The following is a 57,443-nucleotide window of genomic DNA, read 5'->3' as shown; positions in this document are numbered from 1 at the left end:
CCATCGCGGATGTCACCCAGGCGGATCAGGGTGATCTGCGTGCAGCGGGGAATGATGTCATCCAGTTCGCCGATGATGCCCTTGGGGTCCAGCACCTGAAAATCCGCCAGCGCCCGCAGGCGCAGCGTATCGCCATCGGCGGACCAGGCGAGCTTCGGCCCCAGCGCCAGCCCTGCGAACAAGGCGCCGCCGACCTTGATCAGCCCGCGGCGGTCGGTTCTCCACATGTCTTTCATCGTTTCCTCCTTGATGTTGGTTATGCAGTCACGTCGGCAAAATGGCAGCGCACGCCCCGGCCCGCGGGCGTGATTCTCAATTCCGGCTTTTCCTGGCGGCAGCGATCCCGTGCGATGGCGCAGCGGGTGTGGAATTCGCATCCCGGTGGACGCCGCAGAAGGCTTGGGATTTCGCCACGGATCGCCAGATCGGCGCGGCGCTTGCGGGGATCGGGCTTGGGCTCCGATGCAATCAGGCTTTTGGTGTAGGGATGAAGGGGAGCGCGAAACACCTGCCGCGTCGGGCCGGTTTCAACCAGCCGCCCCAGATACATGACGGCGATCCTGTCGGTCACATGCCGCACCAGCGCCAGATTGTGGGTGATGATGAGATAGCTGAGGGAGAGCGACGCCTTGAGGCTTCCCAGAAGATTGAGAATTTCGCCCTGCACCGAAACATCAAGCCCTGCCGTAGGCTCATCGGCGATGACCAATTGCGGATTGAGCGCCAGCGCCCGCGCTACGCCCGCCCGCCGCGCCTGGCCACCGGACAATTCATGCGGGTAGCGCGCCGCAAGCGCGGGCGAAAGGCCGACGCGCGACAGCAATTCACCCGCCTTGGCGCGGCGGTCTTCCACCGCAACGCCATTGATGATGAACGGCTCGGTGATCGCCGCGCCGATGGTCATACGCGGGCTGAAGGAGGCGACGGCATCCTGAAACATCATGGCCGACGCGCGGCGCATCTTTGCGAAAGAAGCCTGAGACGAAAGTGGCGCGCCATCGAACAGCATGGCCCCGCCTGAAATGGGCATAAGCCCCATCACGGCCCGCGCGAGCGTGGTCTTGCCCGATCCCGATTCACCCACGATGCCGAAGGTCTCGCCCTTGTCCATCGTGAGGCTGACGTGATCGAGAATGTTCAGGCTTCCGGCCTTCCACGGCAGAAGGCCGCCCGACAGCGGCAGGCTCACGCTCACGTCGTTCACCTCAAGCAGCGCCGTCATGGTGAAATCTTGTGGCACAGGCCACCATGCAGCGGCGTGACATTGACCCACGGCGGCGGCGTTTCGCGGCAGCGGTCCGAGGCGATGCCGCAGCGGTCGGCGAAACTGCACCCGGCGGGAAGATGCGCGAGATCAGGCACGCGGCCGGGAATTGTGGGGAGTGCTCCCGTCTCCTCTTCAAGATGCGCCGGGTCGCAGGCGATCAGCGCGCGCGTATAGGGGTGAACGGGAGCATGGAAAATATCCATGACCGGACCCGCTTCCACCACTTCTCCTGCATACATCACATAAACCGTGTCGCAGAGTTCGGCGATGACGCCCAAATGATGGGTGACCACGATAATGGCGCCGTCATAGTCATTGCGGAGCTCGCGCAGCAGATGAATGATCTGCGCCTCCATCGTCACATCAAGCGCAGTGGTGGGCTCATCCGCCACCAAGACCTCGGGCTGCATGAGAAGGGCGGCGGCGATCGACACGCGCTGCCGCATGCCACCCGACAGTTCATGCGGGAAAAGCCGGAGGCACAGGGCCGGGTCGGGAATTCCCACCCGTTGCACCATGGCTTCGGCGCGAGCCATTTTTTCAACGGCGGAATTTTCAAGATGATACTGGAAATCGACAAGCTGCGTGCCGATGGTGAAAACGGGGTTGAGCGACGTCATGGGGTCCTGGAACACCATGGCGATGTGGCGGCCGCGGATGGCGCGCTGCGCCTTGCGCGGCAGGGTGAGAATATCGCTGCCCTTGAGCCTCACCGCGCCGGATGTCACTTCTGCATTGGCGTTGAGCAGATTAATGATCGCCGAGGCGAGCGTGGACTTGCCGCAGCCGCTTTCGCCCATGATGCCCACCACTTCGCCGGCATGCGCCTTCAGGCTGGCGTGGCGGAGCGCGTGAACGCTGCCCTGGCCCGTGCGATAGGCGATCGAAAGATCATCGACCGACAGCAGCACGTCCCTCATCGGAGGCCTCGCGTTTGCAGCTTGGGGTCCAGCGCGTCCCGCAGGCCTTCGCCGAGGAAGGTAAAACCAAGTGTTGCGAGGACGAGCGCCAGTCCGGCGGCGATGACCATGGTAGGCGCGGCACGGAGCGAGGTGTATCCGTCATAGAGAATATTTCCCCATGACGGCGTGGGCGGGCGGACGCCGAGATTGAGATAACTGAGACCCGCCTCCAGCATGATGACAACGGGAATATCCATGCTGAGCACGATCACCAGTGGCCCTATGACATTGGGCAGGAGATGCACCAGCATGATACGCGCCGCCGACGCGCCCATCGACCGCTCCGCGAGCACGAAGTCGCTCGAGCGCAGCGTCAGCGTCTGCGCCCGGATCAGCCGCGCGTAGCCGGGGATCGACACGAGAATGATCACGAAAATCAACGTACCGGTTCCCGGCCCCAGCACCGTGATGACGGCAAGCGCGAACATGATCATCGGCAGCGAACTCATGGAGTCGAACAAAAGTACGAGGATCGCATCCAGCCAGCGCGGGCCGAAACCCGCCGTCAGCCCCAGAAGCAGGCCGCAGAAACCGGCGGCGGTGGTCGAGAAAACGGCAATGAACAGCGCCGTGCGCGCGCCGAAGATCAGCCGCGACAGCGTATCGCGCCCCAACTGGTCCGTGCCGGCCCAATGCGCAAGGCCGGGCGGCAGGAACTTGTGCATCACATCGATCTTCACCGGATCATAAGGCGCAAGCCACGGCGCGAACAGCGCCATGACGGCAAACCCCAAAACCAGAATGGTTCCCATTCGGCCCATCGGATCCCGGAGCAGGGCGCGGAGTGCTGGCGAGCGGAAGGCCGCTTCAGCTGCGGAGAACATCGCGCACCCTTGGATCAAGCCGGGCGATCAGCAGATCGGCGAGCGTGACCACGGCGAGATAAAAGGCCGTCATCACCAGAACCGTGCCCATCACGACGGGATAATTCCGCTTTTGCACGGCGGCGGTGATGAGCGTGCCGATGCCCGGCCGCGTGAACACCGTTTCCACGAACACCGCGCTCGACAGAATGCTGCCAAGCCCCACCGCGATGATTGAAATCGCCGGGATGATGGCGATGCGCAGCGCATATTTGTAGACGACGCGCGATTCCGGCAGGCCGAAGGCTCTGGCCGTGCGGATATGGCTTTGCCCCATCACCTCAAGCATCGCCGCGCGCACCATGCGGGCGAGATAGCCGACCCAACCCGCACCGATGGCAAAGGCAGGCATCAGCAGCGCCAGAAACTGGCTCCATAAATTCCCAGCCTCGCCGGCGCCGATGGCCGGCAGCCATTGCAGCCACACCGCGAAAATCAGCAGCGCATAAATGGCGATAACGAAGGACGGCACGGCAATGACGCTGACCGAGAGAATGCCCAGCAGGCGGTCGATCAGTGTGCCGCGATAGACGACAGCTGCGCACCCCAGCGCGATTCCCAGTATCAGCGCCCAACTCAGCGCCGCCACGCCGAGAATGAGGGTTTTGGGAAACACCTCGGCGATTTCATCGAACACCGGGCGCTTCGACCACACATCATAGCCAAGATCGCCGGTCAGCGCGTTGCGGAAGAAGCGGTAGACCTGAACGGGGAGCGGCTGGTCAAGCCCCATGCGCTCGGTGAGCTGCTGCTTGAGTTCCGGCGTTGCGCGGGGGCCGAGCGCCAGAGATGCCGGATCGCCCGGAACCAGAAAGACCATCGCATACATCGCCAGCATCACCGTGAAGAGGATCAGCAAGGCCAGAAGAATGCGCTTGATCGCGTAGTTCAACACTTTGTCGACGCGCCCCCGCTGGGATGAACGTCAGGGTGAAGCGGGTCAAACCATGTCACGTTTGAACCTCTCGTTCCATGTGCGCTGGAAGATCGATGCGCCGTCCTCGAAGACATCCAGCCGCATCTCGACGATGAAATGCGTCGCCGTTGATGTCATGCTGCCGGTGCTGTGATGCACGATGGTGCCATGCGGCCGCCTGAACTCGATGCGGAAGTCCGTTTCGACCTTCGCTGACAGCGGATCGCCATCGGTAATCGTGTAGCGCGACAGGCATTCGCAGATTTGCGTTTGCCCAATGTCGGGAATGTCCTGCGCCAGCGTCCAGCGCGGAAAATCGACGGTGATCTTTCCGGATAGCAAATCCCGTGTGACGCTGCGGCGGTGTTTGCGTTCGAAAGGAATGGCGATGGACTCAATATCAGGTGCTTGCTCGGGCTCGGCAAAGGCCCGCAGCTTTTTGTCCTGCGAACTTGGCGACCGCACCGGCAGTTCGAGCGAGCTTTTTCCTGCCGTGATGGTCAGCGTGGCAAGCTCTGGCGAAGGCCAGGCAATCGGCCAATAGGTGGTGGAAATGGAAACTGCGATGCGATGACCATTTGGAAATACATGCGCGATGTCATCGAGATCGATCGTGGCGCGATAGGTCTTGCCCGGAACCAGCGGGGTGGCTTGTTCATGACTCTCGCGGTGGGTGAGATTAAGCAGGCCCACCGTGATGCGGGTGGAACTGCCATCGGGCGCCACATCGTTGAGGCGCACCGCCACCAGCGCCTGCGGTTTGTCGGAGGAAAATTCGAGATGAAGCTGCGGGGCTCCGAGAATCTCCGTCTTGCGCGTCAGCGGCGCGCTGGTGAAGACGAGCGATCCGCCGTCATCCTCGCGCTGGTCCACGGCCCAGTCGGCGTCCTCGCCATAGCGCCCCACTTCGCCCGCACCCGCGCCAACCCAGAGCGGAGAACAGATCGAAAGTTTGCGCGCAGCGCCTTTCCGCTGTGAAAGGCTGCCGTCCGCGCCGAGACTATATTTTGCGAATTTGATCCGCGGCGACGGCCAACTTTTCTCCGCCACCCAGCGGCCGGGCCGTTCAAGATAGCAGGTGCGGGGCGGCACCGAGTCCTGCATCCACACGCGGTACATCGGCTCTTTCATGATGCCGGTGTCGATGCCCTTCAGCCAGTGATCGAACCAGCGCAGCGCCTCCTGCAGCCAGCCGATCGAGGGCGCCACCGCCGCATCCTGGGGATAGGAATGCGCCCACGGCCCGACGAGCCCCATGCGCGGGCCGCTCAGCTTTTCCAGCAGGCGCGGCACGCTTTCGGAATAATTGTCGGCCCAGCCGCTGACCGCATAGACAGGAATTTTGATCTTCGAGAAATCCTCGCAGACCGATCCCTGTTTCCAGAACGCGTCGCGCCGCTGGTGGCGCATCCACTTCAGGATCCATGGCGTGTTGTGGGCGATGCGCTCCTGCCACATCCCGCGCCAGCGTTCGCCGACGATCTCCGGATCGGGCGGCAGGTCATTGTGCGCGAACATGGTGGAGGACCAGTCGAAATTGTCTTTCGACAGGCAGCCGCCCACCCAGTGAATGTCGGTGGCGTAACGGTCATCGGTCGAGCCGACGGTGATGATGGTCTTGAGTGCTGGCGGCTGGCGCGCCGCGATCTGCAGCCCGTTAAAGCCGCCCCATGAAATGCCGAACATGGCGACATTGCCGGCGCACCACTCTTGAGCGGCGATCCAGGCGATGGCTTCGCAGCCGTCCTTCTGTTCCTGCACCGTATATTCGTCATCGATCAGCCCATCGCTGTCGCCGGTGCCCCTGATGTCGAGACGGATCGAAGCATAGCCTTGGCCCGCGAAATACATGTGCATGCCCTGATCGCGCAGCCGCGTGCCGTCGCGCTTGCGATAGGGAATATATTCGAGGAGGGCGGGTACGGGATGGTCATCGGCATCTGCGGGCAGCCACATTTTCGCGGCCAGTCTCGTTCCGTCCTTCAACGGAATGAAGATATTCTCGACGATTTTCACATCGTGCGGAAAATCTGTCCGGACTTTTGCCACCAAGTGCTCCCTGCTCTTGTTGAACGACCATATAATAAGCTATGGTGGCTGGCAAGATGGCAAGAAACCCCCGTTACAACATTCTCTTCGAGCCGGTGCGGATCGGCCCCGTCACCGCCCCCAACCGGTTTTATCAAACGCCACATGCCGTCGGCATGGGCATGACACGCGTGCAATCTTCCGCCGCCGTGCGTGGCATCAAGGCGGAAGGCGGCTGGGGCGTGGTCTGCACGGAATATTGTTCCATCGATCCCAGTTGCGATGACTCGCCCTTTGGCTTCCTGCGCCTCTGGGACGATCAGGATATGCGCGACGTGGCGAAAATTGCCGATGCCATTCATGCCCACGGCAGCCTCGCCGGGATCGAGCTGTGGCATGGCGGCTCGCATGGCGCCAACCGCCAGACGCGGGAGCCGCTGCTCGCGCCATCCGCCAGGCCCGGCATGTTCAGCCCCATCGCCACGGCGCGCGCCATGGACAAATCCGACATCCGCGAATTCCGCCAGTGGCAGCGCGCGGCGGCCTTACGGGCCAAACATGCAGGCTTTGACATTGTTTATGTCTATGCCGGGCATGACTATCTGCCCTTTCAGTTTCTGTCGCGCCGCCTCAACACGCGCAGCGATGAATATGGCGGCACGCTCGAAAATCGCACCCGCCTGATCCGTGAAATGCTGGAAGATACGAAAGAGGCCGTGGGCGGCTCCTGCGCCGTGGCCTTGCGCCTGTCCGTCGATGAATTGCATGGGCCGTGCGGCATCACCTCGGAAGGCGAAGGCCGCGATGCTGTGGCGCTGCTGGGGGAAGTGCCCGATCTCTGGGATGTAAATGTCTCCGGAAGTCTCGGCAATGACTCGCGGAGTTCACGCTTTTCGGCTGAAGGCTTTCAGGAAAGCCATGTCGCGTTCGTCAAATCGTTCACGACGAAGCCCGTCGTGAGTGTGGGCCGGTTCACCTCGCCCGATACGATGGTGAGTCAGATCAAACGCGGCATTCAGGATTTCATTGGCGCAGCGCGGCCTTCGATCGCCGATCCCTTTCTGCCGCAGAAGATCGCCGAGGGACGCGAGGACGAAATCCGAGAATGCATCGGCTGCAACATCTGCCGCTCGGCCAACAATGAGGCCGTGCATATCCGCTGCACGCAGAACCCAACCATGGGCGAGGAATGGCGGAGTGGCTGGCACCCCGAGCGCATTGCGCCGCGCCATGCCGATGAAAAGATTCTGATCGTTGGTGGAGGGCCATCAGGCCTCGAGGCCGCCCTGGCACTGGCAAGTCGCGGCTATGGCGTGATGCTGGCGGAAAAAAGCAATCAGCTTGGCGGCCGCCTGCTGCGCGAGGCCTCGCTTCCTGGCCTCGGCAACTGGATGCGGGTGCGCGACCACCGCGAATACATGCTCACCAAATTTCCCAACGCGGAAATTTTCCGGGGTAGCGCCATGACGGCGGACGACATTGCCGATCTCGGCGTTTCGCATGTGGTGCTTGCCACCGGCAGCACATGGCGGCGCGACGGCATCGGCGTCATTGGCGAAGAGGCAGTGGATCTGCCAGGCAGTCTAACGCCCGATGATGTGTTCGCGGGCGCTGAAGTTCAGGGGCCTGTCATCATCTATGACGACGAACACTACTTTATGGGCGGCGCTCTGGCCGAAAGGCTGAAGCGCGAAGGCCTTGATGTGACGCTCGTCACCCCCGCTGCCATTGCCTCATCATGGACGGCCTATACGGATGAACAGGCCTTCGTGCAAAAGCGGCTGCTGGAACTGGGCGTCTCGATCAGGCCGCTGCTTGCCATTTCCGGTTTTGACGGACAGGCGGCACGCTTTGCCTGTGTTTATACGGGACGGGAAACCTCATTGCCGTGCGGAACGCTCATGTCCGTCACTGGACGCTTGCCCGACGACAGCCTCTATCACGCGCTTAAAACGCGGGCCGATGTGCCGTTCCAGACTCTCACGCGCATCGGCGATTGCCTGGCGCCAGGTCTCATCGCTGATGCCGTCTACAGCGGCCATCGCTTCGCGCGCGGATTTGGCGGAACGGAGCCCGCGCGCAGCACACGCATTGAAAGGGTCACAGCATGACGGACATCCGCGAAAGCCGCCGCACCCGGAGGCCTGCCAGAACCAGCGGCGGCATTGTGCAGCGGCCATGGAAGCAACCCTCCCGGCCCTATGCAGCCATTGAGGTTTTAAGCTCCGATCAGGCGATGGCCATCCACGAAACAGCCCTCACGGTGCTTCAGGAGATCGGCATGCGCGTGCTGGAGCCGCAGGCGCGGGCGCTCTATCATTCAGCCGGTGCGGAGGTCGATGAGGCTGACATGCGCGTGCGCTTTCCGCATGGCATGATCGCCGAAAAGATCAAAACGGCCCCGGCGCAATTCGACATCGCTGCCCGCAATCCGGCGCGCAATCTGAAAGTGGGCGGAAGTCATTGCCTTTTTTCATCGGTAGGCGGACCCGCCTATGTGATGGATCGCGACAAAGGCCGGCGCGCCGGCACCTATGCCGAAATGTGCGACTACCTGAAGCTCGTACAATCGCTCAACATCATCCATCAGGAAGGCGGCGGGCCATTCGAACCGCTCGACCTTCCTGCCGAGACGCGCCATCTCGATCTCTATTATGCCGAGATCACGCTGCTCGACAAAAACTGGCAGCCGCAGGGGCTGGGCCGCGAGCGCGCGCTGGATGCGCTGGAGATGGCGGCCCTCTCATTCGGCTGCGCGCGGGAGGCGTTGACGCAAAAGCCGGTCTTCACCGCCGTCATCAACACCAATTCGCCCTTGCAGCTTGATGTCCCAATGGCGGAAGGCCTCATCACTTTCGCCGAGCATGGCCAGTGCAACATCATCACGCCGTTCACGCTGTCGGGCGCCATGTCGCCGGTCACCATCGCAGGCGCATTGGCGCAGCAGCATGCCGAGGCGCTGGCGGGAATTGCGCTCACGCAGATCGTACGGCCCGGCGTTCCCGTGATGTATGGCGGGTTTACATCCAACGTGGACATGAAATCTGGCGCGCCCGCCTTCGGCACGCCGGAATATACGCTCGCCGCCCAGGCCTCGGGCCAGCTGGCAAGGCTGATCGGCGTTCCCTTCCGCTCCAGCAATGTCACGGCGGCCAATGATGTGGATGCACAGGCGGCCTATGAAAGCGGCATGTCTCTCTGGGGCAGCATGATGGGTGGCGCGCATCTCATCATGCATGCGGCGGGCTGGCTGGGCGGCGGCCTCACGGCGTCGTTTGAAAAACTCATCATCGATGCCGAGATGCTGCAGATGATGGCTGCCTATTTCGAACCGATCGAAGTGAACCGTGACACGCTGGCGCTTGATGCCATTCGCGATGTCGGTCCGGCCGGGCATTTCTTCGGCACACAGCATACGATGGAGCGCTATGAACGCGCCTTCTATGCGCCGCTGCTTTCCAACTGGGACAATTACGATACATGGGTGGAGCGCGGCCGCATCAATGCCGCCCAGCGCGCCAATGCCATCTGGAAACAGATGCTGCGGGAATATGAAAAACCGCCGATCGATCCATCGATTGATGAGGCTCTTGAGGGCTATATGACGCGGCGGAAAAGCGGGCATCCGGCCGGATAGGCTTCGCTTACTGTCATTCCAGCAGTTTTCATCTAAGATTGCGCTTGTTGCCCGGGAGGCAGGCATGAAACCGCTGATCTATGCCGAATATATGCGGCGCGACCGCGCAATGCCCTCGCACGTTTTCCGTCATCACGTGCGGCAGGATTGGCAGGCCGATGGCGATGTCATCGTCGCCAATCTCGCGCGCACCATGAAGATGGGCGCCGAGCCGCATCACATGTGCTGGTGGCGCATTCCGTCCATTGAGCGAATGGACACGTGGGAAGATTTCTTCCGCACGCCCGAGGGCCGCGCCTATGCGGCGCAGTCCCCCGTTGCGCAGGCCGTCGATTTTTACGAATGCGGGCTGTTCGATATTCTCGTCGACCCCGCCATTGCCCCGGGCGCTCTGATCCTTGCGGAATTTTTCGATCCCGGCACGCAAAAGCCAGGCGCGCTCGAGAAGATTTTCCGTGCGCGTGAAAAATCATCTGCCGCTGCCCGGCTTTCCGGCCTTCTTATCCGCCTCGGCATGATGGGGCCGCCGCCCGGAGGAATCGCCGTCTGGTCATTCAGCAGCTATGCCGAAAGCGAACCCTTTCTGCGGCAACAGTTGGCAAGCGGCGTTCCGATCACAGCCGCGGGCTTTTACCGCCCGCTTGGCGAAGACATCGCCTGAAAGTTCAGAATATCTTGCCGGGATTCAGGATGCCGTTGGGATCAAGCGCCGCCTTGATGGCCCGCATGGCGGCGATTTCACCGGCGCTGCGGGAATGGCCGAGATAGTTTTTCTTCGCCAGCCCGATGCCGTGCTCGGCGGAAATCGATCCCCGGTATTGGGCGATCAGCCCATAGATGAGCCGCTGCACCTCGGGCTTCCGTTCCGGTGATGTGAGCCCCGTGGTCACATGCAGGTTTCCGTCTCCCAGATGGCCGATGATGTGCAGGCCCAGATTTTCCGGAATATCCCGCGCCAGCAGCGCCTCCGCATCCCTCGCGAATTGTTCCATGGCCGAGATCGGCAGGGAAATATCGAAATCGATCATGGTCTGGAAGAATTTGACCTCCGGCTCAAACTCTTCCCGGATCCGCCACAGCTCGCCGCGCTGGCGGGAGGACTGCGCCACGACGATATCAGCGGCGTAGCCTTCTTCCAGCAAGCTCGCCATGACGGCTTCAAATCTTTCCGCATCCGCTTCCTCGCTGAACCCTTCGGCTTCGCACAGCACATAAAAGGGAGAGCCAATCGGCAACGGCGGGGAAGCGGGGCACAGCGCTTCGACGTTGAAATCATAGAACTCTCGCCACATGATTTCGAAGGACGACAGCGTGCCCTGAAGATTTTCGCGCATTGACCGCAAGGCGGCCGTCACGCCGACAAAACTGTCAAATGCCAGAAGTGCCGTATTCACGGTGCGCGGCAAGGGATGGAGGCGGAGCACCGCCTTTGTGATCACGCCCAGCGTGCCTTCGGCGCCGATGAACAGATTCCGCAGATCGTAGCCGGTATTATCCTTGGTATAGGGGACAAGATGGCTCAGCACCGTTCCGTTGGCCAGCACACATTCAAGCCCAAGAACCTGATCGCGCGCCACACCGTAGCGCATGGCTTGAAAACCGCCAGCATTGGTGGACAGCAGGCCACCCACCATGGCGCTACCGCGCCCGCCCAGATCAAGGCCGAACCGCAGACCGGCTTGTTGGACTTTATTTTGCAGAGTCTCGAGAATGACACCGGCTTCGGCTTCCACCGTCATGCCATCCGCATCGGGAGGCGCAATCGTGTTCAAACGCTCCATTGACATGAGCAATGTCTCGGGTGTGCCGCGCGTGGCGTGGACAAGATTGGTGCGGCCGCCCTCGACGATGACGGGCTGCGCATGCCGATCGCAATAGGCAAGAACAGCGGAGACTTCGGCAACCGATCCGGGCTTCACGAGGCCAAGCGCCACGGTGGGCATATTGTTCCAGAAGTCCTGTGGCCGCGCGCGAAGCTCCTCACCCGCCACGGCATGCCGCTCACCGACGATGGCAGCCAATTCGGAAAGGCGGGACAAAGCCTCAATCTCCGGATGCGGCAGACAGGTCCATCAGCAGGCGCTGCCCGGCCTGCTTGATGAAATCCATATCCGATCCGCAAGTGAACAATGAAAAGCCGATCTTGCGCAACGCCGGCAAACGGTCAACGGATGTCAGATCAATCGACACCCTCTTGCCGTGCGCCTTCGCGGCATGAACGACGCGGGAGAAGGCCTCAACCAGCCTGTCACTCATGCCGCCGATCGGAAGGCCAAGCGAACTTGAAAGATCAGCCGGCCCCACGAACAGCATGTCCACGCCCTCGACGGCGGATATCTCTTCCACATTGGCAAGGCCCTCGGCACTTTCAATCTGGACGATCAGCGTGGTCGCCGCATTGGCCTCGCGCAGATAATCCTCAAACCCGTCGTAGAATCCGGAAGCGCGCCACGGGCCAACGCCACGGCTGCCAAGCGGCGCATATTTGCAGATGCTGACGATTTCCCGCGCCTGCTCGGCCGTCTCCACCATGGGAATCATGAGTCCCGCTACGCCGGAATCGAGCGCCGTTTTCATTTCGCCCGCCGCCATGGTGGTGGGACGGAATATCACCGGCATTTTATAGAGATCGGCGGCGGGCAGAAGCGCGCTCAGGCCTTTCGCATCAATGGCGGAATGTTCAGCGTCCACCAGCAGGAAATCAAACGCCAGCCGCGCTAGGACTTCCATCACATTCGGATCGGCAATCCCCACCCATGGGCCGAAGACTGCCTTTTCCCCATATATCTTTGCCTTCAGCGTTTTTCCGATGTCGATGATCATGGCGAAATCCTGTGTTGACTTTATGCGGCGCTGGCCCGGGGTAGTGGTGGCTTGCCCAGGATCATGTCGGCCGCCTTTTCGGCGATCATGATGGTGGGCGCGTTGGTATTGCCGGTTACCAGCACCGGCATCACCGACGCATCAACCACCCGGAGATTCTCGATGCCATACACCTTCAGTGTTGCATCCACCACGGCGAGCGAGTCGCTACCGGTTCCCATCTTGCAGGTGCAGGCGGGATGATAGCCGGAAATCGCATTGCGCCGGATATAGTCGAGAATATCGCTGTCCGACTGGATCGCGGGCCCCGGCCCGATCTCTGCCTTGCGATAGGGACGGAACGCCTCCTGTTCGCCAATCTCGCGCGCCGCACGCACGCCTTCCACCATTTCGCGGCGATCCTTTTCCTCGCTGAGATAGCGCGGATCGATCAGCGGCGGGTCGGCCATGCGATTTGACCGGAGGCGGATCACGCCGCGGCTGTCGGGGCGCATCTGATTGATGTCGATCTGATAGCCGCTGGCCGCTTTCTTGCGGTGGCTCTTGGGATCCTCGATCAACAGCATGGGCGTGAAGAAAAACTGCAATTCCGGCGCGCCATCGGGATCAAAGGATTTGAATGCGCCACAGCTCCAGAAGGGATGCGCGCCCGGCCCCGATTTGGTGAGAAGATATTTGAGACCCAGCATTACACCGCGATCGATGCGCTGATAGCGGTCAAAAGTGGCTAGTGGATCGTTCGTTTCATATTTCACCGGCAGATCCAGATGATCGCTGAGATTGGCGCCTACGCCGGGCAGATTCAGCGCGACATCAACTGAGGCGCGCTTCAGATCGTCTTCAGGCCCGATGCCGGAGACCATCAGCAGATGCGGCGAGGAAATTGCGCCCAGGGCAGAGATGATCTCGCCGCCCATGATCTCCTCCACGCGGTCGTTACGCCGCACTCTCATGCCGACCGCGCGCCCCTTGTTCAGGATAATCTGCTCGCATGCCGCGCCCGTCATCACGGTGAGATTCTTGCGCGACAGAAAGGGGCGGATATAGGCCTCGGCCACATCACTCCGCCTGCCGCCGCTGACGCTCACATCATAGATGCCAAAGCCTTCCTGCCGCTCGGCATTGAAATCCGGATTGCGGCGGTATCCCGCCTGCGCGGCGGCTTCGAGGAAAGCGAGGTCAATCGGTGCGGCGCCACCGGCAAAGCTGGTGCGCAGTGGCCCACCAGTGCCGTGAAATTCATTGTCACCGCGATGGCTGTGCTCGAGACGTTTGAAATAGGGCAGCACATCGGCATAAGACCAGCCATCGAGGCCACGCTGCCGCCAGCCGTTATAATCCGCGGGGTTGCCACGAATATAAACCATGCCATTGATGGTGGATGATCCGCCCAGCCGCCGCCCGCGCGGCCAATAGACCTGGCGGCCGAACATTTCCGCCTGCGGCTCGGTGCGATAGGCCCAGTCATAGGCGGGCCTGCCGAAAATAAATCCGTTGGCGGTCGGCATGCTCACGAAAATGCTGCGCCGCCCGGACCCGGCCTCGATCAGCAGAACCTTGTTGGCCGGATCGGCGCTCAGCCGGTTTGCCAGCACGCAGCCTGCTGAGCCTCCGCCCGCAATGATGAAATCATAGTTCATCACCACAGGCTTCCAAGCGACACGGTGATGGCCTGCCCGTTGATGCCGCTTGATGCAGGGCTGGCGAGGAAGGTGATCGTTGACGTCACTTCATCGACGCGTACGATGCGCCCCGCAGGATTGGCAGCCGCGCGCTCCGCCCACACGGCTTCAACCGTCATCTTGCGGCGCTCGGCTTCCACTTCGGCATCGCGCTCCGCCATGTCGGTGCGCACCCAGCCGGGCAGGATTGCATTGCAGGTGCCGCCAACCGGCGCCAGATCCTGCGCCACCGAGCGCATCAGGCCGATGACGCCGTGCTTCGACGCGCAATAAGGCGACATCGAGGGTGCGCCCACTTCGCCAGCGGTGGAACTGATCAAAACAATGCGGCCCCATTTCTCTTCACGAATGTCGCGCGACACGACATGGCAAAGCTCGAAGGCGCTGTCCAAATTGATGGCCATGGTTTCGCGCCAGCTGCTGAGCGACTCGTCGAAAATCGGCTTGTCCATATAGCCGCCGCGCCCCGCCGCATGAACGAGAAGGGTCACTGGCCCCAAATCACGTGCTGCGGCGAAGACCTGCGCACAGGCGCCGGGTTCGGCCAGCGACGCCACCATCGTGGTGATGCCGGGAGTGTCTGCGAGCGTTGCCAGCTGTTCACGGTCACGCGCCACACCCAGCACCCTGGCGCCGCGCGCCGCCAGTGCGATTGCCGCATCCCGCCCCATGCCGCGGCTGGCGCCCGTGACAAGCGCAACGCGGCCTGACAAATCCTGAGATATCTTCGCTGTCATGTCACTGCCCACGCGCTGGAACTATCGCCAAAGCTTTTCATTTTTGCACCTTCCTCACAACAGCGTTTTTCAGCATAACAAGGAACAGACGACGGGCTGAGGGTATGGTGAAGCCAGCTGTTTCGATCTCGGATTTGCGCGAGCGTGCAAAGGCGCGCCTGCCGAAAATCCTGTTTGACTGGATCGATGGCGGGGCGGGCGATGAACGCGGCCTGCGGGAGAATGAACAGGCTTTCGATGCCTACCGCTTTTTGCCGCGCTACATGCTTGATGTTTCCCAGCGGCAACAGCAGCAAAACCTGTTTGGCCAAATCTACGCCTCGCCGTTCGGCATCGCCCCAACGGGATATGCCGGGCTCTTTCGCCCCGGCGCCGATCTCATGCTGGCAGCGGCGGCACGCGAGGCGCGGATTCCCTATATCATGTCGGGCACCAGCACCTCGTCCATCGAGGAGGCAGCGGCGATTGCGCCGGAGAATGTCTGGTATCAGCTTTATGCCGCTGTCGATGCCGGGATCACCAGGGATTTGATTGCGCGTGCCGCACGGGCGGGATGCCAGGCTCTGGTGGTGACGATCGATATTCCCATCGCCGGCAAGCGCGAACGCGATCTGCGCAACGGATTTGATTTCCCACTGAGAATTTCGCCGGGCCTGATTTGGGATGGCTTCTGCCACCCTGGCTGGACGCTGGACTATCTCCGCACCGGCGGTTTGCCCGTCATGAAAAACTGGGCGCCATATGCTCCGGTGGGCATAACGCCGGTTCAGGTTGCGCAATTCGCCAACAGCCATTCCTTTGCCGTGCAGACATGGGATCACTTCAAGCTTTTCCGCGATCTCTGGCCGCGCAAGCTCATCGTCAAAGGCGTGATGCATCCGGAGGACGCCCTCATGGCGCTGCGCCTCGGCGCTGACGGTCTCTATATTTCGAACCATGGCGGTAGGCAGTATGATCGCTCGGTTGCGCCGCTTGCCATGGTGCCGATGTTGCGGCGCGCCGTGGGCAGAGATGTACCGCTCATGATGGACGGCGGCATCCGGCGCGGTTCTGATATTCTGACGGCGCTCTGTCTCGGCGCCGATTTCGTCTTTCAAGGCAGGCCGACGCTCTATGGTGCGGCGGCGCAGGGCCTTGAGGGTGTAAACCAGGCGATCGGCATTCTGCGCAGCGAGCTTGATAATTTCATGGGACAAATCGGCTGCCTCGATCTCGGCCGCGACAAGCTGCCGGATTTTCTGGTGCGGATTGACGCGTACGGACTTCTTCAGAGTGAGGCATAGACGGAATCCACCAGCGCTTTCTGCCGCGGGTCCTGCGCATCATCAGCGGCGAGCATCAGATTGGTGACGCAGCCAAAGCCGAACCCAGCTTCGGGATCGGCAAAGCCGATGGAGCCGCCCCAGCCATTATGGCCGAAGGCGGCGCTGCGGCCGAGCCCGAGCGACTCCTCAATCTGAAATCCCGCCGCGAATGCTGCGGGCGCTGCGAAACTTCCATCCCAGCCGCGAACACGCGGACGCGATGCTTCCCTGATCATTTCGGGCGAGAGAAGCCCTTTGCCGCTACCGCCCGCCAGCGTTCCATAGATCGCTGCGAGATCACGCGCCGTGGCGTGCCCGTTACCGCCCGGAATTTCTGCTGCCCGCCACGCACGGTCATTGGGTGCAAGGGCACGCGGAACCGGGTTGCGGCAGCTGTGTGGAAAGGGCGACTCCTGCACAGCCTTGATCCATCTCGACGCGCCCTCACCCTCGCTCATCTCAGCCACGCGCGGTTCTTCGCTCTCGGGAAGCCCGATGTGGAACTCAATGCCCAGCGGCCTTGCAATCTCCTCGCGGACGAATTGCCCGGGCCTGCGGCCATCCACGCGGCGCAGGATTTCTCCCGTCAGAGCCCCGAAGGACAGGGTGTGATAGATGCAATGCGTGCCGGGCTCCCACAGCGGCGCCATGGCGGCCAGTGCATCGGCATAAGGCGTCCACGCATAAAGCCCGGCCTCCGCCATCGGAACCGAAAGCCCGTTGAGGCCCGCCTGATGGGAGAGGACAAGATCAAGCGTGAGGCCGCTCTTGCCGCCTTGTGCAAATTCCGGCCACCAGCGTGAAACAGGCGCGGCATAGTCCAGCCTTCCACGCTCAACCATCATCGCCATGGCAATGGCCATGATGCCCTTGGTCACCGACCACACATTGACCAATGTGTCGCGCTGCCACGCGCGCTGGCGGGCCGCATCCGCATGGCCGCCCCACAGGTCAACGACGGTGCGGCCACCCGCCACGACCGAAACGCCCCCGCCATGTTCGAGGCCGGATGCCAGGTTTGACGCGAAAGCGTCCCTCACACGGGAAAACTGCGGATCACAAAATCCGTCGACCATTGCGTGCCCTCAGTGAATGACGGGAATTCGCGCCGCGACATAGCGCTTCAGGATGTTCCGCGCCTTGACGGGCGTCACGCCGATCCGCGAGAGAACATTCAGCCACAACCCGTCGATCAGCGACATCAGTTCCTCCGCAATGTTGCGTGCCTCAGCTTTCGAGAGGCCAAGGCCGCGCAAATTGGCGATGAGGTTGCTTTCGATGCGCCGTTCATAGGCGCGCTCGAGCCTCGCCAGTGCCGGGCTTTCGGGGATCAGCGAATACAGCGCCACCCACGTCGCCATGATGTCGGGCTGCAGCATCTCGTTGCAGAGCTGCGAGTCCAGAATGGCATTCAGCCGCTCCTGCGGCGTGTCAGCGGCTTTCAGCCGCTCGCGCGTGATTTCCGACAGGGAGCGATAGAGTTCGCGGTAAACGGCTTCAAAGAGGCCTGCCTTGTCGGTGAAGTAATGAACGATGAGCCCCGAGGTCAGGCCGGCGCGCTTGGCGATGCGTTGCATGGTGGCGCGGTTCACGCCCTCGGCCCGAATGCATGCCATCGTCGCCTCGATCATCTGCCGGCGGCGGATCGGTTCCTGGCCTAGTTTCGGCATGCGTGTCTCCAGGTGGGAATTGGCAATCTATGACAGATGAAAGCCATCGTAACCTTTCGCGGCCACATCGCTGCAAATCCTGCCATAGGTGCTGACGCCATCGGCATAGGGCATGAAGACGCGCGGTTTGCCGGGCACATTGGCGCCAAGATACCAGGAGTTTGCCTTCATATAGAGCGTCTTCGCTGCGCCCTCCGTCACATGCCGCGCCCAGTCTTCCTGCGCGTCCGCATCCGCCTCGATCACTGTCACCTTGTTCTTCCGTGCGAAGGCGAGAAGACCGGAAATCCACTCCACGTGCTGCTCGATGGCGACCAGCACATTGGCCAGCACGGAGGGGCTTCCTGGCCCGGTGATCATAAACAGGTTTGGAAACCCCGCCGCCGCCAGCCCGAGATAGGCCTTGGGCCCATCTCGCCAGCGATCTTTCAGCGCAACGCCACCGCGCCCCCGGATATCGATTTTTGACAGCGCGCCGGTCATCGCATCGAAGCCGGTGGCGAGCACCAGCACATCCAGCGGAATGCATTTCCGCACGGTGCGGATGCCATCGGATACAAAGTCATGGATCGGATCGGCCTTGAGGTCGATCAGCGATACGTTGTCCCGGTTGAAAGTTTCGTAGTAATCCGTATCGACGCACAGCCGCTTGGCGCCGAAGGCATGATTCTTGGGGCACAGGAGCTCGGCGGTTTTGGCGTCGCGCACCGTGGCGCGGATTTTCCTGCGGACGAATTCCGCCGCCAGCTCATTGGCCTCTTCCGAGGTCATGAGATCGATAAAGGCGTATTGATAGTTGAAGCCGCCCTCAAGCCAGCGCTTTTCAAACTCCGTCTCGCGCTGTTCATCGGTGAGATCAAGGATCGACACCACGCATTCGTCTGCATAATCGCCCGAAAGCGAATTGCGAGACTTGTCGCGAAGCTCATTGTATCTGGCCTTCATCTCCCTCTGCTCCTCGGCCTTCAGCGGGCCATTCCAGGCGGGGATGGAATAATTTGGCGTGCGCTGAAACACCGTCAGGTGCTTCGCCTGCCGCGCGATGAGAGGAATAGACTGAATGCCGGATGACCCCGTTCCGACCACGCCGACATTCAGGCCGGTGAAATCCATCTCATCCGGCCAGTCCGCGGTGTGGAGAATCCGGCCCTTGAATTCGCCGAGATGGGGAAGGTCCGGCGCTTTTGGGACCGAAAGGCATCCCGTCGCCATTACCAGATAATGCGCCCGGAATAGGCCGCCGCCTTCGGCCTTCACCTCCCAGTCAGAGTTCTTTTCGTCAAATGCCGCCGATTTCACCGCCGTGTTGAAGAGAATATCACGGCGGAGATCGAAGCGGTCCGCCACATGGTTGGCATAGCGCAGGATTTCCGGCTGTGTCGCATAGCGGTGCGACCATTCCCATTCCTGCTGCAATTCATTGGAGAAAGAATAGGAGTAGCTCAGGCTCTCGACGTCACAGCGCGCGCCGGGATAGCGGTTCCAGAACCATGTTCCACCAACGCCGCTTCCCTTCTCGATCACCACCGCCGACAGGCCGAGCTGGCGGACGCGATGCAGCATGTACATGCCGGCAAATCCTGCTCCGACGATGACCACATCGAATTTCGGCACCTAGTTCTCCCTTGCTTGCACCGAAGTTAAATCGGGTCCTGGCAGTGCACAAGGTTTTTATTGACCGATTACTTAATAAAAGAAATGATGCCCCAACAGTTTTTCGGGGGGACGGGGATTGGCTTCCAAAGACCGGATTGTGCTGGTGACGGGCGGCAGTTCGGGGATCGGCCGCGCCTGCTGCGAGCGTTTTGCATCGGAAGGCGCGCGCGTCCTTGCCGCCGATCTCCACTCGCCGGGAAAAGGGTTTGAGAGTTCGCTCATCACCTGGATCGGGCTGGATGTGTCCCGTCATGATCAGTGGCAGTCCTTGACGGCAGATGTCAGGACGCGGCATGGCAGGCTGCACAGCCTCGTCAATTGCGCGGGTATCCTGTTTGAAGGCACTGTCGAGGATACCTCCCTCGCGCAATGGCGCAAGCTCATGGCCGTCAATCTGAACGGCACCTTCTTCGGCTGCCAGGCCATGCTGCCGCTTCTGCGGGAGAGCGGAGCTGGATCGATCGTCAACCTGTCCTCCGTTTCGGGCATGAAGGGCGATCCGCTGCTGACGGCCTACGATACCAGCAAGGGGGCGGTGCGCACGCTCAGCAAGGAAATCGCTGTCTATTGCGCCCGGCAATCCTATCCCGTCCGATGCAATTCCGTTCATCCCGGCGTTGTCGAAACGCCGATGGTTTCGGACTTTTTCAAGAGCGCGAAACACTCGACAGAACAGCAATGGAATGCCTCACAGCCCATCGGGCGGCTCATCGCGCCGGAGGAGGTTGCAGGCCTCGTGGCGTGGCTCTGTTCGCCTGAGGCCTCATTCGCCACTGGCGCAGAATATACGATTGACGGAGGCATGACGGCATGAAACTCCGCGGAAAGATTGCCATCGTCACCGGCGCGGCCTCAGGCATCGGCGCGGCCATTGCAGCCCGGTTCGCCGCAGAAGGCGCAACGGTGATCGGCGCCGATCTCACACCTGTCTCCGGTGTAGAGCCAATGGATGTCACGCGGGAGGATGATTGGCAGGCGCTGGTGCGGAAGACGGCTGCGAAACACGGACGGATCGACGTTCTGGTCAATTCGGCTGGAATTTCCCTTGAGGGCGATACGATTGAAACCTGTCCGCCCGCCACGCTGGAGAAAACACTGGCAGTAAATCTCGACGGCACATTTCTCGGCTGCAAGACCGTGATCCCCGTGATGCGGCCACAGGGCAACGGCGCGATCATCAATATCGGCTCGGTGCTGGGGCAGGTTGCCGATGGCATGAGCGCTGCCTACACGGCCAGCAAGGGCGGCGTGCGCATGCTCACCAAATCGACAGCACTTCATCTCGCCCGCACGGCGCCCGGTGTCCGCTGCAACCAGATCTCCCCCGGCTATATCGCCTCGCCCATGCTGCTCAACTGGTTCGATCTCCAAAGCGATGGCGCGGAGATCCGCGACCAGATCGAACGGCGGCATCCCGTGGGCAGGCTTGGACGGGCCGGGGAAATCGCTGCCGCTGCCGTGTTCCTTGCCGCAGATGAGGCCAGCGCCATTACCGGCGCGGATTATGTGATCGACGGCGGCTACACCGCCTGGTGAGATTCAATGCCCGGCGAGGGCTGAATCCTGCGCAGCGCCTTCGCGGCGTGCATGCCAGCCGCGGATGATACGGTCGGCCACCATGGCCACCAGTGCGATGGCGAGGCCCGAGATCAGGCCAAGCCCCGCATTGGCGTTGCCCAGCGCAATATAGACCTGCTGGCCGAGATCGGTCGTCCCGACCATCGCGGCGATTACCACCATCGAGAGGGCGGCCATGATCGTCTGGTTGAGGCCCAGCATGATCACCGGCAAGGCAAGGGGCAGCTTGACGTGAAACAGAAGTTGCGCGGGCGTGCAGCCGCTCTGCTGCCCCGCCTCGATGCAATCTGTGCGGACCTGCCGTATGGCGATTTCGACATAGCGGATCGGTGGCACGATCACATAGAGCATGATGGCAATGAGGGCGGTGAGTTCGCCGACCTTGAAGAACATGAGCGCCGGAATGAGGAACACGAATTGCGGCATGGTTTGCAGCGCATCGTTGATGGGCCGCAAGATCTTCGACACCCGGTCGCTGTGCGCCGCCCAGAGGCCCAGCGCGCCACCGATTAGCAGGCACAGCACCGTGGCGATAAAGCAGAGATAGAACGTCTGCAGGAACGGCTTCCACAGGCCGAGAACGAGAATGAAAAGGCAGCTCAGAAACGCGAAGATCGCGGTGTTGCGCCCCGCGCATGTCCACGCAAGCGTTACGATCACCAGAATCAGGGCGGGCCACGGAAATGTGTTGAGGCCAAAGAAATAGACGAGGCCTGCGAAGATCACCGCCACGGCCGGCCGCCAGCTGAAGCGCGCCGCCAGCAGGCCCGCCGCCCCGGCGATGATCGCGGCATAAACGGCAATCACCGTTGGCGTCAGCGCAATGCCCCAGGACATTGGTGTCACGCCACGGATCATGCCGATGCGCAGCGGCACAATGACGAAATAAAGGAAGTTGTTCTTGAAGGTTTCAAGCGGCGTGGCATAGCGCGCCACGAGGCCCAGCACCCATTGATTGAGCGCTTCCACATTGATCAGCCCGCGCTGATCCGCGAAGGGAATCGCAAGCCCCACGCCTGCGATATTGAGCATGATCGCCAAGCCAAGCAGCAGGGCGGCGGCGATCCAGAACAATCGCGGTGTCAGCCATGCAGGTGCGTTGCCGCCCTGCGCATATCCGAGGGTAATGCGGTCCATCACCATGGCCATCAGCGCAATGGCGAGGCCCGACAGAAGGCTTTGGCCGAAGGCCGCCTGCCGCATCGAGGACAGAACCACCCAGCCGATGTCATCAAAGCCGCCGATGAAGGCCGCGATGATCACGATGCTGAAGGCATACATGGTAGCCTGATTGATGCCGACCAGAATCTGCGGCATCGCGCTTGGCACTTCCACCATCCACAAGCGCTGGCGCGAGGTGCAGCCGCTCATCACCCCGGATTCAGCAATGTCCGATGGCACGCGCTGCAAGCCCAGCGCCGTGTTGCGCACCATCGGGGGCACCGCGTAAAGCGCGCTGGCGATCAGGCCGACGACAGGGCCAAACCCAAACAGCAGCAGCAGCGGGATCAGATAGGCGAAGGCGGGCATGGTCTGCATCAGGTCGAGCATGGCTTCGACGATTGCGCGCGACCGTGGAACCCGGTGCACCAGCACGCCGAGAAAGAAACCGATCGCCACCGACATCGGCACCGCCAGCAGCACCAGCGCCAGCGTGTTCATGCTTTGCCGCCAATATCCGGCGATCACCAGATAGGCGAGCGTGGCAATCGCGAAGAGGCATAGCCGCCAGCCACCGCTTCCGAGCGCAATCAGCCCGATCAGCCCGAACATCACGGGCCAGGGCGTCCACTGCAAAGCCGCCTGCACGCCGCGCATCGGAAAATCCATCGCCCATGTGAAGCTTCGGGTGACGGGGGCCACGAATTGCGCCGCAGCGGTGCTGAAGCTGTCGATGGCATTGGCAATCGAAAGCACCCAGTCCGGCGGATAGACGGCAAGCCATGGCAGGGTATTGCGCGCCAGAAGGCATATGATCGTGAAGGCCAGCACCGCGAGCCAGATCATCAGATCGCGGTCGCGTTGCCGCGCAATCGGAAGGCTTTGGGCGATCTCGGTCAATGCCGCCGCTCGCGGTCACGATCAAGGACGGCAAGCACCGATTTTGCGTCAATCGAGCCCTGCACGTGATCCCTGTCAGCGACCTGAAACGCTTTTGCGCCGCGCGCCAGATGGGCAAGCAGATCCTCGACTGTGGCATCAGGCGTGACGGTCGCCGCATTGCTGACGTCATCTCTGGCTGCCGACATGAGATCGGCCGCCCGTACCTGCCTCACCAGCGAAATATCCTCGACGAATTTCGCCACATATTCATCGGCGGGATTGCGCAAAATGTCGGTGGGCTTTCCGAGCTGGATGATTTCGCCCTGGCGCATCACCGCAATGCGGTCGGCCAGACGGAACGCTTCCTGAATGTCGTGGGTGATGAACACGATGGTCTTGTGCAGCTTTTTTTGCAGGCGCAGGAATTCATCCTGCATCTGGCGGCGGATCAGCGGGTCAAGCGCTGAAAACGGCTCATCGAGAAACCACAGGCCAGGACCCACCGCCAGCGACCGCGCAATGCCGACGCGTTGCTGCTGACCGCCCGAAAGCTCATGCGGAAAGGCCTTTTCACGGCCCGCCAGCCCCACGAGTTCCACCATTTCCCGTGCGCGCTGATGGCGCTCCTTGAGTGGCTGGCCCTGCACACGCAACGGAAAGGCCACGTTATCCAGCACGGTGAGATGCGGCAGCAGGCCGAAATGCTGGAACACCATGCCCATGGACTTCCGGCGCAGCTCGATCAGCCGTTTCGGATTGGCGGCCAGAAGATCCTCGCCATCAAGAAGCACCTCGCCGGCCGACGGTTCGATCAGCCGTGAAAGGCAGCGCACGAGGGTGGACTTGCCAGAGCCCGAGAGGCCCATGATGACGAAAATCTCGCCCGTATGAACCGAGAAATTCGCGTCCATCACAGCCGGGATGTGGCCACCCTGTCGCAGGCGGCCGCGAACCTCTTCGCGGGCGCCAGAGAAGACGGCGTCATCCCGGCCAAATGGCGCGGACTGCGTGCTGTAGACCTTCCACAGGTTTCGGCACGACAGCTTGACGGAGTTATTGTCCATCAGACGTCAGGACTTTCCTTTGGCAGGACGCCTTCCGGCCTCCCGCACGACAATCATTGCCCGAGAGCGGCCTTGGTCCAGCCTTCCCAGACTGACGGGTTGGCGTCCACCCAGGCCTGGGTGACGGCATCAATGTCCTGGCCCTTCTTGTCGATGGCCAGAATCATCTTCTGCTGTTCCGTGGCGTCCATCTGGAAGCTCTTCAGAAACGCATAGGCCGCAGGCCATTTGTTCTTGAAGTCCTTGGAAACAACCTTGTGAACCTCCGGCGGATTGATGCAGTGCGCATTGTCCTGCGACTTGCAGGGCGGCAGCTTCACCCAATCCACATCCACTTCCGCAAACACGAAATGCGGCGCCCAGAACATCATGAGCAAAGGCTTTTTGGCTGCTACTGCGGATTCGAGTTCGGCAACTTCCGCACCCTCCGAACCTGCCGGCACGGCGGTGTAAGGCATGTCATTGTCCTTGACGATCTGCGCGGCGCGCGATCCCCAGTCAGCGGGATAGTCAAGAAGGCGGCCATTGGGGAAGGTATCCGGCGTGCTCAGCGCCTGAACGCATTCGGGCTTCATCAGTGCCGTCCAGTCGGGCAGGCCCGGGCAAACCTCCGTCATGTATTTCGGATAGATCCAGCCTTCCTGCGTTTTCAGGCCAAGCTGGCCGATATCATCGATCTTTCCTTCCTGAAGAACCTTCGGGAAAATATCGCCGACATTGTTCATCCAGATTTCAAGCGTCGCGTCGAGCGAGCCATCGGCCAAGCCTGAAAACTGCGGGAAGGATCCTCCCGTCACATATTCGACCTTGTAGCCCATCTTCTCCAGAATGTGCCCGGCGATGTGGGTCGTCACATGCTGGCCCGTCCATTCATTGATCACCAGCTTGATGGCCTGGTCCTTGGCGCCGAGATCGGCGGCTTGAGCTTTCAGCGGCGCACCCGCCAGCATGGCAAGACATGCAGCGGAGATCGCCAGCCGGCGGATACTCTTCATGATTACACTCCCTCGATGTTTCTTTTTCTAAGAGCCGGACGCTCCCTCACGAAGCCCATGATGGCACTTTCATTTCATTTGTCTATTGTTGCTTCGGCCACACTGGCGCACATGGAAAACGCTACAACCATTGCTCGCAACCTCCGTAAGGGAAACTATGCGGTGACGCCCGTGGTATCAGAGCGCGTTCACCGCGAAAGTGTTACACTCTGCTTCCTCTTCGCTGGAGGTTATGATGCTTGATCCAAACCTGCTTCTTCCTGTCGGCCTTGGCATAGGCCTTGCGGCGGCAACGGGCTTCAGGGTGTTCATTCCTCTGTTGACCCTGAGCGTTGCCGCGAATTTCGGCCATCTTCCGCTCAGCGACGGCTTCGCGTGGCTTGGAACGTTGCCGGCGCTGGCGATGCTATCGGTAGCCGCGCTGGCGGAAATCGCCGCCTTCTATATTCCGGCGGTCGACAATCTGCTCGACGCCGTCGCCACACCGGGGGCGGTCGCGGCAGGCATTGCCGTGTCCGCCGCCGTCATGACCGACATGACGCCGATGCTGAAATGGTCGCTGGCCATCATCGCAGGCGGAGGAGCTGCGGCCATGACGCAGGGTGCCTCTGCAGCGCTCCGCGCCCATTCAACCGTGCTGACGGCCGGGCTCGGAAACATGGTTCTTGCCACGTCTGAACTTGGAGGATCACTCGTCCTGTCCATTCTGGCACTGGCCGCACCCATGGCCGCGCTGGCTCTCGTCATCGCCTTCATGTGGCTGGCCTTCCGCCTGCTGCGCAGGCTCAAGCCCCGGAACACTCAAAGTTAGGCCGGATTTCGAGCAGCTTCGGCTGGGGTAAACTGGTTTTGCGAACGGGCGGGAAAGAGTTGCACGATGAAAATTCCCGCCATCACCATCAGCGCGCCAACCAGCGCCAGGCTGCCCAGATGCTCATTGAGAATGAGATAGGCCGCGGCAGCGCCGAATATCGCTTCTGCGCTCACCAGCACGGCGGCCTCCGTTGCCGATGTATGGCGCTGCGCATAGGCCTGCAGGCAGGCCGCGAAACCCGTGTCGATCACGCCAAGGAAAATCAACAGGGGTAAAGCCGCGACTATGCCTGTCATGGATATGGGTTCGACGGCGAAAGATCCGCCAACGCAGACAATCGCGGTCGCGCTAAACTGCAGCATCGTTATCCACCCGGCGCGGCCATAAAGCCTGACGAACTCGCCAAGGCAGATCATCCAGATGGCGAAGCAGAAGGCTGTTCCCAGACAGATCACATCGCCGAGGCTGAAACTGCCAAGCGATCCCCCGCCAATGAAAAACACGCCGGCGAATGTCATGACGGCGGCGAGGAACATGCAGCGCGTCGGCTTTTCCTTGAGCAGCCACCATGAGAAAATTGGCGTCAGCACGGTTGCCGTGTTCACCATGAAACCCGCATTGGATACCGAGGTGAAAGCAAAGCCTGCCTGATAGCCTGTCGTCCCCAACACGTAGCTTGTCATGATGAGGGCGGCGAGCAGCCATCCCTCTCGATCCATCGCGCGGGGCGAGCGGCCGCCCTTCAGCATGACCGGCAACAGCACCGGGATGGCGAAAGCGCATTTCAAGCCATTGGCCAGCAGCGGGCCGATATGTTCGAGAACCGATTGCTGCGCGACATTGCCGGTTCCCCACAGGGCGGCCACGAGAACGAGAACAAAATTCGCCTGCACGCGGGACATGGTCCCTCTCCCATTGAAAAATTGTCTTGATGTGAAAAGCGGCGGCTGCGCGGGCCGCTCAACCGCCGGGCTTGAAGATGCCAGGCGTGGGAGAGAAATAATGAACGCGCGAATTGGCGGTTGCGCCGAGCGGCGGCTGGGCAGGCTTCACCGTCCTGCCGTCAAAAATCAACATCTGATCCATTGTCATGATGCTTCTCCGTTCCCGCCCCCCGCGAATACGAAGACTACCCGGGCTGCTTCCCCGGTCCTTCCGTAGGAACCCCTAGATTTCGTTTTCCCTGCCGATCACGCCAGAAGCCAGGGTTCGTTTCGCAGGCGCAGCATCACATCCATGCGGCTGGAGGAATTGAGCTTTCCGAGGATCGCCGTCACATGGTTTTCAACGGTGCGCGGCGAACAGGCGAGCCGGGAGGCGATATCCTGATTGCTCAATCCCTCTGCCAGGAGGCGGAACACATCGGCCTGCCGGCCCGTCAGGCCAAGCGGGTGCTGCCGCGCCTTGCCGTAGGGGCCTCTCGCCACCTTCACGGGCGAGACCGGCAGGCCCTGAGCCCGCGCCATGCGCCGCGCCGTGGCCGCTGCAGCAGCCGCCCCCATCTCGTCCAGCATGGCAATGGCCTGCGGCAGGCGGGAGGGTTCACCCAGAAGCGAAAGCGCTGCCTCGTAGGGAAGCCCCAGTGCCTGCCAGGCTGCGAAAGCCTCTTCAAATCGCTTCTCGAATTCCGCCAGCCGAGGCGGCGCCATGCGCTCCGCCGCAGCCGGAAAGGGCACCGCCATGCGGCAGCGGCTCCACCACGCCCCGAACGCGCCAAGATCCCAGCCATCAATCCCCTCAAGATGGAGCTGTGAGAAAAGGCCAAGCTGCCTTTGCGCCTCCTGCTCGTCGCCGCGCAGCCAGGCGGATTCAATCAGAGCCAGCCGCGCCGGAACGATATGCTGCTGCTCACCGATGGCGACGGCATCCTGCATGAGCTGTTCAAGAAGCTCGGCAGCGCCATCATGCCCCAACCGCATTTTGGCGCGCGCCAGCACCATCTGCGCCGGCAGCTTGGCGATGAAGGCGAGGGTGATGCGCGTTACAACTGCCGAGGCGATTGCTTCCGCCTCGCGGAATTTTCCCTGCTCCAGCTTCAGCTGCGCCTGCCTGCCCGACAAGATGTGCAGGGCGCCATCAAGATCATGCTGGCTGGCGAATGCCAGTGCCGCGCCCAGCAGGCGCTCGGCCAGAGCAAACTCCTTGGCGAGGATCGCATATTCGATAAAATTCGTATAGGCGCGGCTGGCATGATCGTGAAACCCGTGTGCCAGTGCGAGGTCGAGACTCTCCTGCATGAAAGGCTTGCCCGCGCCATCGCCGGCAAACAGCATCGAGCCGCCGAGATTGTTCAATGCGTGAACGCGCGTCTCCTGATCGCCGAGCGCTTCCGAAAGGGCAATCGCCTTGCGGCTCCAATGGCCCGCCTCCTCGAAGCGGTCGTTGAACATGTAAAGCTGGGCGCGCGTGCTGTAGATCATCGCCAGTTCGCGCGTGGGCGGGACGCCTTCAAAGGCTTGCAGGGCCTCCTCGATAAACCGCACCGCGGCAGGCGAATCGCCGCGCAGCCAGTGAAGACGCGATAGCCAGCGGAGCATGTTGGCGACCTTTTCCGGGCGGCCCGCCTCGCGCCACAACCTCACCGCCTCCATCGCGGCAGCGATGATCTCCTCGCCGATCTTGAGCGACAGGCTGGCCTCCACCGACCAATCCTCGTGAAGCTGGGCCGCGATACCGGGCGGCGCATTTTTCGCGTGGGCTAGGGCGGCGCCCAGATAGCGCGCGGCCTCCCGGTGCGCGCCAAGCCGGATGGCCTCCTGCGCGGCGCGTGCCGCCAGCTCCAGCACCTTCTCTCCCATATCGGCGCCCGAGGCATGGTGAACAAGGCGGCTGAGCGGGATGGCGGCCCGCGCGTTCAAGGCATCATAGGCGCGGCGGTGCAGCATTTTTTGGGCCGAAGGACGCAGGCGATCCAGCGTGGCGGCGCGGGCAATCTCATGGCGGAAACAAAAACGGCCCTCCTCGTCGCGAATGAGAAGGCCGCGATCCGCGCAACTCTCCAGAACCGCATCACAGTTCCTGTCGAGCAGCGCATCCGCCAGCCAGGATTCGCTGCCCACGGGCTCAATGCTGATCGCTTCGAGCAATCCGCGCTCCGCAGGAGAAAGACGCTGCAGCCGCGCCCATACCGCGTCACGCACGGAAGCCGGGGCTTTGCGCGCCGCGAGCGCGCCGCTGGCCACAAGCTCCGTGGCGAAGAACGGATTGCCTGCAGTAATGCGGTGAAGTTCCCTGGCTTCCTCCGGCGATGTTTGCGTGAGGCCGGCGAGCCCGTTGGCGCTCAGTGGCTCAAGGGCAATGCGCTTCGCGGACTCCGAAGGCAGGTCGCCCAGCACCTGCATCAGCGGATGATCGGGGCCTATTTCCTCGCTGCGGAAGCTCACGATCATCAGCGCCCGCATGTAAGCGATCCGGCGTCCCAGATATTTGATCAGGTCAAGCGTGGCGTCATCGGCCCAATGTGCGTCCTCGAAGACAAGAACGGGCAGCCTGGCACTGTCCTGCAACGCTTTCAGCACCGCCGGAAAAATCACCTCCGGCGGGGCGATACGGTCAAGCAGTTCGGCGACATGGCGGTCGAAGCCAACCCCCATGTCGCGCAGCGGCCCAAGCGGGCGCGGCGTGAACAGGGCCTCCGAACCGCCCCGGAACACCTTCATGGCGGGATCTGATTTGGCAAAAGCATCGATCAGCGCGGTCTTTCCCGCTCCTGCTTCGCCGCTGACAATGATGGATTGCCCGGTTCCCGCCCTCGCTGCGCTGGCCGCAGCGGCGAGCGCAGCAAGCGGTCCATCGCGCTCAATCAGCACGCACCGGCCTCCGGCGGGCGCGCAAGATTTTCACGCTATGGGCGCGGGAATTCGGCAAAAGCCAGCTCTCCGGTTGAACGGTCCGGATATTTTCGCGGGCGGCGGGCGAAGTCAACGGCGCTGATGAACGCCAAAGCTATTTCAAGAGTTGCACATCGCCTTTGGTGGAGGCCGCCTGGGTGATGATGCTGCCCGGCAGCACGCTGCGGGTGAGCCACACGTTGCCGCCGATGACCGATCCCGCGCCCACCGTGATACGCCCCAGAATGGTAGCTCCGGCATGAACGACAACATTGTCTTCGAGAATGGGGTGGCGCGGCGTGTTCGGGGCGCGTCCTTCGCCCGCATCTCCCAGCGATTCGCTGGCGCCCAGCGTCACGCCCTGATGAATGCGCACATTGCTGCCGATCACCGCCGTTTCGCCAATCACAACGCCGGTGCCCCGGTCGATGAAGAAGCTCTCGCCGATCCGCGCGCCGGGGTGAATGTCGATGCCGGTGGTGCCATGCGAGATATCGGAAATGACGCGCGCCACGAGCCGCGCTCCCAGCCCATGCAACGCATGGGCGATACGATGATACATGATCGCCGTCGTGCTGCGGTAACACAGAAGAATCTCCGCAATGCTTTCCGCCGCCGGATCGTGCTGAAAGCCGGCGCGCAGATCACTGACCAGAAGCGAACGGATGGCGGGCAGTTCCGCGGCAAAGGCATTGACGATGCGGCGGGCGCGCTGGCGCGCCTCCTGCTGCGTCAGATTGCCGGCATTGAACAGGAGGCCGCGGCTCACCTGTTCGATCAGGCGCGTTGTGGCCGTCTGCAGCGTGTTGGCGATGAACACATCGACTTCATCATCGGTCAGGCCCGGAGGCCCGAGATGGGTCGGGAACAGCGATGTCACCAGCCCGTCCATCACATTCATCAGGATGGCGGGCGAGGGTAGTTCGCGGATGCGGCCGCCCTGGCGGATATTGTGCGTCACCTCGCGCGAGCGCCTGAGGCCTGAAACGATCGCCTCGAGATCGATCCTGTTGGCGGCGGCCTGCGACCTCAGCGGTTCAATCGTGGCGGACATGGGCGGGCCTTTCAGCGGAGATGGAACGTTGCGGCAGGAGAACGTGGCGCATCATGAGTTCGTCACGGGCTGTTTCGCCGTCGTCGCGGTTTTGGGACTGGCGGGCCAGCCGTTCAAACACTTCGCCGAAGCGCCTTGTGACGGCAAGGAAGAACCAGAGGGTTTTATGACGCATCACGCGACCTCCAGATGAAGGTCGTGCAGGCTGGCCTGGGCGCGAAGCCATGCGATGAAATGGGAGACCTTGGGCAGGTTGAGCTTGGCGCGGGGCGCAACGATGTAATAGGCAAAGTCCACCGCCTGCGCCGAGGACAGGGGCTGCACGAGGCGGCCCGTCCGCAGGTCCTGCGCGGCAAGAGCCGCCTTTGCCAGCGCCACGCCACGGCCAAGCACCGCGGCTTCGATCACCAGGCTTGACTGGTTGAAGCGCGGCCCGCGCGTGGCGTCGAAATTGGCGATGCCCGAGGCACGAAGCCACATTTCCCAGGTCGGGCAGGAAGGATCATTGTCCGGGCTGTCATCGTGCAACAGGGTCGTGCCGATCAGGTCGGCCGGTTTTTTTATCGCGCCGTTGGCCAGCAGGAAGGACGGGCTGCAAACCGGGATCACCGTCTCGGCGAGAAGCCTCTCGACGGCGAGATTGGAGTAGATGCCGGCGCCGTAGCGGATGGCGACATCCACGCCATCCTTCATGAAATCTGTAAGCTGCATGGATGCCGAGACATGAACATCGATCTCGGGATTCTGGTGCTGAAAACTTTCAAGCCTGGGCAAAAGCCATTTGGCCGCAAAGGACGGCGCTACGCTGACGCTGAGCGTTCCGGTTTCGCCCAGCGAATCGATGGCGTCCATGGCGGCGGAGAGCTTGGAGAACCCTTCATGCAATTCCCGCAATCCCGCCGATCCGGCATCGGTTAAGGCAAGGCCACGGCCGCTGCGGGCGAAGACGGGCAGGCCGATATGATCCTCCAGCAGCCTGATCTGGTGGCTGACGGCGGCGGGCGTCACGTTCAGTTCTTCAGCGGCGCGGGACACGCTCATGTGGCGCGCCGCAGCCTCAAAGGCGCGGAGTGCGTTCAGCGGAGGAAGCTTGCGTGACATCTTATACCCTATCAATTCAGTATAGAATAATTACCATGCCCTTCGCAGATGCGCAAGCGCGGCGGAAGCTATAAAAAAAAGGCCACCAGCAAGCCGGTGGCCTCAAGTCTGGGAGGAAGCTGCCTCCTCGTCCCGCAACAGAACGAACAGGCACCAACCTTATTAGACGTTCAATCTCTACTGCACAGCTGAGGAATTTTGCTCTCCGGGCTGAGAGCCCTTGAGCGGCGGTCAATGAAAATCGCGCGATTTCGGAATGGTCCGCACATTGCGGGGGTGGCGGCGGAGGCTTGCGGCCTGGGCCCGCCAGGAGGGCGCATCCGGTTCATCCTCGGACAGGCGTTCCAGATCGTCGGAGCGGTCGGCAATATGCTCGGCCAGAAGATGCACCACATCGCCGTCGCCGCGCTGCACCTTTCCCCTCACCTGCATGAGGCGCGCGCCCATCACCTCGCGGCGGAAGAGCGGAAAAATCCGTGGCCACACGATCACATTGGCAACGCCCGTCTCGTCGCTCAGCGTCACGAAGACGACGCCCGCACTTCCCGGCATCTGGCGGGTGAGCACCACGCCCACGCAGCTGGCGCGCTGGCCGTCGCGGGCCGAGAGAATTTCCGCGCAGCTTGAGACGTTCTCGCTCCGCAACAGCTCACGCAAAAAAGAAACGATATGGGCTTTGAGCGACAGCCGCAGCATCTGGTAATCCGCCACCACATGCTCGCTCATCGGCATGGCAGGCAGAGGGGCGATATCTTCTTCCGGCTGCTCCTCGACATAGGAGGCGGCGAACAGCGGCAGATCCTCCTCATCGGGAATGCGGCGCACCGCCCAGAGAATTTCCCGCCGGTCCTTGCCCAGCGACTGGAAGCTGTCGGCCTCGGCCAGGATGATGAGGGCGCGGCGCGAGAGCTTCGCCCGCTTGGCAATGTCGTCCACCGCGCCATAGCCATTGCCGCGCGCATCCTTGAGCATGTTTGCCCATTCCTCGCGGAAACCCTCCACCTGGCGGAAGCCGATGCGCAGGGCGAGGCCACTGGGCGAAAGTTCCAGCGTGTTGTGCCAGTCACTGAAATTCACATCCACATGGCGCACCTCGACATGATGGTCCTGCGCATCGCGGACGATTTCGGCGGGCGCATAAAATCCCATGGGCTGCGAGTTGAGCAGCGCGCAGGCGAAGGCGGCGGGATGGCGCTTCTTGATATAGGCCGAGATATAAACGAGATGCGCGAAGCTCGCGGCATGGCTTTCCGGAAATCCATAGGAGCCAAAGCCCCTGATTTGCGCAAAGCAGCGCTCGGCGAACTCGCGCTCATAACCGCGCCCAACCATGCCGCCGATGAATTTATCCTCGAACTCAGGCATCGAGCCATGGTTTCTGAAGGTAGCCATGGCGCGGCGCAAACCATTGGCCTGTTTGGATGTAAAGCCCGCGGCGGTGATGGCGAGCTTCATCGCCTGCTCCTGAAAAAGCGGAACGCCACAGGTTTTGTTCAGGAGCCCATACAGTTCACTTTCTTCTCCCTGAGGACCGCCTTTGGGAGCCGGATATTCCACTTTCTCCTTGCCACTTCGCCGCCGGAGATAGGGGTGCACCATATTGCCCTGAATGGGGCCGGGCCGCACGATGGCGACTTCGATGACAAGATCATAAAAACAATCGGGCTTCAGCCTCGGCAGCATGCTCATCTGGGCGCGGCTTTCCACCTGGAACACGCCAATGGCATCGGCCTTCTGCAGCATCTCGTAAACATCCTTGCGTTCCCGCTCCACCGTGGCGAGTTCGAGCACTGTGCCCTCATGCGCCTTGATCAGGTCGAAGGCCTTGCGGATGCAGGTGAGCATGCCGAGCGCCAGCACATCCACCTTCATAATGCGCAGCACATCGATATCGTCCTTGTCCCATTCGATGAAAAAACGGTCCTTCATGGTGGCGGGGCCGATGGGCACGGTTTCATCCAGCCGGTCCTGCGTCAGCACGAATCCGCCGACATGCTGGGAGAGATGGCGCGGGAAGCCGGTGAGCTGGTTGGCATAGTGAACGGCGCGGGCGATCAGCGCATTGCCCGGATCGAGCAGGCCCTGCTGCACGTCGCGGTCTTTCAATTCCTTGCCCCAGCTTCCCCACACGCTGCCGGCGATGCGCGCCGTCACGTCTTCCGTGAGTCCGAACACCTTGCCGACATCGCGGATGGCGCTCCGCGAACGGTATCTGATGACGGTCGCCGTCAGCGCGGCACGGTGCGTGCCATAGCGCCTGTAGACATACTGGATCACCTCCTCGCGCCGCTCATGCTCGAAGTCGACGTCGATATCGGGCGGCTCCCGGCGCTCCTCGCTGATGAAGCGTTCAAACAGGAGATCGATGTCCATGGGATCGACGGCGGTGATGCCGAGCAGATAGCACACCACGGAATTGGCGGCGGACCCCCGGCCCTGGCAAAGGATTTTTTCGTTTTTCGCAAACGCCACGATGTCATGCACGGTGAGGAAATAGGGCGCGATGTCCATCTTGGCGATGAGCGCCAGCTCTTTCTCCAGCGGTTCGGCGACCCTCTTCGGAATTGCATCGCCATATTTTTTGGCGGCACTCTCGCGCACCAGATCTTCCAGATGCTGCTGCGGCGTCTTGCCTTTGGGCACCGGCTCGTCGGGATAATTATATTTGATCTGGTCCAGCGAAAATCCGATGCGCTCCGCCAAGCGTAGCGTTTCGGCAACCGCTTCGGGCGCCGTGGCGAAGAGCGCCTGCATCTCGTCCGGCGATTTCAAATGGCGTTCGGCATTGGCTTCCAGCCTCAAGCCCGCCTGCTCCAGCGTCACGTGCTCACGGATGCAGGTCACGATATCCTGCAGCATGCGCTGCTTCGGTTCGTGATAAAGCACGTCATTGGTGGCGATGAGCGGCACGCCTGCTTCCTCAGCGCAATGCCGCCAGCGGTTCAGGCGGCGCCGGTCGTCGCCCATCAGCGGCATTGACAGGCCAAGCCAGACTCTGCCTCCCGCTTTACAATTCAGTATACGGAGCGTTTCGATGACGCTGCGGGGTTTTTCCTTCGCCGCGTCCGGCCAGCCATCCGCCCAGTCGGAGAGCGGCATGTTCCATGAGTCTGCCTGCGCCTGTTCCTCCCGCGCATGGCGTTCGGGCCGTGGCGCCATCACGATCAGCAGCAAGCCGTCCTGCCAGTGCAAAAGATCGTCGAGCGTCAGGAAGCAGTCGCCCTTGGGCGCGCGCAGCTTGCCGGCGCTCAGCAGGCGGCAAAGCCTGCCATAGGCGGCACGGTCCTGCGGATAGGCCAGAATGTCTGGCGTTCCATCGCAGAAGACGAGCCGTGCCCCCACCAGCAGACGCGGCTTCGGCTCCGGCACTTGCTCAAGGGCCGCATAGGCGCGCACCACGCCGGCCAGCGTGTTGTGATCGGCGATGCCGATGGCGGCATGATCCAGCGCCGCCGCCCGCAGCGCCAGATCTCCCGGCTGCGATGCGCCGCGCAGGAAGGAGTAATTCGTCGTGACGGCGAGTTCGGCATAGGCGCTCATGCGAACAGCCCATGCAGGAACCATTGCGGGGGTTGGCGCGCGGCTTCGCAATAGAGCCAATAGCGGCGGCCTTCCTCATCCTCGGCGCGGTAATAGTCGCGCGGCTCTTCTTTTTTGCGCCACCATTCCATGGCGATGCGCTCCGGCCCCTCCCACTGGATGAGGCAGCGGGTGACCTTGCGCCATGACAGGCGGAGCGGCGGCGATTCAACTTCAACCGGTTCCGGCCTTTCAAACAGGCGCAAAGGCCGCCGCGGAGGTTCTCCGGTCCCGCGGATGCCGCGCCACGGAGAAGCCTCCACATCCTCCTGCGCCGGTTTCATCACCCAGGCGCGTTCCGGCACATGGGTTTCACGCGGATGAAACCGCTGGACGCGCGCGCGGCCGAAGCGGGCGGCAAGACGATCAATGAGAAACGCAATGTCCTGTTCTTCCTGTGCCGCGGAATCGAGCGAGACGGCCTCCACCGGCATTGCCTCCACATGGATTGCGGCGAGGCGGATCACATCGAAACCGAAACCGGGATCGAGCGGATCGGCGAGGCTGGCAAGTTTCTCGCGGAAGAGCCGGTCAATCACCGCGACAGCCCGCACCGGCGCTCCGGTTTCGATGGCGATGCGGCGGAGCGCGCCATCGGCACGGAAGAAGGCAGCGTCCAGCGCCCGTGCGCCCACGCCTTCACGCTCCATCACGGCGGCAAGTTCAGCACTTAAGGCGGCGAGCGCCGCGCGGATCACCTCGAGCGTCGCCACGGGTTCGGCGAAATGCCTGGCCCGCCAGAATTCCGGCGGCGGCGGAAGGGGCGATGTAGGGCTCACGGATTTTCCCAACGCCTCGTCGATCACCGCCAGCGTGGATGCGCCGAAGCGGGCCATCAATTCGCTGCGCTTGCGCCCGGCTGACTGCCCGATGGTTTTAAGGCCGGCGCGGCGGAAGGCATGGGTTGTCACAGCATCAAGCTGCAGGGCATCGATGGGAAGGGGCGACACGGCTTCCGCTTCGCTACCCTCCGGGGTGATGAGGCCTGTCCGGTGGCGGGCCAGGGCGCGCGCCGCCATCGCGGTTCCGGCAATGGCCGCCTGCGCGGAAAAGCCTCGCACCTGCAAGCCTTCGCTGGCCTTCCGCATCATGGCCTTCTCGCCGCCGAAGAGATGGCTGGCCCCGGTGATGTCGAGGATCAGGCCATAGGGGCGGTCAAGCGAGACCAGCGGCGTGAAGCGGCCGCACCATCCGGCAAGGCGTTCCAGCATGAGCGCATCGGCGTGGGGATTGGCCGGAATAACCTCGAGGCCGGGCACCATCGCGCGGGCATTGGCAAGCGGCTGGCCTTCCTGCAGCCCCAGCCGCGCCGCCGCCCTGCCCAGTGCAAAGATGCGCAAGACATTGCGTTCCTTGGCGGCGATGACGAAGGGCCTTGCGGCGCCCTCATGCCGCCTCAGCCTCTCGGCCGGAAGAAAGGGAAACCACAGTGCCAGAAGCCTCCGCCGTCCGGAACCTGCCATCATCGCAACTCCACGCCATACGCCAACGCCCCGTGCGCCCATGCCGGTTGCGGATCAGGCGCACATCAAAAACCGGTTCTCCCCACAGATCGGCATTTTTGTCCGAGCACGCCCCGCTCACCCGCCAGCGCGTTTCAGCGGCACTCGCCTCTTCCTCGGCGCCCAGCCGCACCAGCAGGGCGGCTACGCCATGCTGTTCCGAAGCCAGCAGCAGGCGCCGCGTGGCGGTGAGATTCAAAACCTTCGGATTGCCATTGATTTCGATGATGACCGCGCCCAGCCCCTTGCAGGTGAGCGCATCGCCCGCCGCCCGCAAGGCATCCTCGACATGACGCGCCGACAGCATGATGAGGCGGGAGGGTGAGAGGCCAAACTCAAGCAGGCCGGTGGCGCACAGACCGGCATATTCGCGGGCGGAGAATTCCTGCATGACCCACAGCACGCATTTTTCCGGGGCAAGGCGGCGGGCCAGCCCCACGGCAAATCCGGTTGCCGCCACCTCATGGCCGGGAGGAGCGAAAACCTCATGCAGGGCGGGATGAAGGCCATCCTTCAAGACGGCGTCCACCGCCACATCACCAAGACGCACTCCGGAGAGTTGCGGCGCGAGATCCGGCTTTGACAGCACGGCGCGGAGATGGGCAATTTTTTCGGCTGTCACAGCCATGCGGCTTGCGCCTGCTGTTGTGAAACGGTCGGGCGGCGCGTCCTGCATTCGAGGCACTGTCCGGCAAGCGGGCAGGCTTCGCAGCGCGCATGGGAATGCGTGCAGAATTGCTGGCCCACATATTTGATGTGCCAATGCAGCTCATAAAGATCATCGGCATCCATGTCGGGGGCCGCCATCATCACGGCCTCGAAGGCGCGGTTGGTATCGGCGTTGCGGGCGATGAATCCGAACCGCCGCAAGACGCGAAGCACATGGGTATCGACAACAAAGGCACGGCCGCGCGCGATGCTGAAATTGAGGGTGGCGGCCGCGGTCTTGCAGCCCACGCCGGAAATTCCTCAAGCTCCCGCATGGCCTCTTCCACCGCAGAGTGCGCGAGATGCCCGAACCCGATGACGCCACGTTTGGCGACACTGACGGCAAACGCCGTTTTCAGCGTCTTGAAGGCTTTTTCCGGAAAGGTCAGGCCTTTGAAAAGCGGAAGCAGCTCCTCATAGGACGCGGCATTGATGCGGTTCCAGTCACCTTTATAGTGCGCGCAAAGACGATGGAAGACGGCGAGGGAAACATCGTCGCGGGTTCTTATTCCGAGGATTGAGCCGAAAAGCTGCGCATCGATGCTGCCGCGTTCCTCCTGCGGCACCGGGCCAAAAAACCTGCGCAGGCAGAGGCGCGTGGTGCGCAAATCCGCCATCCGTCCCTCCTCCACAAAGGCAAAGCTCGCTTGCATCCGGGAAGAAAAGAACAAAACAGGAACATTGTCAATCGCCGCCCGCCGGATGGCAGAACGGCACCGCTCCCGCCCGCGTGGCGGGAGCGGCAGAGGATCAGCCGCGCGTCGTGGTCTTCACGTCCACGCTGGCCTTGATGGCGTTGGAATAGGGGCAGATGGTGTGCGTCACATCCACCAGCTTCTTCGCCTCGGCTTCGGGAAGGCCGGGCAGGTAAACGTCAAGATCGGCGGTGATGCCGAAGCCGCCTTCGGAGCGGGGGCCGATGCCGATGGTGGCGGTCACCGTCGTGCCCTCCGGCACCTTGATCTTGGTCTGCGCCGAAGCCACGCGCATCGCGCCGAGAAAGCAGGCGGAATAGCCCATCGCAAACAGCTTCTCCGGATTGGCGCCATCGCCGCCCGGGCCACCCAGTTCCTTGGGCACAACGAGTTGCAGCGACATGGTGCCATCGGCAAGGCTCACCTTGCCATCGCGGCCGCCACCGGTTGCGGTTGCCGTGGTCTTGTATTTCGCATCGACGGACATGGGCACTCTCCTTCGTTAAGCCAATGGTTGCCGCGGGACGAAACGCTACTCCGCCTTTCTCCATCCGGAAGGGGCAAGCTGGCGCACCGCGATCACGCATAATATTGCCGTCATCCCCAGCACGATGGCAACCAGCGCGTTAATGTCGGGCGAAAAGCCAAGACGCATCATCGCCCACAATCTGACAGGCAAGGTGCTGTCGGTGCCGGTCACCAGAAGGGTGATCATGGTTTCATCGAAGGACAGCGCAAAGCCCAGAATCCCCGCGCCGATCAGCGTGGATTTGAGATTGGGCAGCACGATGCGCAGGAAGGTCTGCCAGCTTGAAGCGCCCAGGTCGGACGAGGCCTCGATCATGTCCGGCCCCATCGCCTGCAGGCGCTGCAGGATGACGCGGTAGGCAATCGCCTGGATGAACACTGTATGGCCCATGATGACGGTCATCAGCGAACGCGGCGTTGCCGTCTCGCGGAAAAAGATCAACAGCGCCAGCCCCGTCACGATGGGCGGCAAAAGGAACGGCAGGAACACCGCGAACTGCATGATCTCGCGCGCCGCCGATTTGCCGCCGCAATAATGCAGCGCCAGCAGCGTGCCGATGATCAGCGACAAAATCGTTGCCGCGCAACCGACGATCAGCGTGTTGAGAACCGCCGTGAGAATCCCGTCATTGCCCGCCAGCGCCCGGTAGGACTCGAGTGACGGCTCAGCCCACAGCACATCGCCATGCGAGGCGGCGAAGAACGACGACACGATGGGAATGACCAGCGGCCCATAGAGCAGCACGAAGACGGCGAGCGTGATGACGCCCAAAGCCGCCAGCGCGGGTTTCGACAACGGCATCATAGGGCGCGGCGCTCCAGCCTGCGCGTCAACAGCATGGCGGCGATCACCACCATCGACAGGATGGCCGACAGCGCCGCGCCGAAGGGCCAGTTGAAGGCGGTGCCAAACTGGCTGAAGATGATCCGCCCGAAGGTGAAGCCGCTCTGGCCGCCCACCATCTGGGGGGTGAGAAAATCGCCGATCGCCAGCACAAATACAAACGTCGCAGCGGTGCTGATGCCGGGCAGGCTCAGCGGCAGCACGATCCTTGCAAATGTTTGCAACCCGGAAGCGCCGAGATCGGTCGAGGCTTCGATCAGCGCCGCGGGAATCCGCTCCAGCGCCAGGAAAATCGGCAGGATGGCGAAGGGCAGCAACAGCACCGTCAGGCACAGCAGCACGGCATTGAGATTGAAGACGAAGAGGTCGCTGGGCTGGCTGATGATCCCCGTCCACAGCAGGAACTGGTTGAGGAAGCCCTTGCCGCCGAGGATGCTGCGGATCGCATAGATCTTGATGATGTAGCTCATCAGCAAGGGCACGAGGATCAGCAGCAGCAGGAAATAGCGGATACGCCCGCCGAGATTCGCTAGCAGGAAAGCCACTGGATAGCCGATCAGTGTGGTCAATGCCGCCACGCTGAAACACAGCACGCATGTCTTCCACAACACGGGCAGGAACACCGCGTCGGTGAAGAAGCGCTGATAGTTCGCAAGGCTGAAGCCAGCCACGATCTGCCCGTCCTGCATGTGGAAGAAACTATAGGCAAGGAAACTCGCCAGCGGGACAAGGATGAAGACGAGCGGCAGGCCGTAGCTCAGCGCCGCCAGCGCCAGAGGCCACGGACCTTTCCGCGCACTGCCGATGAAAATCATGCGTTCATATCCGCACAAAAAGGCCCGGCCCGAAAGGGGCCGGGCGCAGATTTGCGTGAAAGATCAGGGCTGGGCCTTGATCTCGTTCCAGAGATCGGAGCGCTTGGTCGGATTCTCCACGAAATCGAGCCACACCAGCTTGTCGTTGGGGCCAGCACTTCCCGAAGCCACAACGGTGTTGCCGAAACCGGTGCGCTCCGAAAGCTGGCCTGAAATCTTCTTCTGCAGCAGGAAATTCACCCAGGCCTCGGCCAGATCCTTGTCCTGCACGCCGCTTGTCAGCGCCCAGGTGTCGAGCCAGGCAAGGGCGCCTTCCTTGGGGTTCACGTAGCCGATGTTGGCGCCGGCATCCTTCATCGCCTTCACCTGCTGCTGGCCGTAGTTCGCCCAGATGAGGTCGATGTCATTGTTCTTGTAAAGCTGCAGCGCCTCGTCGGGGGTCGTGTAGAAGCTCAGCACATTGGCCTTCAGCGCAATCAGCTTCTCCTTGATCTTCGCCATCTGGTCGTCTGTCAGATGGAAGGGGTCCTCGATCCCCATGGTGAGGGCGGTGAAGGAGAAATTGTGCTCGCCATTGTCGTAGGCCAGAATCTTGCCCTTGTACTTCGGGTCCCAGAAGGTCTCGAAGGTGTCGGGCGGCGGGTTCACCTTGTCCTTGTCGTAGATGATGCCGATCGAATCGAAGCAGAAGGGAATGGCGTAGACCTTGCCGTCGCGCATCACGCCCTTGACCTTCGTGAGATCGCGGAACAGCGGCAGCACGTCCTTCTGGTTGGGAATCTTGTCGAGGTCGTGCGGCGTCACCAACCCGCCGTCGATGTAGCGCTGAAGCTGCGCCGTGTTGACGGCAAAGGTGTCGAAGTCCTTGCCTTCGCTGCCCTTGATCTTGGCCCAGATTTCATCGTCGGTGCCGATGAACACCACCTTGGCGATGGCGCCCGTCTGCTCGTTGAATTCCTTCACCCAATCGTCATCGGCATAGCCGTCCCATGCCATCACGCGCAGCTCCTTGGCCGCGAAAGCCTTGGTGCTGCGCAGGATCGCCGGAGCCGCCAGCATCATGCCGACAGCCGTTCTCCTGTTGATCGTCGCTTTCATGGGAATTCCTCCTGCTGTTTTGATTTTGGTTATTGAAGCAAAACCTGCATCACGGCAGGTTCCGTTAGGGCAAAACTGTGTGGGAGAGGCTTTTCCACCGGCCGGCAAGTTAGCCTGGCGAGATGCGGGCCGTAAGAAGACGTGGGCATGGAAAAAGCCTTGTGCGAGACCCGCAATCCTCTCCCGCAAGGCGAGAGCCTGTCAATAGGCTGAGGCGCATGGCGCAACCCAGGCGGCGATTGACACGGCCATCGGGGGGATTAGGGTCTGCGCGCGCAGAGCAAGAGGCCTCTTTCCCCATGAACATCGAAGTCAAGACCGGCAACTACCGCAACGATTCCATCCTGCTTGGTTTCAGCGATTTGAAGCGCCTGAAGACCGAGCGGCCGCTGGTGTTCGAAAAAGGCAAGGGCATTTTCATCTACGACGAGAACGGCAAGGACTATATCGAGTCCGTTTCCTGCTTCTATTGCGTGTCGCTGGGCTTCAGCGAGGACAGGCTGGCCGATGCCGCCTACCGGCAGATGAAGGCGCTGCCGATGTATTCCTCGGCGATCCATCGCACGGTGCCCGCCGTCATGGAACTGACGGAACGGATCGCCGCCCTGTCGCCGGTCAAGAATCCGCGCATCTATTTCTCGACCACCGGATCGGAAGCCAACGATCACCTCATCAAGTTCATGTGGTACGGCAACGGCTTCGCGGGCGAGCCCGAGCGGCGCAAAGTCATTTCGCGCAAGGCCAGCTATCATGGCTCCACCATCGCCACCTCGGCGCTTGGCGGGTCGCAGGATCTGCAGGAAAGCTTCGGCATCCCCATGGGCTTCTCGTTGCAGGTCGGCCATCCGAGCTGGCCCAACTCGGCACTTCCCGGCGAAACCGAGGAGCAGTTTACCGATCGGCTGGCGGAAGAGCTGGAGCAGGTCATTCTCGAAGCCGGGCCCGAAACCATCGGCGCGATGATCGCCGAGCCGATGTCGGTGTCTTCCGGCATGTTCCCGCCGCCCGCCAGCTATTTCCCGAAGATCACCAAGGTCCTGAGGAAATACGGGATCAAGCTGTTCATCGACGAGATCGTCACCGGCTTCGGGCGCTCGGGCCGCATGTGGGCCACGGAAGCGATGGGGCTCGAGCCTGATTGCATGACCTGCGCCAAGGGCATCACCGGCGCGTATATGCCGATTGCCGGCATCATTATGGGCGAGGAGTTCAACCAGCGGCTCGATCTCGGCAATGAGGCCAAGGGCTGGTTCGCCCACGGCGCCACACACCATGCGCATGTGGTGTCCGCTGCGGTTGCAAATGAGGTTCTCAATATTTTCGAAGAACGCGATATTCTGGGCCATGTTCGCCGCATGATGCCGCACTGGAACAGGATGATCGAAAGCCTGGCAGACCATCCGCTGGTTGTCGGCACGCGCAAATGGGGCCTCGCCGGTGCGGTCGAGGTCGCCTATCCCGGCGAAGTGCGCGGCGGCCCCGCCGCGAGCCTGAAAGTCGGCGGCGCCACGAAAGAAGTTTATGAAGCCGGGCTTTCGCATGGCGTGATCGTGCGGCCGCTGGCGGGCTGCTTCGTCATGGCGCCGCCGCTCATTATCACCGAAGCGGAGATCACCGAACTCGGACGCCGCGTGCGGGCCGCACTCGACCAGGTTCTGGCCAATCATGTGGCGCGCTGAAATCAGGGCGGTCCTTTGTCTTGCGGCCTTGTGCTGCGCCCTGATCCTAGGCGCCGCCGCTGAGGCCCAGCAGGCGATCGACCCTGCGAAAGACTTGGCCATTGGCACCAAGGTGGCGCCGCCTTTCGCCATGAAGGGCGACGATGGCCAGTGGACGGGCCTCAGCATCGATCTGTGGAAGAAGATCGCCGAGCAGCTCCAGCTCAAATATCATTTCGTCGAGGAGCCGGACATCGGCTCGCTGATCGCGGGCGTTGAAAACAAGAAATATGACGCCGCCATCGCCGCCATCACGGTCACCGCCGAACGCGAGCAGCGGATGGAATTCAGCCTGCCCTATTATCAGTCGGGCCTTGGCATTGCCGTCCCCGCCAATGGGCCGGCCATCTGGCACCAGGTGGCGCAGACGCTGCTGTCCTTCGGCTTTCTCAAGGCGGTCGGCACGCTGATCGGCAGCGCGCTTCTGGTCGGCCTGCTGATCTGGCTGTTCGAGCGCAAGCACAACACGGATTTCGGCGGCCACCCGGTGAAGGGGATCGGCACCAGCATGTGGTGGTCGGCGGAAGCCATGACGCAGGCCAGCACCGGCCAGCTTGGGCCCAAGACCCTGCCGGGACGTGTGCTGGCGATTTTCTGGATGGTGGCGTCGATCATCGCCATTGCCGTCTTCACCGCCAGCGTCACCTCGGCGCTGACGGCGGGCAAGCTGCAGGGGCTGATCCATGATTCCTCCGACCTACCCGATGTGCGCGTCGGCACCGTTCAGGGTTCGGCCGCCGTCGATTACATGACGGCGAACCGCATCAAGGCCAGGCTCTATCCGACGATTGATGACGGCCTCAAGGCGCTGGATGCCGGAACTATCGACGCCTTTGTCTATGACAAGCCGCTGCTGAGCTGGATGGTGCTGCACCGCAATTCAACCAGCATCGAAGTGCTGAGCGACGGCTTTGAGCCGCAGGCCTATTCCATCGCCTTTCCGGTCGGCAGCCCTTACCGGCGACCGGTGAGCATCACGACATTGCAGACCATCGAAAGCCCGTGGTGGCGCGATACCAATTTCCAGTATCTCGGCAATCGCTGACAAGGGAGATGCATCGATGATCGTGCGCCTGTGCAAGATCGCCATGGTGGCGGCGATCGCCTTCTTCGCCAGCCTCGTGGCCTTCGGCAACATCACCGATTACGGCACCAATCTCGCCTTTGTGAACCATGTGCTGCTGATGGATACGATTTTTCCGGATTCCGCCATCAAGTACCGCGCCATCACCAGCCCGGCCCTGCATCAGGCTTTTTATATTCTCATCATCGTGTCTGAAACTTTGACGGCCATCCTGTGCTGGATCGGCGCGTTCAGGATGTTGAGCAATGTTTCCCGCCCCGCCGCCGCCTTCAATCTCTCCAAGCACTGGGCCATTGCCGGCCTCACCTTCGGGTTCCTGCTGTGGCAGGTGGCCTTCCAGTCAATGGGTGGCGAATGGTTCGGCATGTGGCAATCGCAAAGCTGGAATGGAGAGGACTCCGCCTTCCGGGATTTCATCACCATTCTGGGCGTGCTGATCTTCGTCGCCATGCCGGATGCTGACTGAGCGCGATTGCGCCGCCGCAAAATCCCCCCTAAAGTTTTCCCGGGTGCTGGAGGGTCAAGCCGTGCGATCAACTCGTCGTTTCCTGCTGACTGCCGTTTTTGCCTGCTCAGTCAGCGTCCTCGGCCCGGCCTTCGCGGATGACGCGCCCCCGCCCACCGTTGAAACGGCGGCCGTGCGGCTGAGCGACGTCAACACCGGCAGCCAGTTCGTCGGCACGGTGCAGGCATTGCAAAAGGTCGGCCTCACGGCGCGGGTCGAAGGTTTCCTCGACTCGATCGATTTTCAGGAAGGCGGCTTCGTGAAAGCCGGCAGCACGGCCTTCACCATCGAGAAAGACACCTATCAGGCCGCCCTCGATGGCGCCCAGGCCACGTTGCAGGCGGCCCAGGCCACGGAAGCCGGGGCGCAAGCCAATCTCAGGCAGGCGGAGATCACGCTGCAGCGGCAGCTCACGCTGTTCAAGACCAACACCGTGTCGCAGTCGCAGGTGGATCAGGCCACCGCCGACCGCGACGCCGCCAAGGCAACCGTTGAGCAGGCGCAGGCGCAGATCGCCCAGGCACAGGCGCAGATCAAGACGGCCCAGCTCAATCTCTCCTACACGCAGATCACCACGCCCATTTCAGGCCGCATCGGCAAGGCACAGGTGACGGTGGGAAATCTTGTCTCGCCAAATACGGGCGTGCTGGCCACTGTGGTGCAGACCGATCCGATCCGCGTGGCCTTTTCGATTTCCGACCGCGACTATCTGAAAGTGGTCGATGCGCTGAAGCCGCGCGACACCGGGTTCACCGCGGGCGAGAATGCCGATTATGTTCCGCATCTCATCCTGCCGGATGGCACGCCCTATAAGAACGAGGGGCGGATCACCTTTCTCGACAACTCCATCGATCCCACCACGGGCACGATTGCCGTCTATGCGGAATTCGCCAATCCCGAATTGCAGCTCGTTCCGGGGCAGTTCGTAACGGTGACTGTGAAGGCCGCCAATGCTGCTCCGCTTCCCGTCGTTCCCGCGCCCGCCGTGCAGCAGGACCAGCAGGGGCCCTATGTCTTCGTGCTGGATGACGCCAATCACGCGGTGATCCGCCGCGTTACCCTTGGCCCCCGTGTGGGCACCGACTGGGCCGTGACGTCAGGGCTAGCCAATGGCGAAATCGTCATTGTCTCCGGCATCCAGAAGATCAAGGCCGGCATTGTGGTGAAGCCCGTGGCGCAGGGGAACTGAGCGCCATGTTTTCCGACATTTTCATCCACCGCCCGCGCCTGGCGATGGTCATCGCCATCCTGATGACGCTGGCTGGCGCCATTGCGCTGGTGAACATTCCCGTCGCGCAATATCCCGACATCACGCCGCCCACCGTGCAGGTGTCGGCCAGCTATCCGGGTGCCGATGCGCAGACGGTGGCCGATACGGTGGCCACGCCGATCGAGCAGCAAGTCAACGGCGTCGAAGGCATGCTCTATATGTCCTCGACCACCAGTTCGAACGGCACCTACACGCTCACCGTCACCTTTGCCGTGGGCACCGATGCCGACATCGCGCAGGTCGATGTGCAGAACCGCGTGGCGCTGGCCACGCCGCAATTGCCCGCCGCCGTTACCAAGCTCGGCGTCAATGTGCGCGCCCAGCAGCCGAACTTCCTCATCGTCGCCAATGTCTATTCGCCGAACGGCAGCCGCGACGGGCTGTTCCTCTCCAACTATGCGCAGATCAATGTCGTCAATCCGCTGTCGCGCGTTTCGGGCGTGGGCGCGGCCTCGCTCATGGGACCGCTCGAATATTCCATGCGCGTGTGGCTTGATCCCCGCCGCATGGCGGCTCTGGCGATCACCGCCGATGATGTCTCCAATGCCATCCAGCAACAGAATGTGCAGGCCGCGGCGGGCCTCATCGGCGCACCGCCCATTCCGGACAATCAGGTGCTGCAATATTCGATTTCGGCCCTCGGGCTTCTGAGTTCGCCCGAGCAGTTCGGCGACATCATCGTCAGGACCAATGCCGATGGCGGGCTGGTGCGCGTCAAGGACATCGCCCGCGTCGATCTCGGCGCCAAAAACTATACATCCATCAGCCAGTTGAACGGCAAGCCCGCCGCCACTATCGCCATTTACCAGACCCCCGGCTCCAATGCGCTTGGCGTGTCAAAGGCCGTGCATGCCGAACTTGAGGATCTGAAGAGCCGTTTCCCCAGCGACGTGGCCTATGAGGTGGTCTACGACTCGACGGACTTCGTGCGCGCCACCGTGCATGAGATCGTGCTGACGCTGGCGCTGACGGGCATCATCGTGCTGGCCGTGGTCTATATCTTTCTTCAGGACTGGCGCGCCACGCTCATTCCCGCTTTCACGATTCCGGTGTGCCTCATCGGCGTGTTCGCCATCATGCTGGCGCTCGGCTATTCCGCCAATACCGTCACGCTGTTTGCGCTCATCCTCGCCATCGGCCTTGTGGTGGATGACGCCATCGTGGTTGTCGAAAATGTCCAGCGCATCATGGAAGAGCATCCCGGCACTTCGGCCGTGGACGCCACAAGCCAGGCCATGCGGCAGGTGACGGGGCCCATCGTCTCGACCACGCTGGTGCTGCTGGCGGTGTTCCTGCCGGTGGCCTTCCTGCCCGGCATCACCGGCCAGCTTTACCGGCAGTTCGCCGTCACCATCACCGCCTCCGTCACGCTCTCGGCCATCAATGCGCTGACCCTGAGCCCGGCCTTGTGCGCCATCTTCCTCAGGCCGCCGCGCCAGGCGCGCGGGCCTTTCCGCTGGTTCAACCTCGGCCTCGACAAGACGCGCAATGGCTATTCAAATGTCACGGGCCTGCTGGCGCGCCGCTCTCTCATCGCCGGCTTGCTGGTGCTGCTGGCAGGCGGAGGCGCCTATTGGATGTTCAGCAAAACGCCAACCGCCTTCATCCCCACGGAAGATCAGGGCGTATTGTTCGTCAACGCGCAACTGCCCGATGCGGCGTCACTGCCGCGCACGCAGGAGGTATTGAATCAGATCGGCGACATCGCGCGCAAAACCGATGGCGTTGCGAATGTCGTCACCATTTCCGGTTACAGTCTTTTGAGCGGCGCCAGCCAGCCGAACAGCGGCCTTGCCATCGTGGTGCTGAAGCCATGGGATGAACGCAAGACGGCGGACACGGGGCTGCGCGGCATCTATGGAAAGCTCAGCGCCGCTTTCCGGCAACTGGGGGCCGCCAATGTCATCGCCTTTCCACCGCCGGCAATACCCGGCCTTGGCACGGCGGAGGGATTTGATTTCCGCCTGGAAGCGCTGGGCGGGCAATCGCCGCAGGAGCTGGCGCAGGTCATGCGCTCCTTCGTGGTGGCGGCCAATGGCGATCCCTCCATCGGCTCGGCCTACTCCACCTTCTCCGCCGATGTGCCGGGCTATTACCTGAACATCGACAGGGTCAGCGCGCAGCGGCTTCAGGCGCCGGTGTCGTCGATCTTCTCCACGCTGCAGTCGCAGCTTGGCTCGTCCTTCATCAACAACTTCAACATCATGGGGCAGGTCTATCAGGTCAATCTCGCGGCCGACCAGCAATTCCGGCGTTCGGCTGATGACATCCTCAATCTCTATGTGCGGAGTTCAACCGGCGCCATGGTGCCGGTGCGCGCGCTGGCAACCGTCGAGACACGGCTGCAGCCCACCCTGCTCAACCGCTACAACCAGTTCACATCGGCCACCATCAACGGACAGGCTGCCACAGGCGTTGCGTCAGGCCAGGCGATGAGCGCATTGACGGCACTTGCCAAAACCCAACTGCCGCAGGGCTATGCCTTCGAATGGTCGGGGCTCTCCTATCAGGAGGCCATCGCCAGCGGGCAGACACTGATCGTTTTCGCGCTTGCCATCATCTTTGGCTATCTCTTCCTGGTGGCGCAATATGAGAGCTGGGCCATTCCCTTCGCAGTCATCACCTCCGTCGCCGTCGCCATTCTGGGCGCTATCATCGGCATCCGCATCATCGGGCTCGGCCTCAACATCTATGCGCAGATCGGCCTCGTGCTGCTGATCGGCCTCGCCGCCAAGAACGCCATCCTGATCGTCGAGTTCGCCAAGGAAACCCATGAGGCGGGCAAGCCGCTTGTCGATGCGGCGGTCGACGGCGGCCACATGCGTTTCCGCGCCGTGCTGATGACCGCCATCGCCTTCATCCTTGGCGCGGTGCCGCTGGTTATCGCCTCGGGAGCGGGTGCCGCCAGCCGCGTGTCGATTGGCGCCACGGTTGTCGCCGGCATGCTGGCGGCCACGGTGATCGGCATTTTCCTGATCCCCGGACTTTATGTGCTGTTTGCCAGGGCCAGCGAAATCTTCTCGCGCAGCGAAAAGACAAAGCCCGTGCCGCAGGCGGAAAGCTGATCCGGCTATCCCTGAAAGATCAGCAGCAGGAACAGCAAGAACAGCAGCATGTGAACCGCGCCTTGCAGCATGTTGGTGCGGCCGCTGGCAAAGGTGACGACGCTGGAGGCCAGCGTCAGCAGCAGCATCACCAGATCGGTGCGCTCCAGCCCCAGCGTCAGTTCATGGCCGGTCAGCCTTGCGATCAGCAGCATGGCCGGCACGGTGAGGCCGATGGTCGACAGCACCGAGCCCAGAAAAATATTCACCGATTTCTGCAAATGATTGGCCATCGCCGCCTTGATGGCGCCAATCGCCTCGGGCGTTGCCACCAGCACGGCGATGATGATGCCACCCAGCGCCATGGGCGCGCCCAGCGTTTCCGTCAGGAAGTCCACGGGCTTGGCGAACTCCTCGGCGAGAAACACCACGATGCCGATATAGGCGAGAAGCAAAATCGCATGCGGCAGGAGCGGGACAGACACGTCCCTCGCCTCCACTTCTTCATGGGCTGCTTCACCTTCGGGAACGAAGTAGCCGCGGTGCCGCCCGGTTTGCAGCATCAGGAAGATGGCATAAAGCCCAGCCGTCATCAGGACGAGGATGATCTGCTGCAACGGCGAGAGGGTCGATCCCGTATCGGAGCGCGTATAATCGGGAAGCACAAGGCTCAGCACCGCCAGCGGGATGATGACGCCCAGATAGGCGTTGGCCCCTTGCAGGTTGTGAAACTGCTCCTTGTGGCGAAGTGCCCCCAGCAGCAGGGCAAGTCCCACCATGCCGTTCAATATGATCATGATGACCGAGAACAGCGTGTCGCGCACCAGCGTGGGGTTGCTGCCGCCATGCATCATGATGGCGGAGATGCTCAACACCTCGACCGAAGTAATGGAAAGCGTCAGAACCAGCGTGCCATAAGGCTCTCCCAGCCTGTCAGCCACGGCGTCGGCATGGCGCACCACGCACAATGCCGATCCGAGAATGGCCCCGAACAGCCACACGGACACAATGCCCAGCCACAACGGGTTGCTCAGGTCGCCCACCAGCCAATCGGTGTAAAAATAAAAGATGGCGCCCGTCACGATGCCAATGGCCAGGAACCATTCGTTGCGCAAAAGAGAAGAAGGTGAAGTCTTGGGGTGGGTGGGCATCAGATCAAATGGTCCATTGCCGAAAGCAAATCCATGCGGCGATAAAGCAATTTCCTCATCCGTGCAAACCGGCGCCGTGACAGTTCCATGCCGACATGCCAAACCTCCTGCGGGCGGACAGAAAGAATCACCATGCGCTTTGTTTTCACGCAGAAAACCCTGGGCATCCTGCTGCTCATCGCGGCGGTCGGCTGTTTCGGGGCGGTGGACGGGTTAAGCAAGGTGCTGGTGAACGATCATTCCTTCGGGCAGATCGTGCTGGCCCGCTATGCCCCCGCTCTCATGGTGATGCTGGCGGCCTTCGGCCCGCGGAAGTGGAAGCCGTTGTTCGCCACGCAGCGCCCGGTGCTGCAGATCATCCGCGGATTGACACCGCTCTGCGTCGGCGGGTTGATGATCCTCGCGGTGCGCCATCTGCCGCTGGCGGAAGCCACCGTCATCCTGTTTGCCGGGCCGTTCTTCGTGGTGGCGCTGTCGGGCTGGATGCTGGGCGAACGGGTGACGGCCTCAAGCTGGATCGGCGTGGCGATCGGCTTCCTCGCCGTCATCATGGTGGCGCGGCCCGGCTTTGATGCGCTGTCGCAATATACGGTCTATCCGGCGCTGGCGGCGGTCTTCTATGCGCTGCTGCAATTGTTCAGCCGCAGCCTGGGTGCGGCGGGTGAAGCGCCCGCCACGACGTTGGCATGGACCCTGCTCGTCGGCACGCTCGTCTCCCTGCCGCTGGCCATCGCGGACTGGCGGCCGCCCTCCCTCTCCGGCTGGCTGGTGCTGCTGGCGTTGGGCGCCGCCTTTGGCGTGGCGCAATATTTCCTCGCCCGCGCCTTTGCGCTGGCGCCCGCCAATGTGCTGACGCCTTTTACCTACTTCCAGATCCTGTCGGCGGTGCTGTTCGGCATCCTCGTGTTCCATGATGTGCCGGATGGCTGGACCATTGCCGGCATTGCGCTCATTCTGGGGGCGGGCGCCTATGTCTTCGGGCGCAATGCGCAACAGCCCAATTAGCCGAGGCGCTCCACGCGGTTCGACGACAGGATCGACGTGATGAACTCCGGGATGCGAAGCCCCGCCTTTACCTTTGCCTCCAGTGCGGCTTCGGCGGCGCGGATACGCACCAGCCTCGCCAGCACCTGATCCACTTGCGAAAGCGGCACAACCACCGCGCCATCGCCATCGCCCACCACGATATCGCCCGGCGACACCGAAACGCCGCCGATCATCACCGGAAGCCCCACTGTGCCAGGGCCATTACGCGCGGGGGAATTGGCCGAAACCCCGGCGCAATAGACGGGCAGCCCCACATCGAGAAGGCCCGCCACATCGCGCACCACGCCATCGGTGACGAGCGCTGCGGCGCCGCAGTTCTTCGCCATGCCCGCCAGAAGATCGCCGGTCACCGCGGCGGCCATGTAGCCTCCCGTCGCGGCCATCAACACGTCGCCGGGTTTCACCACATCCAGCCCGCCGAACAGCGCCAGATTGTCGGAAGGCCCGCAATCGCAGGTCACCGCCACCCCGCAGAAGGCTTGCGGCCTTCCGGCCAGCGGCTTGATGCGCCAGTCCAGCGCGCCGCTGCCGCCCATCGCATCCACCAGATGGCCGGTCATAGCGCCGGAGAACTGCCGCACTGTTTCGGCGGAGGGCCGCGGAAATCCCGCGCGGATTTTCAGCAGCGGTGGATCGGTGATCATGGCAGGGCTCCCATTCGGTTTTGAGATCATCCTAGGCACGGCCCCGCCGAAATGGCTATATGCCGCCGGGCATTTTCAGGCGGGCGGGCATGGGCTGGCGCGAGACATGTTACAACATCGCGGAACTGCGGAAGGCGGCGCGCCGCGCCCTGCCAAAGCCGGTGTTCGATTTCACCGATGGCGCGGCGGAAGACGAAACCACGCTCAGGCGCAATGAAAGCGATTTCCAGCGCATCACCCTTCTGCCCCGCCCGCTCAACGGCCCTGGTGTCCCCGATCTTTCCATCGATCTCTTCGGCAAACGCATCTCTATGCCGGTGATGATCGGGCCAACGGGCCTTGCCGGATTGATGTGGCCCCAGGGCGAACAGGCTGCCGCACAAGCAGCGGCGAAGGCCGGCACCGCCTATTGCCTGAGCCATGGCTCGGTGTGCCGGCTGGAAGATTTGCCAGCATCATCCACGCCCCGCTGGATGCAGGTATTCGTCTACCGCGACCGTGGCTTCACCGAGGAGCTTGCCCGCCGTGCCCAGGCCTCGGGCTTCGACGCGCTGGTGCTGACCACCGACAATCAGGTGCTGGGCAACCGTGAGCGCGACATCCGCAACGGCTTCACCATCCCGCCGAAATTCAAACCGCAGGACCTTGCCGCCATGGCCACGAAGCTTGGCTGGCTCATGCGCATGCGGCCAGAACTCTCCCGGATCACCTTCGGCAATTATCTGCGCGAGGGCCAACCCAGCGACATCACAAGCATGGCCAAGCAGATGGCGGGGCTTCTCGATCCCACCATGTCGTGGCGCGACGTCGACCAGCTTCGCAAGGTGTGGAAAGGGCCGCTGATCCTCAAAGGCGTGCTGCACCCGGCGGAAGCGCGCGAGGCGCTTGAGCATGGCGTTGATGCGGTGATCGTCTCGAACCACGGTGGGCGGCAGCTTGATGGCGCGGCGTCCGGAATCGCGGCGCTTCCGGCCATCGCCGATGCGGTGCAGGGCAAAATGCCGGTGCTGATGGATGGCGGTATCAGGCGCGGCACCGACGTTGTGAAGGCGCTGGCCATGGGCGCTGCCTGCTGCCTCATCGCAAGGCCGCAGCTCTGGGGCCTCGCGGTCGCCGGAGAAGATGGCGTCTCGCACATGCTCGACATTCTCAAGCGCGACATCGCGCGGGCCATGACGCTGATGGGCGCGGCCCGCGTGACCGATCTGACACGCGCCTCCGTGATCCGTGAATTCAACTAGGAGACTTTCATGCCGGATTTTCCCATCATCGACTCCCACGTCCATCTCTATGACGTGAAGCGGCTCAGCTATGGCTGGCTCTCCAATGTTCCGAAAATCAACCGCACCTATCTGGTGAAGGATCTGGATGCCGCGCGGCAGACTGTCGAGATCGAGAAATTCGTCTTCGCCGAAGTGGCCGTCGATCCGGGACTGCATCTCAAGGAAGTGGAATTCGTGGACGAGATGGCGGACGCCGATCCGCGCCTTGCCAGCATCATCGCGCATCTGCCGTTGGAGAAAGGCCTCGCCATCGCGCCCGATCTTGCGGCGCTCAAGAAATTCCCGCGCGTGCATGGCATCCGGCGGCTGATCGAGACCGAGCGCAACCCCGCCTTCTGCCTCGAACCTGACTTTTTGCTCGCCCTCAGGCTGCTGCCGAAACACAATCTCACCTTCGACATCTGCGTGAAGCACTGGGCGATGACCTATGCCATCGAGTTGGTGAAGCGCTGCCCCGAAGTCTCCTTCGTGCTCGATCACATCGGCAAGCCCGACATCAGGAACGGGTTGCGGGAGCCCTGGTGGGCGCAGATCAAGGAACTCGCCTCCTATCCCAATGTGGTGTGCAAGGTCTCCGGCGTGGTGACGGAAGCGAACCACGCGTCGTGGAAGCCCGCAGACGTAAAGCCCTATGTGGCGCATGTGATCGACTGCTTCGGCTTCGACCGCGTAATGTATGGCAGCGACTGGACGGTTTCGGAATTGACACACACCTATCCGCAATGGGTCGAAATCATCGACGATGTGATTTCGGGCGCAAGCGAATCCGAGCAGCGCAAGCTTTACCGCGATACGGCAATCCGCACTTACAGGCTGGCCTAGGATGACAAAAAACGCTGAAGCAGAACTTCTCTTCAAAGCCTCGCACCGGCTGGGGGAATCGATCCTCTGGCACGCGGCACGGCAATGCCTGTACTGGACCGACCTGCTCGATCCCGGCCTGTTTCAGGCATCGCCGGGATCGGCGGTCCAGCATACGCCGCTCGATCTGGCCCCGCCCATCGGCTCCGCCGCCGCCACCACCGATCCCGATAAGCTCATCCTGCTGGCGCGTGATGGCCTGCGCCTCGTTGACCTCAACACCATGTCCGTCACGCCGTGGTGCAATCCCGAACAGGGCCGCCATGAGATCATTTTCAACGATCTCAAATGCGACCGTTTCGGGCGGCTGTGGGCAGGAAGCTCGCATGCGCTGGAGCGTGATCCGCGCGGCGCGCTGTGGTGCGTGAAGGACCGTGCGGCATGGCAGCTTGGCGATGTGGGCTTTCCCGTCTCCAACGGCCCTGCCTTTTCGCCCGATGGCCGGCTCATGTATTTCAACGACAGCGTGAACTATCAAACCTTCGTCTACGAGATTTCAGAAGACAGCCTCGCCCCCGCCAACCGCCAGGTCTTCGCGCGCTATACGGAAGAAGAAGGCGTGCCCGACGGCCTGACCGTGGATGCCGAAGGCTGCATCTGGACGGCGCAATGGGCGGCGGCGCGCGTCATCCGCTTGAGCCCCAAAGGCGAGAAGCTGATGACCCTGCATGTGCCCTCGGGCCATGTCACCAGCGTGTGCTTCGGCGGCAAGGATCTGCGCGACCTCTACATCACCACCGCCAATGAAGGGCTCTCGCCGGACATCTCAAAAAAATATCCGCTGAGCGGCAGCGTGTTCCACTACCGCGCAGACGTGGAGGGCTTGCCGGAACCGCTGTTTCCGCTCTGAGAGGAAAGCTCCACATCGGCCGCCCGGCTTTGCGTGAGAACCAGATCGGCGTTGGGCATGTCATTGCCTTCCACCTTGGCGCGCGCACCTGCCTCATCGAAGCCATGGGCGAACCAGCGCGCCATGAGGCGGCGTTCGATCACATCGCGCGGCTCACGCAGCATCACCGTCAGGCCGAAGAAGGGCGCGAGGGACTCCCAGGGCGCTTGCCGCAGCAGCAGGTAATTTCCTTCAACGATGAGGATGCGCGTGGAAGCCGGAACGATGCGCGCTCCGGCACGGGAAATCTCGAGATCGCGGTCGAAGACCGGGATCGCAACTTCCGATTCGTCATTGGCGCGGAGACGCATCAGCAGATGCCGCAACCCCAAAGCGTCAAAGGTGGGCGGCGAGCCCTTGCGGCTCAGCAGGCCGCGGGCGTTCAAAACCGCATCATCATAGTGAAAGCCATCCATGGGGATCACCTCGGCCTTCCCAAGCGATGCGGCCAGTGCTTCGGCCAGCGTGGACTTGCCCGCGCCTGGCGGGCCTGCCACGGCGACAATCACCCGTGATCCCTCAAGCGCCCTGATGCGCGAGACAAGCTCCGTGAATCCCGGAACGGCCTCCATCGCCGTCACGCCTTCTCCGGTGAGACCCTGATCTGCAGCTTGATGTCGGTCGGCAAACCCTTGGCGGCGCGCTCGAAGGCGGCAATGCTGTCCTTGAACGCAAAGGTCTCGGAAATCAGCGGCTTCAGATTGACCTTGCCCGAGGCGATCAGCGCCAGCGCGCGGTCAAACACATTGGCATAGCGGAACACGGTTTCGATCCGCACCTCGCGCGCGATGGCGGCGTTGACGTTGAACGAAACCTTGTCGGGCGGCAGGCCGATCAGCACAAGAGCGCCGCCGGGGCGCACCACGCGCAGCAGGTCTTCATAGACCTTCGGGCTGCCGCTCGCCTCGAACACCACATCGGCGCCCCAGCCATCGGTTTCGGCCTTCACGGCATCGAGCAGATTTTTCTCGCGCACATTCACCGGCACAATCCCTGCGTAACCGCCGGCGATCTTCAGCTTCTCGGCGCTCACATCGGAAACGATCACCTTGCTGCAGCCGCCCGCCAGCGCCGCCAGCGCCACCATGATGCCGATGGTGCCGCAGCCCGTCACCACGGCCACGTCACCGGGAACGATGCGGGCCCGCGCCGCCGCCTGCATGCCCACCGCGAAAGGCTCCACCATCGCGCCCTCGGCAAAGCTCACATTATCGGGCAGCTTGTAGGTGAAGGCGGCGGGATGCACGGTGAAGGGCGTTAAAATCCCATGCACCGGCGGCGTCGCCCAGAAGGTGACGGCGGGATCGACGTTATAAATTCCAAGCTTCGAAGCGCGCGAGGAGAGATCGGGAATGCCCGGCTCCATGCACACGCGGTCACCCGCTTTCAGCGTGGTGACATTGCGTCCTACTTCAACCACTGTGCCCGCGCCCTCATGGCCCAGCACCATGGGCGCCTTCACGATGTAATCGCCGATGGCGCCATGCGTATAATAATGCACGTCGCTGCCGCAGACGCCGACCGTGTGCAGGGCGATCTTCACATCATCGGGGCCAACGGTTTGCGGCAAGTCGATGTCGCGCAGCGTGAGTTCGCCGACGCGCTCCAGCACCAGGGCCTGCATGGGATTATCCTTCCGAGAGGTTGCTTTGCCGCTAGCTTGCAGAGACGGTGGCGGAAGGCAAGGCCCGTCAACCATCTCGGTACAGGAGGTTCTGTGTCAGCCCTTTGGCGCGCGCTTTTTCCAGAATGGCGGCGCCCAGCGCGATGTCGCCCGTCGACATGCCGCGATGCCAGAACAGGATCGTCTCGGCATCAGCCTCGCGGCCCGGCTTCTTTCCCGCCGCGATTTCGCCGATCTCGGCATAGAAGCTCGCTTCGCTGATCTTGCCCGCATTGATGTGCGGGCGGAGTGCCCCCAGGTGTCCGGCGCGCATCTGGCCCAGATCGTCCATCACGAATTTGTCAAAGCTATCGGTGAAGTCGAGCGGTAGCGCGCTCATGGTGCCATAGGGGATCACCAGCGTTCCAGGCTTCACCCAGGCGCGATCAAACATCGGGGTGGGTTCAGAAAGCCTCGTCGCCTCCACCATGATGTCAGCGCCTTCGAGGCATGACCGCCAGTCCGCCGTGGCTTTCACCGGCTTTCCCAGA

52 protein-coding genes (2 of these 52 cut by a window edge) are annotated in these 57,443 nt (G+C 62.2%); 17 read left to right on the top strand and 35 right to left on the bottom strand.

Annotated elements, in window-relative coordinates; all coding sequences use genetic code 11:
- The 6 genes in view from QM694_RS14965 to QM694_RS14940 are tightly spaced (at most 45 nt apart) and all read right to left on the bottom strand, a layout consistent with a single transcriptional unit that may run on beyond the window.
- Positions 1-236: the 5' portion of an ABC transporter substrate-binding protein gene (locus QM694_RS14965; RefSeq protein ID WP_415007722.1), read on the bottom strand. 1,321 nt of this gene lie to the left of the window's left edge; the window shows 236 of its 1,557 coding nt (coding positions 1-236); it begins with the start codon at positions 234-236; its stop codon lies off the left edge, out of view.
- Positions 237-256: 20 nt separating this feature from the next.
- A complete protein-coding gene (locus tag QM694_RS14960; protein WP_415007721.1) occupies positions 257-1,222 on the bottom strand; it encodes an oligopeptide/dipeptide ABC transporter ATP-binding protein in 966 nt (321 codons plus the stop codon).
- Positions 1,219-2,187, bottom strand: coding sequence for an ABC transporter ATP-binding protein (locus QM694_RS14955; protein WP_415007720.1), 969 nt, complete (start codon positions 2,185-2,187; stop codon positions 1,219-1,221). Before QM694_RS14955 ends, QM694_RS14960 begins: the two co-directional genes overlap by 4 nt.
- Positions 2,184-3,053 (bottom strand): ABC transporter permease, encoded by an 870-nt coding sequence (locus QM694_RS14950; RefSeq protein WP_415007719.1) that lies wholly within the window; start codon positions 3,051-3,053, stop codon positions 2,184-2,186. Before QM694_RS14950 ends, QM694_RS14955 begins: the two co-directional genes overlap by 4 nt.
- Positions 3,037-3,987, bottom strand: a complete 951-nt coding sequence (locus QM694_RS14945; RefSeq protein ID WP_415007718.1) for an ABC transporter permease — start codon at positions 3,985-3,987, stop codon at positions 3,037-3,039. Before QM694_RS14945 ends, QM694_RS14950 begins: the two co-directional genes overlap by 17 nt.
- 45 nt (positions 3,988-4,032) lie before the next feature.
- Positions 4,033-6,057 carry a CocE/NonD family hydrolase gene (locus QM694_RS14940; protein ID WP_415007717.1) on the bottom strand — a complete coding sequence of 675 codons (2,025 nt, stop codon included), beginning with the start codon at positions 6,055-6,057 and terminating at the stop codon, positions 4,033-4,035.
- Positions 6,058-6,113: 56 nt separating this feature from the next.
- Between QM694_RS14940 and QM694_RS14935 the strand changes: the two genes are divergently transcribed.
- The 3 genes from QM694_RS14935 (at position 6,114) to QM694_RS14925 (ending at position 10,334) form a co-directional block, all read left to right on the top strand.
- Entirely contained in the window at positions 6,114-8,147 is a 2,034-nt protein-coding gene (locus QM694_RS14935; protein WP_415007716.1) for an FAD-dependent oxidoreductase, read from the top strand.
- The gene (locus QM694_RS14930) at positions 8,144-9,673 is read left to right on the top strand and encodes a trimethylamine methyltransferase family protein (protein WP_415007715.1); all 1,530 of its coding nucleotides are present in this window, start codon (positions 8,144-8,146) and stop codon (positions 9,671-9,673) included. Before QM694_RS14935 ends, QM694_RS14930 begins: the two co-directional genes overlap by 4 nt.
- Before the next feature lie 64 nt (positions 9,674-9,737).
- Positions 9,738-10,334, top strand: coding sequence for a hypothetical protein (locus QM694_RS14925; RefSeq protein WP_415007714.1), 597 nt, complete (start codon positions 9,738-9,740; stop codon positions 10,332-10,334).
- A 4-nt stretch (positions 10,335-10,338) separates the two neighbouring features.
- On the opposite strand, the gene QM694_RS14920 is transcribed toward QM694_RS14925, so the two are convergent.
- The 4 genes from QM694_RS14920 to QM694_RS14905 are packed head-to-tail and all read right to left on the bottom strand — an operon-like array spanning position 10,339 to position 14,915.
- Entirely contained in the window at positions 10,339-11,712 is a 1,374-nt protein-coding gene (locus QM694_RS14920) for an FAD-binding oxidoreductase (protein WP_415007713.1), read from the bottom strand.
- A 4-nt stretch (positions 11,713-11,716) separates the two neighbouring features.
- Entirely contained in the window at positions 11,717-12,496 is a 780-nt protein-coding gene (locus QM694_RS14915; protein ID WP_415007712.1) for an HpcH/HpaI aldolase family protein, read from the bottom strand.
- 20 nt (positions 12,497-12,516) lie between these two features.
- Positions 12,517-14,136: a GMC family oxidoreductase gene (locus QM694_RS14910; RefSeq protein WP_415007711.1), complete on the bottom strand. Its 1,620-nt coding sequence runs from the start codon at positions 14,134-14,136 to the stop codon at positions 12,517-12,519.
- Positions 14,136-14,915 (bottom strand): SDR family NAD(P)-dependent oxidoreductase, encoded by a 780-nt coding sequence (locus tag QM694_RS14905; protein ID WP_415007710.1) that lies wholly within the window; start codon positions 14,913-14,915, stop codon positions 14,136-14,138. The genes QM694_RS14910 and QM694_RS14905 overlap by 1 nt, the downstream gene beginning before the upstream one ends.
- A gap of 104 nt (positions 14,916-15,019) precedes the next feature.
- Between QM694_RS14905 and QM694_RS14900 the strand changes: the two genes are divergently transcribed.
- Complete coding sequence (locus tag QM694_RS14900) at positions 15,020-16,198, top strand: alpha-hydroxy acid oxidase (RefSeq protein WP_415007709.1); 1,179 nt, start codon at positions 15,020-15,022, stop codon at positions 16,196-16,198.
- On the opposite strand, the gene QM694_RS14895 is transcribed toward QM694_RS14900, so the two are convergent.
- Genes QM694_RS14895 through QM694_RS14885 form a run of 3 tightly spaced genes read right to left on the bottom strand, consistent with a single transcriptional unit; the run spans position 16,183 to position 19,503 of the window.
- On the bottom strand, positions 16,183-17,295 hold the full coding sequence (locus QM694_RS14895; RefSeq protein ID WP_415007708.1) for a serine hydrolase domain-containing protein: 1,113 nt from the start codon (positions 17,293-17,295) through the stop codon (positions 16,183-16,185). The two genes, QM694_RS14900 and QM694_RS14895, sit on opposite strands and share 16 nt — an antisense overlap.
- A 9-nt stretch (positions 17,296-17,304) precedes the next feature.
- Positions 17,305-17,889, bottom strand: coding sequence for a transcriptional regulator BetI (betI, locus tag QM694_RS14890; protein ID WP_415007707.1), 585 nt, complete (start codon positions 17,887-17,889; stop codon positions 17,305-17,307).
- Between the two features lie 27 nt (positions 17,890-17,916).
- The gene (locus QM694_RS14885) at positions 17,917-19,503 is read right to left on the bottom strand and encodes a flavin-containing monooxygenase (RefSeq protein WP_415007706.1); all 1,587 of its coding nucleotides are present in this window, start codon (positions 19,501-19,503) and stop codon (positions 17,917-17,919) included.
- A 118-nt stretch (positions 19,504-19,621) separates the two neighbouring features.
- Between QM694_RS14885 and QM694_RS14880 the strand changes: the two genes are divergently transcribed.
- Together QM694_RS14880 and QM694_RS14875 are read left to right on the top strand one after the other, a co-directional pair.
- Positions 19,622-20,359 carry an SDR family oxidoreductase gene (locus QM694_RS14880; protein ID WP_415007705.1) on the top strand — a complete coding sequence of 246 codons (738 nt, stop codon included), beginning with the start codon at positions 19,622-19,624 and terminating at the stop codon, positions 20,357-20,359.
- A complete protein-coding gene (locus QM694_RS14875) occupies positions 20,356-21,081 on the top strand; it encodes an SDR family NAD(P)-dependent oxidoreductase (RefSeq protein WP_415007704.1) in 726 nt (241 codons plus the stop codon). The genes QM694_RS14880 and QM694_RS14875 overlap by 4 nt, the downstream gene beginning before the upstream one ends.
- Before the next feature lie 3 nt (positions 21,082-21,084).
- Here the strand turns inward: QM694_RS14875 and QM694_RS14870 are convergent, their stop codons facing one another.
- From QM694_RS14870 to QM694_RS14860, 3 genes are read right to left on the bottom strand one after another with little or no spacing between them, the layout of a single operon-like run.
- Positions 21,085-23,184, bottom strand: coding sequence for an ABC transporter permease (locus QM694_RS14870; protein WP_415007703.1), 2,100 nt, complete (start codon positions 23,182-23,184; stop codon positions 21,085-21,087).
- Positions 23,181-24,230: a quaternary amine ABC transporter ATP-binding protein gene (locus QM694_RS14865; RefSeq protein WP_415007702.1), complete on the bottom strand. Its 1,050-nt coding sequence runs from the start codon at positions 24,228-24,230 to the stop codon at positions 23,181-23,183. The genes QM694_RS14870 and QM694_RS14865 overlap by 4 nt, the downstream gene beginning before the upstream one ends.
- A 53-nt stretch (positions 24,231-24,283) precedes the next feature.
- Complete coding sequence (locus QM694_RS14860; RefSeq protein ID WP_415007701.1) at positions 24,284-25,225, bottom strand: ABC transporter substrate-binding protein; 942 nt, start codon at positions 25,223-25,225, stop codon at positions 24,284-24,286.
- A 235-nt stretch (positions 25,226-25,460) separates the two neighbouring features.
- Here QM694_RS14860 and QM694_RS14855 point away from each other — a divergent pair, with 235 nt between their 5' ends.
- Entirely contained in the window at positions 25,461-26,036 is a 576-nt protein-coding gene (locus tag QM694_RS14855) for a DUF4126 domain-containing protein (protein ID WP_415007700.1), read from the top strand.
- Here the strand turns inward: QM694_RS14855 and QM694_RS14850 are convergent.
- From QM694_RS14850 to QM694_RS14805, 10 genes are all read right to left on the bottom strand, one after another.
- Positions 26,033-26,941: a DMT family transporter gene (locus QM694_RS14850; protein WP_415007699.1), complete on the bottom strand. Its 909-nt coding sequence runs from the start codon at positions 26,939-26,941 to the stop codon at positions 26,033-26,035. The genes QM694_RS14855 and QM694_RS14850 overlap by 4 nt on opposite strands.
- A gap of 58 nt (positions 26,942-26,999) precedes the next feature.
- Positions 27,000-27,131, bottom strand: coding sequence for a hypothetical protein (locus tag QM694_RS14845; protein WP_415007698.1), 132 nt, complete (start codon positions 27,129-27,131; stop codon positions 27,000-27,002).
- A gap of 98 nt (positions 27,132-27,229) precedes the next feature.
- Complete coding sequence (locus QM694_RS14840; RefSeq protein ID WP_415007697.1) at positions 27,230-29,848, bottom strand: ATP-binding protein; 2,619 nt, start codon at positions 29,846-29,848, stop codon at positions 27,230-27,232.
- Between the two features lie 136 nt (positions 29,849-29,984).
- The gene (locus tag QM694_RS14835; protein WP_415007696.1) at positions 29,985-30,923 is read right to left on the bottom strand and encodes a serine O-acetyltransferase; all 939 of its coding nucleotides are present in this window, start codon (positions 30,921-30,923) and stop codon (positions 29,985-29,987) included.
- The gene (locus QM694_RS14830; RefSeq protein WP_415007695.1) at positions 30,907-31,098 is read right to left on the bottom strand and encodes a hypothetical protein; all 192 of its coding nucleotides are present in this window, start codon (positions 31,096-31,098) and stop codon (positions 30,907-30,909) included. Before QM694_RS14830 ends, QM694_RS14835 begins: the two co-directional genes overlap by 17 nt.
- A complete protein-coding gene (gene gcvA, locus QM694_RS14825; protein ID WP_415007694.1) occupies positions 31,098-32,024 on the bottom strand; it encodes a transcriptional regulator GcvA in 927 nt (308 codons plus the stop codon). The genes QM694_RS14830 and gcvA overlap by 1 nt, the downstream gene beginning before the upstream one ends.
- 231 nt (positions 32,025-32,255) lie before the next feature.
- Complete coding sequence (locus QM694_RS14820) at positions 32,256-35,564, bottom strand: error-prone DNA polymerase (protein WP_415007693.1); 3,309 nt, start codon at positions 35,562-35,564, stop codon at positions 32,256-32,258.
- Complete coding sequence (locus QM694_RS14815) at positions 35,561-37,069, bottom strand: Y-family DNA polymerase (RefSeq protein WP_415007692.1); 1,509 nt, start codon at positions 37,067-37,069, stop codon at positions 35,561-35,563. Before QM694_RS14815 ends, QM694_RS14820 begins: the two co-directional genes overlap by 4 nt.
- Entirely contained in the window at positions 36,990-37,733 is a 744-nt protein-coding gene (locus tag QM694_RS14810; protein ID WP_415007691.1) for an ImuA family protein, read from the bottom strand. The genes QM694_RS14815 and QM694_RS14810 overlap by 80 nt, the downstream gene beginning before the upstream one ends.
- Positions 37,724-38,062: a hypothetical protein gene (locus tag QM694_RS14805; protein ID WP_415007690.1), complete on the bottom strand. Its 339-nt coding sequence runs from the start codon at positions 38,060-38,062 to the stop codon at positions 37,724-37,726. Before QM694_RS14805 ends, QM694_RS14810 begins: the two co-directional genes overlap by 10 nt.
- A gap of 53 nt (positions 38,063-38,115) precedes the next feature.
- Here QM694_RS14805 and QM694_RS14800 point away from each other — a divergent pair, with 53 nt between their 5' ends.
- Positions 38,116-38,334 carry a hypothetical protein gene (locus QM694_RS14800; protein WP_415007689.1) on the top strand — a complete coding sequence of 73 codons (219 nt, stop codon included), beginning with the start codon at positions 38,116-38,118 and terminating at the stop codon, positions 38,332-38,334.
- Between the two features lie 229 nt (positions 38,335-38,563).
- Here QM694_RS14800 and QM694_RS14795 read toward each other — a convergent pair whose 3' ends face one another.
- The 4 genes from QM694_RS14795 to QM694_RS14780 all read right to left on the bottom strand — a co-directional run bounded on the left by QM694_RS14795 (position 38,564) and on the right by QM694_RS14780 (position 41,793).
- On the bottom strand, positions 38,564-38,995 hold the full coding sequence (locus QM694_RS14795) for an organic hydroperoxide resistance protein (RefSeq protein WP_415007688.1): 432 nt from the start codon (positions 38,993-38,995) through the stop codon (positions 38,564-38,566).
- A gap of 45 nt (positions 38,996-39,040) precedes the next feature.
- Positions 39,041-39,841 (bottom strand): ABC transporter permease, encoded by an 801-nt coding sequence (locus QM694_RS14790; RefSeq protein ID WP_415007687.1) that lies wholly within the window; start codon positions 39,839-39,841, stop codon positions 39,041-39,043.
- On the bottom strand, positions 39,838-40,695 hold the full coding sequence (locus QM694_RS14785; RefSeq protein ID WP_415007686.1) for an ABC transporter permease: 858 nt from the start codon (positions 40,693-40,695) through the stop codon (positions 39,838-39,840). The genes QM694_RS14790 and QM694_RS14785 overlap by 4 nt, the downstream gene beginning before the upstream one ends.
- Before the next feature lie 63 nt (positions 40,696-40,758).
- Entirely contained in the window at positions 40,759-41,793 is a 1,035-nt protein-coding gene (locus QM694_RS14780) for an ABC transporter substrate-binding protein (protein WP_415007685.1), read from the bottom strand.
- 299 nt (positions 41,794-42,092) lie between these two features.
- Here QM694_RS14780 and QM694_RS14775 point away from each other — a divergent pair, with 299 nt between their 5' ends.
- The 5 genes from QM694_RS14775 (at position 42,093) to QM694_RS14755 (ending at position 49,435) form a co-directional block, all read left to right on the top strand.
- Entirely contained in the window at positions 42,093-43,472 is a 1,380-nt protein-coding gene (locus tag QM694_RS14775; protein WP_415007684.1) for an aminotransferase class III-fold pyridoxal phosphate-dependent enzyme, read from the top strand.
- Positions 43,459-44,556 (top strand): transporter substrate-binding domain-containing protein, encoded by a 1,098-nt coding sequence (locus tag QM694_RS14770; protein ID WP_415007683.1) that lies wholly within the window; start codon positions 43,459-43,461, stop codon positions 44,554-44,556. Before QM694_RS14775 ends, QM694_RS14770 begins: the two co-directional genes overlap by 14 nt.
- Positions 44,557-44,572: 16 nt before the next feature.
- The gene (locus QM694_RS14765) at positions 44,573-45,061 is read left to right on the top strand and encodes a DUF2165 family protein (RefSeq protein WP_415007682.1); all 489 of its coding nucleotides are present in this window, start codon (positions 44,573-44,575) and stop codon (positions 45,059-45,061) included.
- A 61-nt stretch (positions 45,062-45,122) separates the two neighbouring features.
- Positions 45,123-46,289: an efflux RND transporter periplasmic adaptor subunit gene (locus QM694_RS14760; RefSeq protein ID WP_415007681.1), complete on the top strand. Its 1,167-nt coding sequence runs from the start codon at positions 45,123-45,125 to the stop codon at positions 46,287-46,289.
- Between the two features lie 5 nt (positions 46,290-46,294).
- Positions 46,295-49,435, top strand: a complete 3,141-nt coding sequence (locus QM694_RS14755; RefSeq protein WP_415007680.1) for an efflux RND transporter permease subunit — start codon at positions 46,295-46,297, stop codon at positions 49,433-49,435.
- 5 nt (positions 49,436-49,440) lie between these two features.
- On the opposite strand, the gene QM694_RS14750 is transcribed toward QM694_RS14755, so the two are convergent.
- Entirely contained in the window at positions 49,441-50,565 is a 1,125-nt protein-coding gene (locus QM694_RS14750; RefSeq protein ID WP_415007679.1) for a calcium:proton antiporter, read from the bottom strand.
- 132 nt (positions 50,566-50,697) lie between these two features.
- Between QM694_RS14750 and QM694_RS14745 the strand changes: the two genes are divergently transcribed.
- Positions 50,698-51,570: a DMT family transporter gene (locus QM694_RS14745; protein ID WP_415007678.1), complete on the top strand. Its 873-nt coding sequence runs from the start codon at positions 50,698-50,700 to the stop codon at positions 51,568-51,570.
- Here the strand turns inward: QM694_RS14745 and QM694_RS14740 are convergent.
- On the bottom strand, positions 51,567-52,256 hold the full coding sequence (locus QM694_RS14740) for an RraA family protein (RefSeq protein WP_415007677.1): 690 nt from the start codon (positions 52,254-52,256) through the stop codon (positions 51,567-51,569). The genes QM694_RS14745 and QM694_RS14740 overlap by 4 nt on opposite strands.
- 89 nt (positions 52,257-52,345) lie before the next feature.
- Here QM694_RS14740 and QM694_RS14735 point away from each other — a divergent pair, with 89 nt between their 5' ends.
- Genes QM694_RS14735 through QM694_RS14725 form a run of 3 tightly spaced genes read left to right on the top strand, consistent with a single transcriptional unit; the run spans position 52,346 to position 55,250 of the window.
- Positions 52,346-53,497 carry an alpha-hydroxy acid oxidase gene (locus QM694_RS14735; protein ID WP_415007676.1) on the top strand — a complete coding sequence of 384 codons (1,152 nt, stop codon included), beginning with the start codon at positions 52,346-52,348 and terminating at the stop codon, positions 53,495-53,497.
- Between the two features lie 9 nt (positions 53,498-53,506).
- Positions 53,507-54,361 (top strand): amidohydrolase family protein, encoded by an 855-nt coding sequence (locus QM694_RS14730; protein ID WP_415007675.1) that lies wholly within the window; start codon positions 53,507-53,509, stop codon positions 54,359-54,361.
- A 1-nt stretch (position 54,362) separates the two neighbouring features.
- The gene (locus tag QM694_RS14725) at positions 54,363-55,250 is read left to right on the top strand and encodes an SMP-30/gluconolactonase/LRE family protein (protein WP_415007674.1); all 888 of its coding nucleotides are present in this window, start codon (positions 54,363-54,365) and stop codon (positions 55,248-55,250) included.
- Here QM694_RS14725 and QM694_RS14720 read toward each other — a convergent pair.
- The 3 genes from QM694_RS14720 to QM694_RS14710 form a co-directional block, all read right to left on the bottom strand.
- A complete protein-coding gene (locus QM694_RS14720; protein ID WP_415008642.1) occupies positions 55,202-55,861 on the bottom strand; it encodes a nucleoside triphosphate hydrolase in 660 nt (219 codons plus the stop codon). The two genes, QM694_RS14725 and QM694_RS14720, sit on opposite strands and share 49 nt — an antisense overlap.
- A gap of 5 nt (positions 55,862-55,866) precedes the next feature.
- Entirely contained in the window at positions 55,867-56,913 is a 1,047-nt protein-coding gene (locus tag QM694_RS14715; protein WP_415007673.1) for an NAD(P)-dependent alcohol dehydrogenase, read from the bottom strand.
- Positions 56,914-56,980: 67 nt separating this feature from the next.
- Positions 56,981-57,443, bottom strand: the end of a protein-coding gene (locus QM694_RS14710; RefSeq protein WP_415007672.1) for an ornithine cyclodeaminase family protein. The gene runs 545 nt beyond the window's last position; 463 of the gene's 1,008 nt are visible here — the last part of the coding sequence; its start codon lies off the right edge, out of view; the stop codon is at positions 56,981-56,983.

The organism is Aestuariivirga sp., from assembly GCF_047602625.1.
GTDB lineage: Bacteria > Pseudomonadota > Alphaproteobacteria > Rhizobiales > Aestuariivirgaceae > Aestuariivirga.
The sequence above is the reverse complement of the archived record's forward strand: the minus strand, read 5'-3'. Positions and strand labels throughout refer to the sequence as shown.

Bases quoted from the DNA above. Each gene is read 5' to 3' on its own strand.
- QM694_RS14895 (WP_415007708.1), bottom strand. From the start codon at position 17,295: ATGGTCGACGGATTTTGTGATCCGCAGTTTTCCCGTGTGAGGGACGCT.
- QM694_RS14755 (WP_415007680.1), top strand. From the start codon at position 46,295: ATGTTTTCCGACATTTTCATCCACCGCCCGCGCCTGGCGATGGTCATC.
- QM694_RS14865 (WP_415007702.1), bottom strand. From the start codon at position 24,230: ATGGACAATAACTCCGTCAAGCTGTCGTGCCGAAACCTGTGGAAGGTC.
- QM694_RS14735 (WP_415007676.1), top strand. From the start codon at position 52,346: ATGGGCTGGCGCGAGACATGTTACAACATCGCGGAACTGCGGAAGGCG.
- QM694_RS14820 (WP_415007693.1), bottom strand. From the start codon at position 35,564: ATGAGCGCCTATGCCGAACTCGCCGTCACGACGAATTACTCCTTCCTG.
- QM694_RS14815 (WP_415007692.1), bottom strand. From the start codon at position 37,069: ATGATGGCAGGTTCCGGACGGCGGAGGCTTCTGGCACTGTGGTTTCCC.
- QM694_RS14725 (WP_415007674.1), top strand. From the start codon at position 54,363: ATGACAAAAAACGCTGAAGCAGAACTTCTCTTCAAAGCCTCGCACCGG.
- QM694_RS14930 (WP_415007715.1), top strand. From the start codon at position 8,144: ATGACGGACATCCGCGAAAGCCGCCGCACCCGGAGGCCTGCCAGAACC.
- QM694_RS14850 (WP_415007699.1), bottom strand. From the start codon at position 26,941: ATGTCCCGCGTGCAGGCGAATTTTGTTCTCGTTCTCGTGGCCGCCCTG.
- QM694_RS14785 (WP_415007686.1), bottom strand. From the start codon at position 40,695: ATGATTTTCATCGGCAGTGCGCGGAAAGGTCCGTGGCCTCTGGCGCTG.
- QM694_RS14770 (WP_415007683.1), top strand. From the start codon at position 43,459: ATGTGGCGCGCTGAAATCAGGGCGGTCCTTTGTCTTGCGGCCTTGTGC.
- QM694_RS14750 (WP_415007679.1), bottom strand. From the start codon at position 50,565: ATGCCCACCCACCCCAAGACTTCACCTTCTTCTCTTTTGCGCAACGAA.
- QM694_RS14875 (WP_415007704.1), top strand. From the start codon at position 20,356: ATGAAACTCCGCGGAAAGATTGCCATCGTCACCGGCGCGGCCTCAGGC.
- QM694_RS14845 (WP_415007698.1), bottom strand. From the start codon at position 27,131: ATGACAATGGATCAGATGTTGATTTTTGACGGCAGGACGGTGAAGCCT.
- QM694_RS14765 (WP_415007682.1), top strand. From the start codon at position 44,573: ATGATCGTGCGCCTGTGCAAGATCGCCATGGTGGCGGCGATCGCCTTC.
- QM694_RS14950 (WP_415007719.1), bottom strand. From the start codon at position 3,053: ATGTTCTCCGCAGCTGAAGCGGCCTTCCGCTCGCCAGCACTCCGCGCC.
- QM694_RS14715 (WP_415007673.1), bottom strand. From the start codon at position 56,913: ATGCAGGCCCTGGTGCTGGAGCGCGTCGGCGAACTCACGCTGCGCGAC.
- QM694_RS14935 (WP_415007716.1), top strand. From the start codon at position 6,114: ATGGCAAGAAACCCCCGTTACAACATTCTCTTCGAGCCGGTGCGGATC.
- QM694_RS14780 (WP_415007685.1), bottom strand. From the start codon at position 41,793: ATGAAAGCGACGATCAACAGGAGAACGGCTGTCGGCATGATGCTGGCG.
- QM694_RS14730 (WP_415007675.1), top strand. From the start codon at position 53,507: ATGCCGGATTTTCCCATCATCGACTCCCACGTCCATCTCTATGACGTG.
- QM694_RS14795 (WP_415007688.1), bottom strand. From the start codon at position 38,995: ATGTCCGTCGATGCGAAATACAAGACCACGGCAACCGCAACCGGTGGC.
- QM694_RS14925 (WP_415007714.1), top strand. From the start codon at position 9,738: ATGAAACCGCTGATCTATGCCGAATATATGCGGCGCGACCGCGCAATG.
- QM694_RS14835 (WP_415007696.1), bottom strand. From the start codon at position 30,923: ATGTCCGCCACGATTGAACCGCTGAGGTCGCAGGCCGCCGCCAACAGG.
- QM694_RS14955 (WP_415007720.1), bottom strand. From the start codon at position 2,187: ATGAGGGACGTGCTGCTGTCGGTCGATGATCTTTCGATCGCCTATCGC.
- QM694_RS14720 (WP_415008642.1), bottom strand. From the start codon at position 55,861: ATGGAGGCCGTTCCGGGATTCACGGAGCTTGTCTCGCGCATCAGGGCG.
- QM694_RS14800 (WP_415007689.1), top strand. From the start codon at position 38,116: ATGCCCGAACCCGATGACGCCACGTTTGGCGACACTGACGGCAAACGC.
- QM694_RS14775 (WP_415007684.1), top strand. From the start codon at position 42,093: ATGAACATCGAAGTCAAGACCGGCAACTACCGCAACGATTCCATCCTG.
- QM694_RS14855 (WP_415007700.1), top strand. From the start codon at position 25,461: ATGCTTGATCCAAACCTGCTTCTTCCTGTCGGCCTTGGCATAGGCCTT.
- QM694_RS14900 (WP_415007709.1), top strand. From the start codon at position 15,020: ATGGTGAAGCCAGCTGTTTCGATCTCGGATTTGCGCGAGCGTGCAAAG.
- QM694_RS14910 (WP_415007711.1), bottom strand. From the start codon at position 14,136: ATGAACTATGATTTCATCATTGCGGGCGGAGGCTCAGCAGGCTGCGTG.
- QM694_RS14960 (WP_415007721.1), bottom strand. From the start codon at position 1,222: ATGACGGCGCTGCTTGAGGTGAACGACGTGAGCGTGAGCCTGCCGCTG.
- gcvA (WP_415007694.1), bottom strand. From the start codon at position 32,024: ATGTCACGCAAGCTTCCTCCGCTGAACGCACTCCGCGCCTTTGAGGCT.
- QM694_RS14810 (WP_415007691.1), bottom strand. From the start codon at position 37,733: ATGGCTGTGACAGCCGAAAAAATTGCCCATCTCCGCGCCGTGCTGTCA.
- QM694_RS14745 (WP_415007678.1), top strand. From the start codon at position 50,698: ATGCGCTTTGTTTTCACGCAGAAAACCCTGGGCATCCTGCTGCTCATC.
- betI (WP_415007707.1), bottom strand. From the start codon at position 17,889: ATGCCGAAACTAGGCCAGGAACCGATCCGCCGCCGGCAGATGATCGAG.
- QM694_RS14740 (WP_415007677.1), bottom strand. From the start codon at position 52,256: ATGATCACCGATCCACCGCTGCTGAAAATCCGCGCGGGATTTCCGCGG.
- QM694_RS14790 (WP_415007687.1), bottom strand. From the start codon at position 39,841: ATGATGCCGTTGTCGAAACCCGCGCTGGCGGCTTTGGGCGTCATCACG.
- QM694_RS14915 (WP_415007712.1), bottom strand. From the start codon at position 12,496: ATGATCATCGACATCGGAAAAACGCTGAAGGCAAAGATATATGGGGAA.
- QM694_RS14905 (WP_415007710.1), bottom strand. From the start codon at position 14,915: ATGACAGCGAAGATATCTCAGGATTTGTCAGGCCGCGTTGCGCTTGTC.
- QM694_RS14830 (WP_415007695.1), bottom strand. From the start codon at position 31,098: ATGCGTCATAAAACCCTCTGGTTCTTCCTTGCCGTCACAAGGCGCTTC.
- QM694_RS14860 (WP_415007701.1), bottom strand. From the start codon at position 25,225: ATGAAGAGTATCCGCCGGCTGGCGATCTCCGCTGCATGTCTTGCCATG.